The sequence below is a fragment of the Nocardioides sp. Root140 genome, assembly GCF_001426745.1.
Lineage (GTDB): Bacteria > Actinomycetota > Actinomycetes > Propionibacteriales > Nocardioidaceae > Nocardioides.
Genome location: NZ_LMFI01000013.1, coordinates 110,016 through 166,120, shown reverse-complemented (window position 1 = coordinate 166,120; position 56,105 = coordinate 110,016). Strand labels below are relative to the sequence as shown.

The window sequence follows — 56,105 nt, the reverse complement described above, 5'->3', positions numbered from 1 at the left end:
CGGTCCTGGTCCACCGCTGGCCTGCTGAGTCAGTGAAACTTACGGTGACGAATTTGTGTCGGCCCACATCACGGAGGGCCACGGGTGCCACGACCCGAAACACGCGCGTCTCACCGGGCTTGATCGCTCGCGCAATCTCCCAGTTTGGGCGCCCGGTCCACTGCCGCGGCTCAGCGGGTTCGGTCGCTTCGTCACTGGCCGGGCGAAGGGGTTTCATGCCGTGAAGTTCGATACGCACGTGCCCAATCGGCTCGGCGCTGTTGTTGATGACCTCCACTCGATGGATGGTCAACTCTCGCGTGGTCACAGACACTCGCTGACCGTCGATCTCTTGCCCTTCAAAGTCTGCAGCAGAGTCGCCGACAATCTTCGCCTTGGTGCCCAGCCACTTGGCTCCCATGTCACCGGCGATCGCGCCCTTCTGCTTGCCCACATGCTTCCCAACTTCGGCCCACACGAGTCGAGCCTGGGCGATCTTTCGGTCATCGGTGGATTCGAAGTAGGCGCGGCGGACCGTGTGCACGTTGAGAACGGTGTAGCCACCCGCGACCAGTGCAATGCACGCGGTGACCCATGCGGGGTCCAGCCAGCGGAGGAAGTCACCCAACCAATGCATGACTCAGAGGCTAGGTCGCCAGGGGCGGCGATGTGTGCACGACGCGGCGCATCCTCATGTCCGGCCGCTGATGAGGGTTGCTCATCGTGTTCAAGCGCCGTGGGCTGGGCGCCGAGGCATTCCCCACTTACTCCCCACCAACGTGGGGAATGACGGTGATCGCGGATGATCGGGTCAGGCGTTGCGCGGGCTGAAAACGTGCCTTGACCTGCGCAGACATGACCAAGGCAGACTGAGGGTGATGTGGACACGTCGTTCCCCAGAGATCGCAGGTTCAAATCCTGCCCCCGCTACAAAATGTTCAGGCCCGGAATCCTCGGATTCCGGGCCTGAACGCATTTCACATCCACTTGACGCCGTCGTGCTCGTACTCCCGGACCCGGTGCCGGATCATGCGGACGAGAAGCTCGTGAGGAACGCCGCCGCTGTAGGGGAGCTTGACCGAGCCCTTGCCGGTCTAGAACCCGGTCAGCTCGGCGCTGAAGTGCTCGCGCGTGCTTGGTGTGAAGACGACGTTCGCATGCGACGTGTGCGCCGACAGGACGAACATGATCACGCCGTCAGGATGCAGGTACGCCGGGGACCCCACTTCAGTGCCTCCGAGAGCTCTGGAGCAGTTGAGCGCGCCAGGGTGCGCAGGCCGATCATGCGCTCGCGTGCCCGGGGTGGGAGCCCGTCGACGTACTCGTCCAGGGTCGTTGGCTTCTCGGACATCGCTCCCGTCCTTCGCGCTATTCGGTCGCGTCTCGCGATTCGAGTGTGGCAGTGAGATGGGTGAGCTCGTCCAGCGAGTAGGCCGGCCCGTCGAGCCGCGTACGAGGCCCGTCGCTCCGCGCGTCGGCGCGCAGGCCCCGAATGAAGAGCTCGAGGTGTCGTCGGGCCAGGTCGTGCTTCGTCTCGGCCGGGATCGGTCCGGGCAGCGGGCGGGCCACGCGGACCAGCATCATGCCGATGTCGGCGAACGTGAGGTCGCCAGCGAGGTCGCCGTTGTCCTGGGCGGCCCGCACCAAGCGGTCGGTGGCGGCGGCGGAGGACTCGCGGGCGGCGGCCAGCTCCCGTTCGTTGAGGTCGAGGGCATCGAGGACCTGGGGGATCACGGCCGACACCTTCAGCTCCAGTGCGGTGCGCAGGTAGGCAGCGAGGGCCTCGAAGGGCTCGTCGGCGTACTCCTCGGCGGCGGACTCGGCCGCGATTCGCGTCTTCTCGAGAGCGTCGAGCACCACGGCCTTCAGCAGGGCAGGTCGATCGGGAAAGCGTCGGTAGAGGGTGGCGATACCGACTCCGGCTCGCTGGGCGACCTCCTCCAGTGGGGCGCCCGCCCCCTTCTCGGCGACCGTCTCGCGGGCCGCCGACAACAGGAGCTGGAGGTTGCGGCTGGCGTCGGCTCTCATCGGCATGGCCGCAGGTTAGCACTGAAACGGAGAAAAATCCTCCGGAACCGTTGACAGGGCTCCAGTGGCGTGCCAAGAATGTAACGGAGGAAATTCCTCCACTTGATTCTGAGGACGGTACGACCATGACTGCCACCGGAAGGACGTCGCAGACCAGCGCTCCGGGCGCTGGAACATCGCCGGCCACGAGCCGCCGCTGGCAGGCGCTGGTGGTCGTGGCATCGGCCCAGCTGATGGTCGCGCTCGACGCGACCATCGTGAACGTCGCGCTGCCGACCGCGCAGGGCGACCTCGGTTTCGACGACGCGCACCGCGCCTACGTCGTCACCGCCTACACCCTCTCGTTCGCGGGCCTTCTGCTCCTCGGCGGCAAGGCGGCCGACCGGTTCGGTCGCCGCCGAACCCTGATGTCGGGGCTGGTCGGATTCGCGATCAGCTCCGGGCTCGCCGGTGCGGCGCCGACCTTCGGTGTGCTCGTGGCCGGACGCGCCCTGCAGGGAGCCAGTGCCGCCTTCATGGCACCCGCCATCCTGGCCCTGATCGCCTCGACGTTCACCGATCCGCAGGAGCGCGGCAAGGCGTTCGGCGTCTTCGGTGCCGTGGCCAGCAGCGGCGCCGTCGTCGGCCTGATGCTGGGTGGTGCCCTCACCGAGTACGCCGGCTGGCGCTGGTGCCTCTACGTCAACGTCGTGGTCGCGGCGGTGGTGATCGTAGTGGGGCGCCGTGTGCTTCCTGCCGATCGCGGCAACCCGACCCCGCTCGATGTCGTCTCCGGCCTGCTGGCCACCGCCGGTCTTGCGGCGCTGGTGCTCGGGTGCGGCGAGGCCGCCACCCACGGCTGGTCATCGGCGCGGGTGCTGGTCCCCGGCCTGGTCGGTGTCGGCCTGTTGACCTACTTCATCCTGCGCCAGCGTGTGCTGACCGTCCCCCTGCTTCCGCTCTCGATCCTGGCCGACCGTGGCCGCGCCACGGCGTACGTCGCCACGGGGATCAGCGTGGTCGGCACGTTCGGGATGTTCCTGATGCTGACCTACCACTTCCAGGTGGTGCTCCACTGGAGCCCGGTGCGCACGGGCCTGGCCTTCCTGCCGATGAGCCTGGCCGTGGCGACCAGCTCCTACGGCATCGCCACCCGCCTGATGCACCGGGTGTCGCCGCGCACTCTGGTCGCACCGGGCCTGCTGGTCGCGGCGTCCGGACTGGGCCTGCTGACCACGCTCGAGCCCGGCAGCGCCTACCTGACCACCATCCTGCCGGCAGAGATCCTCGTCGGCGCCGGGATCGGCTGCGTCTTCACCCCTGCCATCGCGTTCGCCACCAGCGGGGTCGACCCACGGCTGGCGGGCGTCGCCGGGGCCACCGCCAACACCGCCATGCAGATCGGCAGCAGCCTCGGCACCGCCGTGCTCAACACCATCGCGGTCACCGCCGCCGGCAACTACATCGGTACGCCGACCGAGGCATTGGTCCACGGCTTCGCGGCCGCCACGGCGGCCGCGACCGGAGTGCTTGTCGTCGGTGCGCTGCTGGTGGTGGTCGGCCTGCGACCGCGCCGTACGCCCTGACCGCAGAATCGCCGGGCTTGTAGGCTTCGCCATCGACCGGCGACCGGATCAGACGCGGGGGACCGCCAGCAGTCCGACGATGCCGCCGTCGACCGGCACCGTGATGCCGTTGACGTACGCCGAGTAGTCGCTGGCCAGGAAGCAGGCGACCCTGGCGATGTCCTCGGCCGCACCGAGTCGTCCCGACGGGATCTGCTCGAAGTAGTCCTGGTCCGAGCCCGGTAGCGAGTCGAGCCAGCCGCGGAACCCCGCGGTGTCCATGGAGCCGGGGGAGATGACGTTGGCGCGGATGCCCTGGCCGCCGTACTCGGCCGCGATGCTCTTGGTCAGCGCGATCATCCCCGCCTTGGCAGCGCCGTAGACCGAGAGGCCGCGCACGGCGCCCAGGCCGGCGCCGGACGTGGTGGAGACGATGGTGCCGCCGCCCTGCTCGACCATGATCGGCAGCGCGGCCCGCACACCGAAGAACATCGATCCGAGGTTGAGGTCGACGATGTGGTGGAAGCCCTCGACGGTCACCTCGTGCAGCGGGGCCTGGGGAGACCCGCCGGCATGGTTGAAGAGGACGTCGAGCCGGCCGAAGGTGTCCTTGGCGGTGTGGACCAGCGCCTCGACCTGCTCGTGGGAGGTCACGTCGCACTGCATGGCGATCGCCCGGCCGCCGGCGGCCTCGACCTCGGCGGCCACGGCAGTGACCTTGTCACCGTTCAGGTCGCCGAGGACGACGGTGGCCCCGGCAGCGGCGAACTCGAGGGCGCTGGCGCGCCCGATTCCGTGGCCCGCCGCGGTGATCACGGCGATCTTGTCTGCAAGGGTGATCGTCATGACTGGACTCTAGGGTCGGGCCCCCGGGGCCCGGTGCGTGTCCTGATCACCGGGACCCGGGGCGCGGGTCAGAGGTTGACCACCTTGCAGGTCGGGATCGGGTTGTTGCCGCCCGACTTGACCCAGCGCAGCAGGGCCGTGCCCTCGGAGTGCCCGGCGGTGTTGACCCAGTTGCCGTAGCCGGGGTCCTTCGCCGCCACCACGATGGTCAGGGTGCCGTCGTCGTTGAGCTTCGCGGTGTGGTTGTTCAGGTGGGTGTTGGTGCGGTCGTAGTCGAGGGACTCCATCCACCAGTTCTGCAGCACGAAGTTCCAGTACTCACAGTCGGGGACCTCGGTCTCGATCACCCAGGCCTCGTCCTCGGCGAGGTTCCAGTAGCCGTGGAGGTAGAAGATCGTCGGATCGCCGCCGGCGTTGAGGAACCGGTCCTGGCCCCAGTCGGGGAGCTCGTGGGGACGGGTCATGAACAACCGGGTCCACTCGGCGAAGATCTTCGAGATGCCGGACACCTGGAGGGTGGCGGCGCGGAGCTGGTCGGCGAACTCGTCGACGTCGAGGGGTGCGTAGGGGACCTCCTCGTCGAGGAGCTCGATGGTGATCCGGGCGGGGTCGTTGTTGGGGTGGTCGACGAAGCTCTGCCGCCCGGTGAGCTTGTCGGTGCCGTCCGGCAACGGGAGCCAGGGGCCCGAGGCGGGCTTCTCCTTGCTGGCCACGAAGCTGAACCGGCCCTGGTCGTCGAGGGGGAGGGAGTGCACGTCGATCTCGCCGTGGGAGACCTGGGTCTCCTCGCTCCAGTCGCGCTTGCTCTTCGACCCGATGCTGAACACAGTGGAGTTTCCGGGGGTGCCGCTGATGCGATAGCGGTGCTCGGGGGAGACGCGCGCACTCATGTAGATGTTGTCGGGGTTGTCCGCGCCGATCTTGCAGCGCAGGTTCGGGTCGAGGATGTTGGTGAAGACCGGGTAACGCGGGTCGTTGTGCTCGATGCTGGTGAGCGTCCCGTTGCGGAGCAGCCGGATCAGGTAGCGGACCCCCTCGGCCTGGTCCAACGGGGTCAAAGGTGCGGACTCGGACTGCAGGGTGTTCCCGGCCGCGCGAAGGTTGTCGCAGAACTCGTCCCACATGGGGTTGGTCATGTCATCTCCCTGGTCGTTTCCTGCTGTCTAACCGCCGGGACTGCGCCGGTCGGAGGTCGTCCCGTTGATCGGGAGCGGTGGGCCGGCTCCCGCTGATCGGGATTCTTCGGGGGGCGACGAGCCCGCTCCCTAATGTCGGAGTCGACCACCACACACGCCCTGGGCGTCGTCCGAAAGAGGTTGGCATGCCCGACTCCTCCCGCTCCTCCACCGTCGCCGGCAACGCCGCCGGAACGCTCGACATCCTCGTGATCGGTGCCGGTTTCGCCGGCCTGTACGCCGTCCACGCAGCCCGTCAGGCCGGTCATGACGTGCTGTGCCTCGAGGCCGGATCGGGTGTGGGCGGGACCTGGTTCTTCAACCGCTATCCGGGCGCCCGCTGCGACGTGGAGAGCATCGACTACTCCTACTCCTTCGACGAGGACCTCCAGAACGACTGGAAGTGGAGCGAGCGCTACGCCACGCAGCCGGAGATCCTGTCCTACATCAACCACGTCGCCGAGCGGTTCGACCTGCTGCGCAGCATCCGCCTGGAGACACGGGTGGTCGCCGCCGACTGGGACGAGTCGGCCGCCGTGTGGCGGGTGGCCACCGACGCAGGCGAGGTGCACGTCGCCCGCCACGTGCTGTGCGCCGCGGGGTCTCTCTCGGTGCCCAACAAGCCGCCGATCCCCGGGGTCGACGACTTCGCCGGCGAGGTGCTGTTCACCTCGCAGTGGCCCGAGCCCGCACCCGACCTCGCCGGCAAGCGGGTCGGCATCGTCGGCACCGGCTCGTCGGGCATCCAGTCGATCCCGGTCATCGCGCAGGAGGCCGAGGAGCTCACCGTCTTCCAGCGCACTCCGAACTTCAGCGTGCCGGCACTGAACCGGCCGCTGACCGAGGAGGACCAGCGTCGGATCCGCGAGGAGTACCCGGAGCGACGCCGCAAGTCCCGGGTCAGCGGCGGCGGGTCGCCGTACGTCGCCCACCCGAAGAGCGCGGAGGAGTGCGACCCGGACGAGCGGACCGCAGCCCTGGAGAAGGGCTGGACCACGGGCGGCGTGCTGTTCGGCAAGACCTTCCCCGACCAGTACACCAACATCGTCTCCAACGACTACGCCCGTGACTTCGCGGTCGCCAAGATCCGCGCGATCGTCGAGGACCCCGAGGTCGCCGACGACCTGATCCCGAGCGACCACCCGATCGGCACCAAGCGGATCTGCACGGACTCGGGGTACTACGCCACGTTCAACCGCGACAACGTCGCGCTGGTCAACCTCCGCAAGGACCCGATCGAGCACATCGCCGACTGGGGCGTGAAGACCTCGGAGTCGTCCTACGAGCTCGACGTGCTGGTCTTCGCCACCGGGTTCGACGCGATGACCGGAGCCCTGACCCGCATGGACATCCGCGGTGAGGGCGGCGTGCTGCTGCGCGACGCGTGGGCCGACGGGCCGGTGACCTACCTGGGCTACCAGGTGCCGGCGTTCCCGAACTTCTTCATCCTGAACGGCCCCGGTTCGCCGGCGGTGCTGGCCAACATGGTCCTGGGCTCGGAGATGCAGGTCGACTGGCTGCTCGCCCTGATCCGCGCCGCCGACGAGCAGGGCGCCGATCGGGTCGCCGTGTCGCCCGACGTGGCGCAGGAGTGGACCACGCAGCTGCAGGAGGCGGCGGAGCAGACCCTCTTCCCGCGGGCGAACTCGTGGTACATGGGCGCCAACATCGAGGGCAAGCCACGCAAGTTCATGCTCTACCTCGGCGGCCTCGGCACGTACGCCGCCTTCTGTGACGAGATCGCCGCCGACGACTACCGAGGCTTCGAGCTGACGGCTGCGTCCGCCGCCGCCGAGCGGACTGAGCAGGTCGTCCGATGACCACGACGTCACCGGTGCTGGTCACGGGCGCGGCCTCGGGGATCGGTGAGGCGTGCGCCCGCGCGCTGGCCGAGGCCGGCCGTCCCGTCGTCCTCTGGGACCTCGACCGGACGGCGGTCACCGCGGCAGCCGACGCGCTGGCCGAGAAGTACGGCGTCGCGACGTGCGGCCAGGCGGTCGACGTACGCCGGCTCGACGACTTCGCCCACGCGTTGCACACCGCCCGCGCGGCAGTCGGCCCCCTCGGTGGGCTGGTGCACAGTGCGGGCGTGGTCGACTCGACGCCGATGACGCAGCTCACCCCCGAGGCGTGGCGACGTGTCATCGACGTCAACCTGACGTCGTACGGCTTCCTGGTCGCGGCGCTCGCGGACGACCTGCGGTCCCAGCCGGGCTCCGCCGTCGTCGGCATCGCCTCGATCAACGCCGTGGTCGGCCAGGGCACGATCCCGTCGTACACCGCCTCCAAGGGCGGCGTGCTCAGCCTGACCCGGTCGCTCGCCGCCGAGCTCGGACGTGACGGGGTGCGGGTCAACTCGGTCTGCCCGGGCTACATCGCCACGCCGATGCTCGAGCGGGTGCTGGCCGACGAACGCACCGCGGCGGCCATGTCCGGGCTCTCCATGCTCGGGCGCGTCGGCGAGTCCGCCGAGGTGGCCGCCGTCGTGCGGTTCCTGCTGAGTGAGGAGGCCGGCTTCGTCACCGGGGCGACGATCAACGTCGATGGCGGCGTGCTGGCCAACGACCACACGGCGGCCATGAGGTGACCCGACCCAACGTCGTGACGATCGTGCTCGACGACACGGGCTTCGCGCAGCTGGGGTGCTTCGGCTCCGACATCAGCACCCCCAACATCGACGCCCTGGCCGCGGACGGCCTGCGCTACAACAGGTTCCACGTCACGGCGCTCTGCTCGCCGACGCGCGCCTCACTACTCACCGGGCGCAACCATCACCGGGTCGGCATGGGCTACCTGACCGACATCCCGACCCCGGACCCCGGCTACACCTGCGCCATCCCGCCGTCCGCCGGCACCCTGCCCGCCGTGCTCAAGCAGGCCGGCTACAGCACGTTCGCCGCGGGCAAGTGGCACCTCGCACCGCGGTGGGAGGTCAATCCGGCCGGGCCGTACGACCGCTGGCCCCTCGGTCTCGGCTTCGAGCGCTACTACGGCTTCCTGAGCGCCGAGACCAGCCAGCGCACCCCGACCCTGGTCCGCGACAACTCCTACGTGCCGCAGCCGCGGACGCCCGACGAGGGCTACCACCTGATGGAGGACCTCACCGACGAGGCCATCGGGTTCATCCGCGACCAGCAGCAGAACACTCCCGAGCGTCCGTTCTTCCTCTACTACGCCGCGAGCGCCATGCACGCGCCGATCCAGGCACCCGAGGAGTGGGTACGCCGCTACGAGGGCGCCTTCGACCAGGGCTGGGACCAGTGGCGCGACGCGATCGTCGCGCGACAGAAGGAGATCGGGGTCGTGCCCGAGGACGCGGACGCGACGCCGCGCCCGCCCTGGGTGCGTCCGTGGGACGAGCTCAGTGACGAGGAGCGACGCGTCACCGCGCGCAGCATGGAGATCTTCGCTGCCTACCTGAGCTACACCGACGCCCAGATCGGCCGGCTGCTCGACCACCTCCGTGACACTGACACCCTCGACAACACGATCGTCATGCTGATCTCCGACAACGGCACGAGCGCCGAGGGTGGGCCGAACGGCTCGTTCAACTACCACGGCCTGCACCGCGACCGGGAGGCGAACCGCGAGCTCACGTTCGCCAAGGTCGACGAGATGTCCGGCGACCACGCCTACATGCAGTACGCCTGGCCGTGGGCGTGGGCGGGCAACACCCCGTTCTGGCTCTGGAAGAGGTTCACCGCGCTCGGTGGCGTCCGCACCCCGCTGATCGTGCACTGGCCCGACGGCATGGGCACACCGGGAGAGGTGCGTGACCAGTTCTGCCACGTCTCCGACCTGATGCCGACGGTGCTGGAGGCGGCCGGCGTGCCGGTGCCCGAACGGCTCAACGGTGTCGAGCAGATGTCGCTCGACGGCTCCAGCATCCTCGACTCCTTCCTCGCACCGGAGGTGGCCGCGCCCCGGGAGACGCAGTACTTCGAGTGCGCCGGCTCGCGGTCGCTCTACCACCGCGGCTGGAAGATCCGCACCGACCACGTCGGGCCGACGCCTCTGCTCGAGCGTGAGCTGATCCCCGGCAGCCATGAGTACGACGAGGACCACTGGGCGCTGTTCCACCTCGACGAGGACTTCGCCGAGACCACCGACCTCTCTGCCGAGCACCCCGAGCTGGTCCGCGAGCTGGTCCAGATGTGGTGGACCGAGGCGGGCCGCAACAACGTGCTGCCGCTCAACGACGGCTACACCGGGCGCCCGCAGATGGAACGTCCGCCCGGGCACCGCCAGCCGTCGCGGATGACCTACCGCCCGGGGCCGGGTGCGGTCTCCGAGTTCATGCACCCGGTGCTCACCGAGGGCTTCACGATGACCGCGCACCTCGACGTCGGTGAGCAGGCACCGAGCGGCATCCTGGCCGCGATCGGTGACTGGACCCAGGGGCTTGCGTGGTACCTCCGTGACGGTCACCTGGTGGTCTCGGCCAACTATGCAGGGGTCGGCCACCGGGTCGAGTCCTCGACGCCGCTCGCTGCCGGCGAGGAGGAGGTCCGGCTCACCTACCGCCTGCGTGAAGGGGGTGGCACGTTCGCCCTCCACCAGGCGGGCACGGTCACCGCCGAGCTGTCCGTCGACGGGCCGCTGCCGGTGCGCTGGCAGATCGGCGGCCCGGGGCTGCGGATCGGCTTCGACGCCGGCTTCCCGGTGGACGAGAGCTACGCGCCGCCGTACGCCCTGGCGCCCGGGGTGCTGGAGCGACTCGAGGTGGCGAGTGCCAGTGCCGAGGCGCTCGAACCCGACGACGCCGACCTGGCCCGAGTGCACGAATGACGCGGTCATCGACCGCATCCGAACGAGAGCAGGAATCATGAAGCTGGGTGCGGCAATCGCCGAGATCCTGAAGGCCGAAGGCGTCGAGATGGTCTGCGGCTACCCGCTGAACTACGTCTTCGAGTACGCCGCCGACGCCGACATCCGACCCGTGATCGCCCGGGCCGAACGCACCGGCGGGCACATGGCCGACGCCATCTCCCGGGTCACCAGCGGCAAGCAGATCGGGGTCTACGCGACCCAGCACGGGCCGGGCATCGAGAACGGCATGGGCGCCGTCGCGCAGGCCTTCGGTGAGTCGGTGCCGATCCTGGTGCTGCCGATGGGCTACCGCCGCGACGAGGCGCACATCGCCCCGAACTTCAACTCCACGATCAGCCTGCGCTCGATCGCCAAGTCGGTCGAGCCGCTCAACGATGCCAACCAGGTGGTCGCCGTCTTCCGGCGTGCCTTCAGCCGGCTGCGCAACGGCCGCGGGGGACCGGTGGTCGTCGAGATCCCGCGCGACATGTGGTTCGAGGACGTCACGGTTCCGCTCGACTACCGCCCGGTGATCACCACCCGCTCAGGCCCCGACCCGGTCGCCGTACGACGGGCCGCGGAGCTGCTCGTGGCCGCCGAACGACCAGTGATCTACGCCGGCCAGGGCGTGCACTACGCCGAGGCATGGCCCCAGCTGAAGCAGCTCGCGGAGAAGCTGGCGATCCCGGTGACCACCAGCCTGCAGGGCAAGAGCGCCTTCCCGGAGGACCACCCGCTCTCCCTCGGGTCGTGCGGCCGGGCGGTGCCCAGGACGGTCGACCACTTCCTCAAGGAGTCGGACCTGATCCTCGGGATGGGCTGCAGCTTCACGCCGTCCGACTTCGCCACGACCATGCCGACGGGCAAGACGATCATCCACGCGACCCTCGACCCGGCGCACCTCGACACGGTGGTGCAGGCCGACGTCGGCCTGATCGGCGACGCCGCGCTCACCCTGGACGCCTTGCTGGCCGCGGTCGACGAGCTCGTCGACGGAGATCGCGACCGGGGCCCGATCGAGGCCGAGATCACGCAGGTGTACGACGCGTGGCTGGCCGAGTGGCTGCCGATCCTGACGTCGGACGAGAACCCGATGACGGCCTACCGCGTGATCTGGGAGCTGATCGCGGCAACCGACGCGGACAACACGATCATCACGCACGACGCCGGCTCGCCACGCGACCAGCTCTCGCCGTTCTGGAAGAGCACCGCGCCGTTGAGCTATCTCGGCTGGGGCAAGACCACCCAGCTCGGCTACGGCCTCGGCCTGGTGATGGGCGCGAAGCTGGTGCACCCCGAGAAGCTGTGCGTGAACCTGTGGGGTGACGCCGCGATCGGGTTCACCGGTCTCGAGCTCGAGACCTGTGTGCGGGAGCGGCTTCCCGTGCTCTCGATCCTGTTCAACAACTCCTACATGGCGATGGAGACCAACGCCATGGGCCTCTCCCAGTCGAAGTACCAGACGATGGAGATCTCGGGTGACTACACGGCGATGGCCCAGTCGCTCGGGTTGTACGCCGAGAAGGTCACTGACCCGGCCGACATCGCCGACGCGATCCGCCGAGGCATCAAGGAGACCGAGGCCGGTCGCCCCGTGCTCCTGGAGTTCATCACCTCGCGTGAGCTCCGCGTCTCCACCCACGGCGGCGACACCTACATGTCGCCGGTGCCCGACAACTTCCGCTGAATGTCGAGGAACCACATGACTGCCACACTCACCCGACTCGAACGGGACCGACCCACGACGGTCCAGGACCTCCGGGTCCGTGCCGACTGGCTCCGCCTCGAGGTGATCCGCATGATCGACAAGGCCGGGCTCGGGCACTACTCGAGCACCTTCTCGTGCGCGGAGATCCTGTCGGTCCTCTACTACCGGGTCATGCGCCTCGACCCGGCCACTCCTGACTGGGCCGACCGCGACCGCTTCCTGCTCGGCAAGGGCCACGCCGCCGTCGGGCTGTGGCCGATCCTCAGCGACCTGGGCTACTTCCCTCGCGAGGACCTCGACACCTTCGGCTACATCGGCAGCCCGCTGGGCGACCACCCCGACATGCGCAAGGCGGCGGGCGTCGACTTCAGCTCCGGGTCGTTGGGTCACAACCTCTCGGTGGGCCTCGGCATCGCGATGGCCGCACGGCTGCGCGGCTCCGACCACCGCACCTTCGTGCTGATCGGTGACGGTGAGATCCAGGAGGGTCAGGTCTGGGAGGCCGCGATGGCGGCCAGCCACTACGAGCTGGGCAACCTGGTCGCGATCGTCGACGCCAACGGCTTCATCGGCAGCGGCCCGACGTCGGAGCTGATGAGCATCGAGCCGCTGGCCGATCGGTTTGCCGCGTTCGGCTGGCACGTCATCGAGCTCGACGGCCACGACGTGGATGCCCTGGTGACCACCTTCGCCGACCTGCCGGCCCCCGGGTCGGACCGCCCGGTGTGCCTCATCGCCCGCACCCAGAAGGGCCGGGGAGTCTCGTTGATGGAGGAGGCACCCCGGGCCTGGCACGTCGGGTGCCTCACCCCCGAACAACGCGACGACGCGATCGCAGAGATCAGCGCCAGGATGCAGGAGGTCTCCGCATGACGACGACCACGAACCGAGCCGCCGCGATGGAGGACGTGTTCTCCGACGAGGGGCAGGCGTCCTCGCTGAACCTGCTGGGTCACGCGATGGCCGAGCTCGCGGACCGTCACGACGACGTCGTGGTGATCTCCGCCGACATGGGCTCCGCGCTCTCCGAGCTGCGTGAGCGCCACCCCGACCGGTACGTCGAGCTGGGCATCGCCGAGACGAACACGATCTCGGTGGCCGCAGGCCTGGCCGCATCGGGGTTCCGCCCCTATGTGATGGCCTTCGCGCCCTTCGGCATGATCAAGTGCGCCGAGCAGATCCGCACCGACTGGGCCGCCACGATGCTGCCGGTCACCCTGGTCACCCGCCTGTCGGGGCTGGCGATGGGCTACTTCGGGGCCAGCCACCACGCCGTGGAGGACCTCGCGATCGCCCGGTCGATCACCAACCTGACCGTGATGACCCCGGCCGACAACTACGCCACCCTCGGCCTGCTCGAGGCCAGCCACCAGTCGGCCGGACCCGTGCTGCTGCGGGTGAGCGAGGCGACCGCACCGGTCTACTCGTCGGTGCCCGAGCTGGAGCCGGGCCGGTTCGTGCGGGTGCGCGAGGGCAATGACCTCACGATCATCGGGACCGGCGCCGGTGTCGGCTGCGCCCTCGGTGCCGCACGGGCACTGGAGGAACAGGGCATCAGCGTCGCGGTGCTCGACGCGGCGTACCTCAAGCCGTTCGACGTGGCGGCCGTCCTGGACGCCGCCGCGACGACCCGGGCGATCCTCACCGTGGAAGAGCACAGCGAGGTCGGTGGCCTCGGTGCGGCCGTGGCCGAGGTGCTCGGACGCAACGGTGTCGCCACGCGCTTCGGCAGCGTCGCGCTGCCGGACGCCGATCTCGAGGTGGGCGTTCCCGCCGAGCTGCTGGAGCGCTACGGCATCACGGTGGAGGGCGTCACTCGCAAGGCGCAGGACCTGCTCGCCTGAGGTACGCCCCTACGCACCTGGTGCCCGGTCAGCTCGGGTCGGCCTCGTCCGTGGTGAGGAAGACGCCCCGGCGCACGAGTGCGTAGACGGCCAGGGTGAGGTCTTCGTCGGACTGGTCCTCGAGACCGGTGATGCCCCTGACGAACGAGCCGAAGAGTCCCCAGCCGAGGGCCGCACTGGTGAGTGCGGCCACCTGGATGCGGGACTCGACGTCGTCACCCGCGTCGCCCTCGCTCTGCACGATCCGGCGGCTCAGCTCGTCCATGGCGGGGGAGCGGCCCAGGATGGCCGCCGGGTCGCGTCCTTCGAGGATGCTGCGCGCCAGCATCCGGACGTACTCCGAGCTCTTGGGCCGCATCAGGATCGCGATCGCGTCCTCGGTGCTCGCAGCCGCGCTGAACTGTTGGGCATAGGCGTCGGACGACCTCTGGAAGACCAGCTTCAGCAGGTCGTCCTTGGTGCCGACGTACTGATGGATCAGGCCGTAGTTGACGCCGGCGGCCCGGGCCACCTCGCGCAGTGACACCGCGGCGGGGCCGCGACTCGCGAAGAGCGGCCGAGCCGCATCGACCAGGAGCTGGACCACCCGTGCGCGAGCCTGCGACTCCTCGCCGGGCCGGGATGCGCGCGAGGGGCCTGTGCTGGTGGGGGTTTCAGCCATCCACGAAGCCTAGATGAGCACGACGCATGTCTCTCACACGACAGCCGCCTGCTTCGCGGTGACCTCGGCCATGTACGTCTCCGGCAGCTCCATGAACGGCGTGCGGAACCGGGCCCACAACGGCAGGTCGTCCATCGAGTAGACGTCCTGCTGGTTGGCCGGACGTCGCGGCCACGACGGGATGTTCACCCAGAGCCGCATCAGGTGCCGGCGCTGGTTGACGTCGTCGTGATCGACGTACGGCGTACGGCCGTGGACGATCAGACGGTTGTTGAGGAACTGGATGTCGCCCGGCGCGATGCTCATGTCGAGGTAGAACTCGGGGGAGGCCGAGAGCTCGCAGAAGAGGTCGAGTGCGGCCTCCTGCTCCGGAGTGATGTCGAAGTGCCCGGCCCGGGCAGCGTCGCGGGTCTGGGCGACGTGGACACACGAGCTGAACTCGCCGTCGGCGCGGGCGAACAGCGCCACGTTGTCGGACGTGACGATCTTGCCGTCGCCGCGCTCGGCGTCCATCTGGCCACGCATCACCGGCATGCCGTCGTAGAGCACCCGGGCCAGCTCGGGATTCGTCTCGACCATGCGGTCGTGCACGGCCGCGGCGCTGGCGATGCGGCTGGCGCCGCCCTCCTTCGCCGCACGCAGGCACAGCAGCGAGACGACGTCGTGGCCGTCGCAGTGCATGTTCATCGACTGCGCCGACCGGTAGCCGCGCACCTTCTCGTCGACCAGGTCGGCCACGTTCAGCACGTGGCCAAGGACCTCGCCGTTTCCTGACTGCGGGATGACGTCGCCGAGGTGGGCGCCCAGGCCGCAGTAGATGCGGGCCAGGTCGTCGTCGCCGTACTTCTCGCGGGAGAGCCCACGGATCAGCACGAAGCCGCGGCCGGTCCGGAGCTCGTCACGCAACCGGGCGAGGAAGTCTCCGACGGCGTGGAGGGGAAACGTGGCTGCGGTGATCTCGGTCAGGTCCAGGTCACCGTGGCCCTTGAGGGTGGTGAGTGCCGTGTCGATCTCGGCGAGCTCGTCGTCGGACAGTTGCCACAGGCCGTCCTGGCGGTAGTCCAGGGTGCTGCCGAGCCAGGCGGAACGGCCGCCGACGGGGGTGAGGGTGTCAGTCATGGTTCTCTCCATTGGGGGGCTTGCGGGAAGGGTGAACAGCGGTCAGGCGGGAGCGGAAGTCAGTGCGGGTTGCGGGCCCCGGACCAGGCGACCCGGCAGGGCGCCGGTGGGCTGGCCGTCGCGGGTGACGACGGTGCCGCCCACGACCGTTGCGGTGTAGCCGCGCGCGTCCTGCATCAGGCGCCGGCCACCGGCGGGCAGGTCGCGGACGACGTGGGGCAGGTCGAGGCCGAGGTGGTCGAGGTCGATGACGTTCAGGTCGGCACGATGGCCCGGGGCGACCAGGCCGCGATCGTGCAGGCCGACCATCTCGGCGGACCGCCTGGTCATCAGGTGGATCAGATAGGGCAGCGGGAGACGCTCGCCCTGGTGACGGTCCCGACCCCAGTGGGTGAGCAGGTGGGTGTAGATGCTGCCGTCGCAGATGACTCCCAGGTGCGCGCCCCCGTCACCCAGGCCGGGAACGACGTGCTCGTTGAGCAGCATCTCGCGGCACGGCTCGAGCGAGAAGTCGGCGAAGTTCGAGAACGCCAGGTAGAGGATGTTGCGACCGTCGCGCTCCAGAAGCCTGTCGTAGACCACACTCTCGGGGGAGACGCCCATTCGGCGGGCCTGCGCGCCGATGCTGGACTCCTTGGCGGGCTCGTAGTCGAAGTCCTCACCCATCTCGAAGAGCTGGTCGAAGTCGCGCACCCGCATTCCCATCGCCATGTCGGGGTCCGGGTCGTTGGTCTCGCCGAGGATGCGCTCCTTCACCTCGGGCCGGCGCAGCTCGCGGACCCGGTCGGCCAGTGGCAGGTCGGCCATCGTGAGGTAGGTCGGCGTCGAGTAGAACGGACTGAGGGTCAGCTCGAGGCCCAGCAGCACGCCCAGGGGCCGCGGCAGGATCTGCAGGGTGCCGGTGCCACCGGAGGCGTTGAACGCGTCGAACTTGTCGAGGATCGTGCGCCAGATCCGGGGATTGCCGTGGCTCTGCACCAACGCCATGCTGAACGGCCGGTTCGACTCCTTCGCGCGACGCAGGCCCATGTCGAGGACCTGCTCCCAGTCGTCGTTGTACTCGATGACGAACTGGATCAGCCCGGCCCCGGCACGATCGAGGGCCGCGGCCAGTCCGGCGTACTCCTCCTCGGTCGCGGCCAGCGTCGGGGTGAGCTGGCCGTCGCTGGAGCGGTGGAACATGGTCTGTGAGGTGCCGAACCCGAAGGCTCCGGCGCGCACCGACTCCTCGAGGATCTCGCCCATCTGACGGATCTCGTCAGAAGTGGCCGGCTCCCGGGAGTAGGCCCGCTCGCCCATGACGTAGGTGCGCAGGGCGGCGTGCGGGACGTAGCTGCAGATGTCGGCGTCGAACTCGCGACTGCCCAGGAAGTCGAGGAACTCGGGGTAGCTGGTCCACTGCCAGTCGACACCCTCCTTGAGCACCACGTTGGGGATGTCCTCGACGCCCTCCATGAGCCTGATCAGGAGGTCGCGGTCCTCGGGCTTGCAGGGCGCGAAGCCCACACCGCAGTTGCCCATGACGACCGTGGTCACTCCGTGGTTGGTCGAGGGCACGAGGCGGTTCTCCCAGGTGGCCTGGCCGTCGTAGTGGGTGTGCACGTCGACGAACCCGGGGGTGACGAGCTGGCCGCGAGCATCGATCTCCTCGCGGCCGGTGCCGGGCACGTCGCCGACCTCGACGATGACGCCGTCACGGATCGCGACATCGGCCTGCCGCGGGGGTTCGCCGGAGCCGTCGATGACGGTGCCGTTGCGGATGACGAGATCGAGTTCGGACATCTCTGCCTCTCTGTTGCGCACGGTCGCGCAGAAGTCTCACTGGGTGGGTCGAGAACTGAGATTAGCCGCATGGCTAGAACTTTGGCAAGCGTTTGCAACCGATGTCTTTCCCGCCTGTTGACAGGGGATTCGGCGCCAAGGATATTGACAACCAAGCAATCGCTACGTTCGCCGTACGGCCGGAATGGCCGAGCGATCCCTCATGAAGGAGTCGAAAGAATGCCGGACCAGAAGACCCTCTCGCTGCGGCGCCGACCGGGGCTCGTCGTGAGCGTGGCCCTCGGGCTGCTCGCCCTGCTGCTCACCTCCTGCGGCTCGAGCGCGAACACGTCGGGAGACGGGGAGATCGACCGCTCGGCGACCCTGCGGCTGACCTACACCGGCGTGCAGACCCTCGACCCGGCGACGACGCCGGGTTCGACCGCCGTGCTCTCCAACACCTGGCCCGTCTATGACCGGCTCCTCCAGATCTCCGAGGGCGGCGAGTACCTCCCGATGCTGGCCACCAAGTGGACGTTCTCGAAGGACGGGCTGACGCTTCGGCTGGACCTGCGCGACGGGGTGACCTTCTCCGACGGAACTCCGTTCACCGCCGACACGGTCAAGGCCAACATCGCTCGCTACCGGGGCGAAGACGTCAGCAAGGGCGCCACCGCGATCATCAAGGACGTCGAGGTCGTGGACGAGCATGCCGTCGACCTGCACCTCGCCTCGCCGAGCCGGGCCGTGCTGGGCTCCCTGGCCGCAGCCGCGCCGGGCATCATGATCAGCGAGAAGGCGCTCGACAACCCGGACCTCGGCACCAATCCGGTCGGCAGTGGTGCGTGGGTGATCGACAGCTTCCGCCCGGCGGAGCGGGTCACCTACAAGCTGCGCAGCGACAAGGACGGCATCTGGGACAAGGAGACCGGCAAGGTCGCCAAGGTCGAGATCGCAGTGCGCACGACGTCGACGGCCTTCGCCGCCATCCGCAGCGGTCAGGTCGACGTCGTCCTGTCGGGCGGTGACGTGAGTGAGCTGAAGTCCGGGATTGACCAGGGCACGTTGAAGATCCGCCCGCTCAAGAACGCCTCCACCACAGCCGCGCTCCACCTGAACCAGACGGTCAAGCCGTTCGACGACGTCCGGGTCCGGCAGGCGGTCAACTACGCCATCAACCGCAAGCCCCTGGTCGATGCCCTGGTGCCGACCACCACCGCGCGCGTCCAGCCGATGGCCTCGGTGGTCAATGGTTTCGACGAGTCGCTCGAGGCGACCTACCCCTACGACCCGGACCGGGCGCGGGAGCTGCTGAAGGAGGCCGGCTACGAGGACGGTGTCGACGCCGGCACCTTCTACGTCGCCAACTACGAGCCGTTCCCCGACGCCGCACAGGTCGTGCAGGCAGACCTGGCCAGCGTGGGCATCAAGGTCGAGCTCGAGCTCTACGACATCCGTCAGCTCTCGAGCGGGACGTACGGCGACAGCGATCGATCGGGCGCGTTCATGTTCATGTCCTACCCGAGCCTCGAGCCGGGCGTGGCGCTGACCCAGTTCCTGGAGAACCCGCTGGTGTTCCCCGGCGGCGTGCCGGCCGAGGTGGGCAAGCAGATCGGCGCCGTCGACGACTCGACCGCCACGCAGGAGGAGCGCGCAGAACGCGCCGGTGCCGTGGTCAAGTGGGCGACCGACCAGGCGCTCTACGCCCCGATGTGGCAGGGCGTTCCCGGGTGGGTGATGACCAACAAGGTGCACGGTGTCGAGGACGGCAAGGCGTTCCTCGCGCCCCTCGGGGGCCAGGACTTCCGCTACGCCTGGATCAGCAAGTAGGCGTCTCTCGAGACGCCGACAGCACGTCGACGACGGCGCGGAGCAGCACCTCGACCGTGAGGTGCGCTTCCGTCGCGTCGGCGTTGCCGTCCTCGAGTCGTTGCTCGAGGTCGGCGAGCGAGCGGGTCACCATCACCTGGACGAGGCGGAGCCGCTCCTCGCGTACGTCGTCCGGCACCCCGGCGAGGTGCGCCGCCATGAGGCGTCGCACCTCCTGGGAGCTGTGGCTGTGACGGTCGTCGAACGGCTCGAAGTCGCGTCCGCGACCGAGGTAGCGGTCGATGAACCGCGCGTAGGCGCTGCCGCCACGTGAGCCGATCACGAGGTCGGCCAGTGGCGTGACATAGGCGTCGGCGAGGTCGGGCAACGACGGGCGCTCGTGGGCGGCGAGCAGGCGGCCGCGCTCCTCCTGGAGCGGCACCAGGCGCAGGTCGTAGAGCGCCCTGATCAGCCCCTCCTTCGTGCCGAAGTGGTATTGCACGGCGGAGTTGTTGCGCTGCCCGGCGCGCTCGCCGATCTGGCGCAGCGACACGAACTCGACACCGCGTTCGGCGAAGAGTCGTTCGGCCGCGAGCAGGATCGTCGTACGTGCGTCGGTGGTCACCGGCGGGTGCTCCTTCTCAGTGGGACGGCCGAGCACGGCCGCATCGGTCACGCCTAGGTTGCAATTAAGACACTACGTCTTACACGCCACCCAGGAGGAAATCGTGAGCCACCCGTCCCTGACCGTAAACCGCCTGACGCACTCGATCGGCGCCGAGATCTCCGGCGTCGACCTCGCTGCCGGGGTCGAGCCCGCCGTCGCCAAGGAGCTCGTCGACCTGTTCCACGAGCACCAGGTGCTGTTCTTCCGCGACCAGCAGCTCGACGACGTCTCGCACCGCGACTTCGCCCGGAACTTCGGACCGCTGCAGCACTTCGCGTTCCTGCCGCCGGTCTCCGAGGACGTGCCCGAGGTGCACGCGATCGACATCGACGGCGCCAAGCCGAAGACCGCCAACGCCGACATCTGGCACTCGGACGCGACCTTCCTGGAGAAGCCGCCGCTCGGGTCGATGCTGCGGGCGGTGATCCTGCCGGACGTCGGCGGCGACACGCTCTGGGCCTCGATGTACGCGGCGTACGACGCACTCTCGTCCCACGTGCAGCGCCTGATCGAGGGGATGACCGCAGTGCACGACTCGTCCAACTCGGTCAGCCACGCCCGCAAGACCGTCAATGCCGACTACCGCCCGGTGCACCACCCGGTCGTGCGCACGCACCCGGTGACCGGTCGCAAGGCGCTCTTCGTGAACAAGACGTTCACGACCCGGCTCGACGGGGTCACCGACCGGGAGAACGAGTCCCTGTTGACGATGCTGACCGACCACGTGCGCTCGCCCGACTTCCAGGTGCGCTTCCACTGGACTCCCGGTTCGGTCGTGCTCTGGGACAACCGCTGCACCCAGCACTACGCCGTGGCCGACTACGCGGGCCGGCGCCGCATGCACCGTGTGGTCATCGACGGTGATGCTCCTGCGTGAGAGCGCCTGCCCGCTGCTGGATCTCCTTGGCCACGTTGGCGCGCGGCGGCGTGCGGTCGGTGAGCATGGCCGCACGCCGAGCGGTGATCTCCGCGAACCGCTCGGGGTGGGTCGGCACCCAGAACTGCCGGTCGGCCACGCCCTGCAGGATTCTGCCTGCGGCGACCTCCGCGGTGATGCCGTCGTCGCGCAGGTGGCCACGCATCGTCTCGAGCATCTCGTCGGTCGCGGCGGTGTCCACGGCGTCGGTCAACGCGTCCTCGAAGATGCGGGTGCGCACCGCGGCCGGGCAGGCCACAGAGACACTCATCCGGGGAAACTGCTCGGCGGCCTCCAGGTACAAGCACTCGGTCATCGCCAGCACGGCGTGCTTGGAGGCGTGGTAGGCCGCGTTCATCGGGCTGCTGCTCACGGCGGCGACCGACGCCACGTTCGCGACGTACGTCGACCGCAGGTTGGCGCCCATCCACGGCACGAAGGAACGGATGCCGTGGAAGACGCCGTCGGCGTTGACGCGCTGCATGCGCTGCCAGGTCTCGGGGGAGGTCTCCCAGATGCGGCCGACGGACTCGATGCCGGCGTTGTTGACCAGCAGCTCCACCGAGCCGTAGGCGTCGAACGCGGCCTCGGCCAGGGCATCCACCGCCGCGGCATCGCGCACGTCGGTGGGCACGGCCAGCACGTCGGCTCCGGCTGTTGCCAGGTCGCGTCGCACCTCGTCGAGGCGCACGGCGTCCAGGTCGGCGATGACCACCTTCATGCCGAGGTCGGCGGTGAGGTGGGCGAGTGCGGCGCCGATGCCGCCACCGGCTCCAGTGATCACGGCGGTCTGCCCGCCGAACGTCTCGCGGAGGTCAGTCATCGCTGCCGCGCAGGACGGCGAAGTCACCGAGGGTGATCTGCATGTCGAACGTCCGCAACGCGAGCCGCCAGCCGTCAGACGTGTGCACCCAACGGTCGTCGTACTCGCCCATGCACTCGAAGAAGGAGCCGGCCATCGGGCCGGCGCCGACGTGGTGCACCCGGGCATACGCGAGGGTGCGTGCTCCGCCCTCGGTGAATTCGACGCGCAGGTTGCCGATCAGGTGCTGGGTCGGGCCGACGCCGTCGAGGTGGGCGCGCATCTTGGCGATCGTGTCCTCCAGACCGGTCGCGCCGTAGCCTGACCCGTCGTCGGCGAACGTGGCCCGCACGGTGTCCCAGTCGCGGGTGTCGATGGCCTTCTGCAGACCGAACAGGGCCTCCGCAAGCTCGTCCTTCGCAGAGTGCAGCTCGGCTCCAGATCGCTGGACTGCCGTCATGGGTGTGCTCCTCAGGTGGGTCCGGTCGGATGCTCCGGTTCTATGCGAACGGGGCGCCACGGACCCGATCTGTCCCGTTGAGTGGTTCCGGTGGTCGGGACCCTGCGCCGGTCAGGTTCGCCTCGTCGCTAGGTTCGCGACATGACCGAGCTGACTCACGAATCGACCCTGCGCGAACTGTCCACGGACCAGGGCGTGCTGCGCTACCACGAGGCCGGAGAGGGGCCGCCGCTGCTGATGCTGCACGGTTCCGGGCCCGGTGTGACCGGCTGGCGCAACTACCGCGGCAACCTCGCCCGGTTCGCCGAGCACTTCCGCTGCCTGGTGCTGGAGTTCCCCGGCTTCGGGGTCAGCGACGGTGCCGACGTCCACCCGATGGCGGCCGCCGTACCTGCCGTGGGGGCGTTCCTCGACGGGCTCGGCCTCGACCAGGTCGACGTCATCGGCAACTCGATGGGCGGAATCGTCGGCACGCAGTTCGCCCTGGCCCAACCCGACCGGGTCCGCCGACTGGTCACCATCGGCGGCATGGGGCGCAACATCTTCAGCCCCGGCCCCGGAGAGGGCATCAAGCTGCTGATGGAGTTCACCGACGAGCCCACCCGCGAACGCCTCGTGAAGTGGTTGCACTCGATGGTCTACGACCCGGCCATGGTCACCGAGGAGCTCATCGAGGAGCGGTGGGAGCAGGCCACCGACCCGGCCACCCTGGCGAGTGCCCGCAAGATGTATTCCACGGCCGCGATGACGGCCAACTTCAAGGCCGCCGCCGCGTCCGACGAGGCGCCGTACTGGGCGAAGCTGCACAAGATCAAGGCGGAGACCCTGATCACCTGGGGGCGTGACGACCGGGTGAGCCCCATGGACATGGCGCTCCTGCCGATGCGCACCATCCCGCACGTGGAGCTGCACGTGTTCCCCAACTGTGGGCACTGGGTGATGATCGAGCAGAAGGTGGCGTGGGAGAGCGCCGTCCTCGCGTTCCTCACGCGCGACGCCGCCGGTCGATGACCTCGGTCGCTCCCGGTCACCGGGACGCGGCGTTGTGGCCCCTGGTGGCGGCCTAGGTTCCTCCTACCCACATTCAGTGGCCGGGGAATGCGAGAGAGGACAGTGATGAGAGTCACTTTGGCTACACACAGGATCAAGGCGGCGGTGGTGGCGGTCGCGGCGGGGGCGATGCTGCTCGCCGGCTGCGGCGGGGGCACGAACGCTGCTGGCAGTGGGGAGAACGACCCCGACGCGACACTCCGCATCATGTACGGCATGGCGGCGTCCCTCGACCCGGTCGATGCTCCCGAACCGGCGCAGCTGACCTTCTCGACCTGGCCGGTCTACGACACGTTGATCACGATCGGTGACGACTCCACCTACCAGCCGATGCTGGCCACGGAATGGAAGTTCTCCGCCGACGGCAAGGCGCTGTCCCTCACGTTGCGCGACGGGGTCACCTTCAGTGACGGCACGCCCTTCGACGCCGCGGCGGTGAAGGCGAACCTCGACCGCTACCTGGCCGCCGACAAGTCGGCGGTGCAGATCGCCCTCGGCTCCGTGGCGAGCGTCGAGACCACCGGCAAGCTCACGGTGGACGTGAAGCTCAAGCAGCCGACCACGGCGATCCTGTCCGCCCTGGCCAGCAACCTGGGCGGCATCATGATCTCGCCGAAGGCGCTGACGTCGGGCGACCTGAAGAGCAAGCCGGTCGGCACCGGCGCCTACACGATCGAGTCGTTCAAGCCCGGCGAGGAGGCGGTCTACGTCCGCCGTACCGACGCCGGCGCGAAGTGGGACCCCAAGACCGGCAACGTCGCCAAGGTCGTGATCAAGAAGATCGCCAGCGACGACGCGAAGTACAACGCGCTCAAGAGCGGCCAGATCGACGTGACCACCTGGACCGGTGACCCGACCGTCTTCACCAAGGGTCAGGTGCAGACCGTCGCCCTCGACACCGCGCTCAACCTGGTCGGGATGTACTTCAACCCGAAGGTCAAGCCGCTCGACGACGTGAAGGTGCGCCAGGCGATCAACATGGCGATCGACCGCAAGGGCATCACCGAGGCCTTCGGCCCGGAGAACGAGGTGCGCGTGCAGCCGTGGCCCAAGGGCCTGGGCGGCTTCGAGAACTCTCGTGAGGAGCAGTACACCTTCGACCCGAAGGCCGCGAAGGACCTGCTGGCCGAGGCCGGCTACCCCGACGGGTTCACCATTCCCGGTGAGTTCCTGACCAACAACGCCTCCAGCATCGACAAGATCAGCGAGGTGGTGCAGGCGAACCTGTCCGACATCGGGATCAAGTTCGAGCTGCGCCCGATGGACATCCTGTCCCAGATCACCGGCTACGCCGAGGGCAACTACTCGGGTCAGTTCATGTACATGTCGCTGCCGTCGATCGACAGCTCCGCCTGGCTGCAGCGCCTCTTCGCCAACCCCGTCTGGTCTCCGGCCGGCCCGTCTCCCGAGATGACCGCCCTGATGGCCGGCGCCGAGGACCCGACCCTCAGTGACGACGAGCGTGCGGCCAAGGTCAGCAAGGCCGTGCAGTACGCAACCGACAACGCGCTCTACGCCCCGATCTTCCAGGGCGTCGGCGGGCTGGCGGCATCGAACAAGGTCACCGGTCTCGACGTGCTTCCGTCGCAGAGCGGCGTGGCCAACCTGCGCTACCTGGGCATGACCAAGTAGCTCACGCACCACACCACGGGCCGGTCGATCCTCGGATCGACCGGCCCTTGGTGTGTGCATGTGTTCCCGGTCACCGGGATGTGTCGTGGGGCACTTCCCGGGCGCCCTACTTTCCAACTACCACATCCGGTGGCGGGAAACGGCAGAGAGGTCAGTGATGAGAGTCACTCTGGGTACGCGGAAGATCAAGGCGGCGGTGGTGGCAGTCGCGGCGGGGGCGATGTTGCTCGCCGGCTGTGGCGGCGGCACGAACGCGGCCGGCGGCGGTGAGAACGATCCGGACGCCACGCTACGGATCATGTACGGCATGACGGCGTCGCTCGACCCGGTGGATGCTCCGGAGGCCGCGCAGCTGACCTTCGCCATCTGGCCGGTCTACGACACGTTGATCACGATCGGTGCGGACTCCACCTACCAGCCGATGCTGGCCACCGAGTGGAAGTTCTCCGCCGACGGCAAGACGCTGTCGCTCACCCTGCGTGACGGGGTCACCTTCAGTGACGGCACGCCGTTCGACGCTGCGGCGGTGAAGGCGAACCTCGACCGCTACCTGGCCGCCGACAAGTCGGCCGTGCAGGCCGCACTCAGCTCCGTGGTGAGCGTCGAGCCCACCGGTGACCTCACCGTGGACGTGAAGCTGAACCATCCGACCACGTTGATCCTCTCGGCGCTGGCCAGCAACCTGGGCGGGATCATGATCTCGCCGAAGGCGCTGACGTCGGGCGACCTGAAGAGCAAGCCGGTCGGCACCGGGGCCTACACGATCGAGTCGTTCAAGCCGGGCGAGGAGGCCGTCTATGTGCGTCGTACCGACGAGGGTGCGACGTGGGATCCGAAGACCGGCAACGTCGCCAAGGTCGTGATCAAGAAGATCGCCAGTGACGACGCGAAGCACAACGCGCTGAAGAGCGGCCAGATCGACCTCACCACGTGGACCGGTGATCCGGCCCTGTTCCCCGAGGGACAGTTCCAGACCGTCGACCTGAACACCTCGCTGGGCATGGTGGGCATGTACTTCAACCCGAAGGTCAAGCCGCTCGATGACGTGAAGGTGCGCCAGGCGATCAACCTGGCGATCGACCGCAAGGGCATCGTGGAGGCGTTCGCCCCGGTGAACGAGGTGCGCGTGCAGCCGTGGCCCAAGGGCCTGGGTGGTTTCGAGGACTCGCTCGAGGAGCAGTACGCCTACGACCCGAAGGCCGCGAAGGACCTGCTGGCCGAGGCCGGCTACCCGGACGGGTTCACCATTCCGGGGGAGTTCCTGACCAACAACACCTCCAACATCGACAAGATCAGCGAAGTGGTCCAGGCGAACCTGGCCGAGGTCGGGATCAAGTTCGAGCTGCGCCCGATGGACGTCCTTTCCCAGATCACCGGCTACGCCGAGGGCGGCTATTCGGGGCAATTCATGTACATGTCGCTCGCGTCGGTCGACAACTCGGCCTGGCTGGACCGACTGTTCGTGAACCCGGTGTGGAGCCCGGCTGGTGCCTCGCCGGAGCTGGTCGCCCTGATGGAGGGCGTCGACGACCCCACGCTGACTGATGAAGAGCGTGGCGCCAAGATCAGCAAGGCGGTTCAGTATGCGACCGACAATGCGTTGTACGCCCCGCTGTTCCAGGGTGTCGGCGGACTGGCCGCCTCGAACAAGGTCAAGGGGCTGGACAATCTCGCCGCCCAGATCGGGGTCGTGAACCTGCGCTACGTGAGCATGACCAAGTAGTCCTTCACAAGCCTGTGGCCGGTCGATCCGAGGATCGACCGGCCACAGTTGTCTTCGCCCGTGTGCGGGCTGGGGCGTTCAGACGGTCTTGGCGATGTAGACGTCGCAGGGCGCGTGCTGCGCGACCGTGGTCGCGATGCTGCCGAGCACGCGGGCAATGCCCTGGACCCGCTTGTTGCCGACCACGATCAACGTCGCCTTGTGGCGCTCGGCCTCGCCGACCAGTGCCTCTCCGGGCTTGCCGGGAGAGGCACTGCTGCTCACCTCGACACCGTCGGCGTCCAGGGACCGGACGACCTCCCGTGCGGTGGCGGCGGCCTCGTCCGCAGTGGAGAGCATCCAGCGGTCGGTGCCGGTGCCGACGACCTCGGCCACCCGGTCCCGGTCGTAGGCGCAGATCACGTGCAGACGTGCGCCGATGCCGGCGGCCAGATTCGCCGCGGTCTGCGCCGCCTGCCGTGCGGTGGGACTGTCGTCCACCCCGACGATGATGAGTCCTGACATTTGATGCTCCTCGGATGATCGCGCGTGGACTGTGGACGCTAGTCGCGCGGAGTCACCCGGTCGGGCCCGAGTCTCGCCACCCGGGACTGCCATCAGACAGGGCGAGCTCGCGGGGTGGACGGATGGTCGGCGACCAGCAGGATGCGATTGGCCGCGGGGTTCATGAAGGCGGCCTCGTCGGTGGCGATCGCCTCGCGCAGCGACGGGTCGCGGTCGGCCATCGCGAACATCTCGTGCATGGCGGCGTCGTCGTGGAAGACGATCTCGGTCACCACGTCGATCCCGTCGTGGTTCGCGGGAGCACCGCCCTCGGCGTACGGCGGGTCGACGTAGTTGCGGGTGTAGCTCGCGAACAGGTGCGCGAAGTGAGACATCGCGAACGGTGCGTGGTGGTTCTCGTAGTAGTCCCGGAACTCGCCGGCGGACAGGCCTTCCTTGCGATGGAACAGTCCGATCAACTTGGGCATGCTCAGACCTTCCTCTGTCCGACCCTGGTGGCGTTCTCGAGTTGGTCGATGCGGTGCTCGAGCCAGCCCGAGAGCCAGAAGTTCGCTTCGTGGGCTGGGTCCTCGAGCAGCGTGCGGTGCGAGTCGAGCAGCTGCCGGCTCGCCTGCGGATGGTCCGGGGTGTGCGCGAGCACGGCCTCCGCGAGGGCGGTGGCCTCGGCATGCTGGCCCTCCCCGGCGCGGGTCGCGGCCAACCGGAGCACGCTGTCGACGCCACCGGCCTCGACGAGGTCTGCGAGCACCTGGTTCGGCCCGATCGCGAGGAGCTCAGACGTTCGCTCGTGACGGAACCACCCCAGGTAGGTCTCCCAGATCGTGCGGACACCCCAGGCGACCCGGCCATAGCCCTGGCCGACCCGCAGCTCGGGCGGGAGGGCGACCTCGCGGACGAGAGTGTGCAGGTCGACGCCGTCATTGATGCCGCGAAGGGTCTCGTCACGGACGTAGGACACGGCGTCGTGCATGCGTTGCAGGCAGGCGTCGATGAGGTCGGCGCCCACGATCGGGTCGCCCCGCCCGGTGACCAGCATCTCTGGACGCAGGTCCCGGAGTCGGCGGATCGTGGCGAGGTAGGGCTCCACCTGGCGGTACTCGTGGCCGCGGATCGTGTTCAGGTTCGGGAAGTGGCAGAACAGCGGCCCCAGCAGGTTGCTGATCAGGGCGATCCGGTGCTGGGGGAGCCAGACCATCGCGCCGTCCGTGGTCTCGCCGGTGCCGTGCCACAGCTCGACGTCCAGGCCGCCGAGTGTGAAGGCCATCCGGTCCTCGAAGGTCAGGTCGGGAACGGGCGAGTCCTGCTGGAGCGAGAGATCGGGCCGCTCGGCGGCGAACCTCTTGATCTCAGCGGTCGGCGAGAGGTCGAACCAGGCCGCGTTCCACAGACGCATCCGTCCGCGGATCCGGGCGTCCTGGCCCTGGGCGAACTGGTTGCGCGCCTGGGCGACGTAGACCGTGCCGTCGTCGCGGAAGTTCGCCACCCCGCCGACGTGGTCGGTGTGGCCCTGCGTGGTGATGACGTACGGCGTGGGACCCGGGCACACCTGGTCGAAGAGGTGACGGTGGTGCACCGACTCGTAGCCGAGGCCGGTGTTCACGATGATCCGGCCGGCATCCGTGACCAGCATGTAGGCGTAGGACGCCCCGCTGGATCGGTACAGGAAATCGGTCAACGGCACGGCTTCGTCGTCGTACACGAAGTCGAGCAGCACCTTGCCGGGTCGCTCGTCGATGAGTCGGTCGACTTCGGCGGCCAGGTTGCTGGGAGAGGTCATGGTGGTCATCCCTTGATCAGGTAGCCGCCGTCGACGGCGATGGTCTGTCCGGTGAGGAACTTGGCAGCGTTGCTGGCCAGGAAGAGGACGACCGGAGAGATGTCATCAGGCTGCCCGACCCGGCCCATCGGCGTGCGCGCGATGGTGGGCGCGACGGCAGCGTCGTTGCCGACCAGGCCGGAGGTCATGTTGGTCTCGACGAGGCCGGGGGCCACCGCGTTGACCCGGATCGAGTCCTTCGCCCAGGCAAGGGCGAGGGACTTGGTCATCTGCACGATGCCTGCCTTGGCGGCGCCGTACCCCGGGACCACCTCCACGGCCTGGAAGCTGGTCATGGAGGCCAGGTTGACGATCGCCGCGCCATCCGCGGAGGACAACAGGTCGTGGCAGGCGTTCGAGAGCCTGAAGGCCGAGGAGAGATTGATCCGCAGCGCGTCCTCGAAGACGTCGGGGTCCCATTCGTCGCGACGCACGAGGTTCTGGCCCGCGTTGTTGACCAGCACGTCGAGCTGGCCCAACCCGGCGGCCAGTGCCTCTATCTGGGTGGGTTCGGACATCTCGCACTGGACGTAGCTGATGCCGTCGAGGTCCGCGTCGTACTCGTCGGCGGAGTCGCGGCGGCCAGTGACGGTGACCTTGGCGCCGGCCGATCGGAAGTCGTGGGCCATGGCCAGGCCGAGGCCGCTGGAGCCGCCGGTGACGAGGACGTGCCGGTCGCTGAAGTCGAAGGAAACGTTCATCGGGGGTCTCGTTTTCTGGTCGGGTCCGGCGACCGTAGCCAATTCTTGAACATTGTTCAAGAGATTCTTGAACAATGTTCAAGTCCTCGCTAGTCTCCACGTCGTGACCAGTCAGAAGGAACCATCGGCCGCCGACGACAAGCGTCGGCTCATCCTCGACGCGGCCGTTGAGCTCGTCTCCGAGGGCGGGTACTCAGCGCTGTCGATCCGCGCGCTCGCGTCTCGGGCGGGGATGAGCCTCGGGCTCCTCTACTACTACTTCGCCGACAAGCACGCAGTCTTCGCGGCCCTCATGCGCGACCAGCAGGCCACCATGGTGGAGCTGCTCGACAGCCAGCCGCGCGACCCGGGGCTGAGGTCCCTGCTCCTCGCCATGGTGGAGCCGACCCGGCGACAGTGGCTCCAGGTGGGGCGCCTGGTCGGGGTGTGGCGGGCCGAGCGTCCCGACGTGACTGTGGAGGCGAGGGAGCAACAGCTCGGCAGTGCTCGCATGCAGTTCGAAGCGCTGGAGCGAGCACTGCGGGAGTGCGCCGATGCCGAGGGGCGCACCCTGCGCGCCGAGCCCGAGATCGTGCCGTTCGTCTGGGCCTCGCTGATGGGCATCGCCGACCTGCACGCCCAAGGCTGGGTGACCCCCATTGACGAGGACCGACTCACCGACATCACCGTCAGCGCCATCGAGGAACACGTCCTCGTGCCGATCAAGGAGTGACATGCCCACCCGTGAAGAGATCTGCCGCCTGTGCGATGGCTACATCGCCGCGCTCAACCGCCGCGACCCTGAAGCAGTGATCGCGTTCTTCGCCGAGGACGCCGTGCAGGAGGAGCCGGTCGGTTCGGCCCCCAACGTCGGCCGGGAGAAGATCCTGGCCTTCTTCGAGGGCCACCGCGAAGCGCCGATCACGGTGACCCGATTCGGACCGGTCAACGTGGTCGGCAACCGGGCGGCGTTTCAAGCGTACGTCGCCATCGACACACCTGACGGCTCGGTCGCGATCACCACCACCGACGTGATCACGGTCGATGACGACTGCCTGATCAGTGAGCTCCTTGCCTTCCCCGACCGCGAGGGAGACCCCGACGACGCACCGGGAGCCCGCCTGCTCGCCGACTCGTGGGCGAAGACGAGCAGCGTGACATGAGGCTTCGCATCGACGACCTGACCGAGCCCGTGCTGACCGACGTACAACGGATGGCACTCGCTGATGCCGAGCAGCACCCGGTCGACCTGACCGTCGAGGCGGTTCTGGCCCGGTCCCGTCAGGCGACCGGGCTCGACGACTTCGGCGCCGACGACTTTCGCGAGCGGATGCGGGTCTGGCTCGACGAGGTCCGGACCGACCCCAACCGCACCGCCTTGGCTCGCCGGGTGATGTTCGGCCTCTGCGTCAAGCACGCCTCGAACCGACTGCGCATCGAGGCCCTGCTCGCGCGGCACCCGGAGATCCACGACCAGCAGATCGTCGCGCCGGTGTTCGTCACCGGGCTGCCGCGGTCCGGCACCACTCACCTCGTCAACCTGCTCGCGGCCGACACCAGGTTCAGGTCCCTGCCGTTGTGGGAGGCCGACCAGCCGGTGCCAGACAGGGGTGAGTCACCGGGACGCGACGGACTCGACCCGCGGTTCGCCCGGTGTGACGAGGCGTGGGACCGAATGCGGTCGGGCAATCCCTATCTCGCGGCGTGGCACACGATGGCCCCCGACTCGATCCACGAGGACATCGAGCTCTGGGCGAATGACTTCGCCGGCTACAACCCCGAGTGGATCTTCCAGATGATGCCGAAGTGGCAGGCGCACTACCTGGACCACGACCAGACACCGCACTACGAATATCTTCGCACCGTGCTGAAGATCCTCCAGTGGTACCGCCCCGGCGAGCGCTGGCTGTTGAAGTGCCCCCAGCACCTGGAGAACCTCGGCCCCCTCACGAAGGTGTTCCCCGATGCGACGCTGGTGATGACGCAGAGAGACCCCGTGGGTGTGGTGCAGTCGGCCGCGACCCTGCGTGCCTACGGCGCCCGCACGATGTACCACCGCTTCGACGTGAACGAGATCCTCGACTACTGGGCGGCCCTGGTGGAGCGACTGCTCCGGTCAGCAGCGCGCGACCGCCACCTGCTTCCCGAGGGCGCGATCCTCGACGTGCCCTTCCACGAGTACATGGCCGACACCATGGGCACGGTCGAGCAGGTCTACGCGCACGCCGGGCTGGAGCTCACCGAGCAGGCCCGCTCCGAGATCACGGCGTACGTCGACGCGCACCCACGCGACAAGCACGGGTCGATGACCTATGACCTGAGAGCAGACTTCGGTGTCACGCCCGAGACGCTTCGTCAGCGTTACCTCTTCCACCTCGAGCGGCATCCGGTGCCCGTCGAGGTGCACTGAACACGTCACCCCCGCGCGCGTGCCGAAACCACAGGAGGAGAAGGTCATGGACAGTGCCCGCGAGATTGAAAACCTGCTGTACCTCTACGCCGAACGCATCGACAACGGCGACCTGGACGGCGTCGCCGCACTCTTCGCACACGGCCGCGTCGTACGTGGTGACGGGCCACCGGCCGAGGGGAGCGACGCCGTCCGCCGGACGTACCGGACCAGGCTGTACGCGGACGGCACACCGCGGACCAAGCACGTGACGACCAACGCGATCATCGAGGTGGACGAGGAACGTGGCACGGCGTCCTGTCGCAGCTACTACACCGTGTTCCAACAGACAGCGGCGTTGCCGCTCCAGGCGATCATCACGGGGCGCTACCACGACACCTTCCACGTCCGCGACGGTCGCTGGTGGTTCGACACCCGGACCTTCCAGGTCGACCAGGTCGGGGACGTGAGCCAGCATCTCGACGAAGCACAATCCCTGGGCCTCACTCGACGCATGGTCGAGAAGGGCTGACCGGTCCTGGCAGCTTCGTCACATCGCGCTGCGTGCACCGCCGTCGACCCGCATCTCGGCACCGTTGAGGTAGGCGCCGTCGGCCGACGCGGCGAACGCGATCGCGGCGGCGAGATCCTCGGGCTCACCCGGTTGATGCCAGAGCGTGGCGAGACGTGAGTACCAGGTCGGGTCCAGGGCGCCGACGGTTCCGTTCATCATCGGGGTCCGTACGCCGCCGGGGGAGATCGGCACCACCCGGATCCGGCGCTCGCCCAGCTCGGCGGCAAGGCTCAGTGAGTAGGAGAGGAGCGCTGCCTTCGAGGCGGCGTACCCGGACATGCCGGGATGGGCTTGCGTCGCCGCGGTGGAGCAGACGTTCACGATCACCCCGGTTCCGTCCGGCAGGTGGGGGATCACCTCTCGGCACAGCAGCATCGGCCCGAAGGTGTTGACCATGAAGACATGGGCCAGCTGTTCGGCGGTGACGGCGTCGGCCGGAGTCAGATCGGTCATGCCGGCGACGTTGGCCAGCACGTCGATCGAGCCCATCGTGGCGCGTGCCGCCTCGACCGCGGAGACCAGCGAGTCCTCGTCGGTGAGATCCGCGACGAACGGCGTGAAGCGCTCGGGCTCAGCGACCTGGCGAAGAGTCTCACGCAGGCCGGCCTCGTCCCGGCCGACGCCGAACACACGGGCGCCTTCGGCGACCAGCCGCACCGCGGTCGCCCGGCCGATGCCGGAGGAGGCCCCGGTCACCAGGACCGACCTGTCGTCGAAGCGCCTCATGAGGTGGCGGCCGAACGCTCGGCACGGTCGGTGCCGGGGAGATGCTGCGCCTGCAGCCGGGGGATGACTTCGTCGGTGAGCAGGTGCACGCTCTTCCAGGCCTCGTCGATCGGCATCCCGCCGACCAGGGGGTGCAGCGTCACCGATGCCTCCGGACCCTGCTCGGCCAACTCCGCGAGTAACTCCTCCGGAGTGAGCACGCGGTAGCGACCGGAGGCGCGAACGTCCTCGATGGACCTGACTCCGCGCACGTGCATCACCGACTTCATGTCGGAGGCTGCCCAGGCGCCGTACTCGACCGCTTCCCACATCAGGTGCCTGCCCAGCTGCGACCAGGCGCGCTCGGGATCCTCGTGCAGGATCACCATTCCGGGGCGGTGCGCGGCGACCATGTTGGCCACGGGCTCGATGCCCTCAGCACGGCACAGCTCCTCGTAGTGGGCCAACAGGTCCGGGAGGTGGTCGGGGATCTGCAGTGGCAGCCGGAAGCGGACGGCGCGACGGGCGGTCGCCTTCGCCGAGCCGCCGACCATGATGAACGGATGCGGCTGGGTGAGGGGTCGCGGTGTGATCGCGACGGTGGTGCCGTTGTGGTCGAACGGCTCGCCGGTCCAGGCCTTCAGCAACGTCTCCAACAACTGGTCCATCAGCTTGCCGCGTTGGCTGTAGTCCTTGCCCATCGCGGCGTACTCGACCGGGCGGTAGCCGAGTCCGAGGGTGACACTCATCCGGCCGCCGCTCACCTGGTCCACGACCGCGAGGTCCTCAGCGAGCCGGATCGGATCCCACAGCGGCCCGAGTGCCGCGGCCACGCCCACGCGGATGCGCTCGGTGCTGGCCAGGATCATGCCGCCGGTGAGGATGGGGTTGCTGCTCCAGCCGAAACCGCTCGAGTGGTGCTCATCGAGACTGATCAGGTCGACGCCCTTCGTGTCCGCGAACTGCGCCATCTCCAGTGCTGCGCGGAAGACGTGTGACTGCTGCACGGGATCCGGGTCGGGCAGGGCGAACGTGAAGCGCAGGGCGGTGCGGGGCATGGGACCTCCAAGGACCGTGAGCCCCAAGACTGGCCAGCGTCCGTGCAGTCGCTGTCGGTGATCCTGTTGGGTGGGACCTCGGTCGCCCGGCTACCGGGTCAGGAAGTCGACGAGCAGGTCGTTGACCTGAGCCGGTGCTTCCATCTGGACGAAGTGGCCGGCGCCGGGGATCACGTGCACACCCAGCAGCCCGGGGACCGAAGCACGCATGGCGTCCATCGATCCGGCGCCCGTGATCTGCCGGACCGGGTCACGGTCGCCGGTGACGAAGAGGACGGGCAGCGTGATCGGCTCGTCAGGCCGCTCCTGCTTCTCGGCCCAGACGTGATCCGCGGCGCGGTACCAGTTCAGTCCACCCGTGAAGCCTGTGCGGGTGAACTCCTGCACGTAGTGGCCGAACTCCTCCTCGGAGAGCCAGGGCCAGGGCAGACGAGGTGCCGTGGGGAGCACGTCGAGATAGCCGTTGCCCTCGCTGGTGTGCTCGAAGATGTCGGCGTAGCGGTAGCCGCCACTGAGCGCCCAGAACACCCGGCTCAGGAACCCGGCGGGGTCGGCGTCCAGCTCCGCGTCGGCCTTTCCGGGCTGCTGGAAGTAGTGCATGTGGAAGAAGTGCTGCGTCGCGACCCGGGCGTACGCCGCGCTCGGTCGCATCGGTGACGTGTCGGCCCGGGGCACACTCAGCTGGAAGAGGCCACGCACTCGGCCCGACGCCCACTGGGGGAGGTCCCAGACCAGCCCCGCGCCGAAGTCGTGACCGATGAACACCGCGTCGTCGATCGCGAGGGCGTCAAGCAGGCCGACCAGGTCGGCGACAGTGTGGGTGCGGGAGTAGGCAGCGGGATTCGTGGGCCGGTCCGTGCCGCCGTACCCGCGCATGTCGACGGCAATCGCACGGTGACCCGTGGCCGCGATCACCGGGAGCTGGTGGCGCCAGCTGTGGGCGAGGCCCGGGAACCCGTGGCACATCACCACCGCCGGCCCGGTGCCCTGCTCGAGGACCCGCATCCTGATCTCGCCGACGTCGACCAGGCGCTCGCGCAGTTGCATCGGATCGGATGCTGTCATCGGGTCCATGTCCTCTCCTCGGCCGGGTCCCGGCGACAGCCTGCCGACACCGTCCGGAGGGAGCGGTCGGTGATCCCAGTGGGTAGGACCAAGGCTGCCGATCGAAACCGGTTTCCCTACGTTCATGCGGGAGGGCAGCCCGCCTGGCTGTCTCGCACCCCGCCGAGGAGTCCTCCCATGAGCACAAGCAGAGACACCGTTGTCGCGGTGTGCGACGCCTACATCGCCGCGATGACCGTCGGTGACCCGGAGAAGACGGCGAGCCTGTTCTCACCGACCGCCACGCACGAGGAGCCGATCGACACCCCGGTGCGCCACGGCCGCGACGAGATCTTCGCCTTCCTCGACCAGTACAAGGACCTGGGCTTCAAGCTCACCCGGCTCGGGCCCGTGACGGTGGTCGGCAACCGGGGCGCCTTCCAGGTCCGTGTCGACATCCCTACCCCCGACGGCACCAAGTCGATGACCGCGACTGATCTCGTCACCGTCGACGACGAGGGGTTGATCTCCGGAATCGTCGTCCTCCCCGACGCCGAGGCGACGCCGTGATGACGTTGCTGCGTCCCTCGGGGCGGGCACACCAGCTGGCCGGCATGGCGGAGGACGCACTGCACGCGATCGCGACCATGGTGGAGAGCGCGAAGCGTGAGGCGAGCCGGTCACTGCCCTCGGGCACCTACGCCCTGGTCCGCCTCCGCATGGCTCACCTCCTCGGCGTCGACGACGGCTGGCATCCGGTGATCGGCGACGTACGACTCGAGAAGCTGGCCGACTGGCCGACCTCTCCGGCGTTCTCGGCGACGGATCGGGCGATCCTCTCCGTCGCGGAGCAGTTCCAGCTGGACGTGGCGGGGAGCACCGACCAGCAGCGGGCCGACCTGCACGACGCGCTCGGTGAGGACGCCGAGGCGCTGCTCGAGGTGCTGTACGCCGTCGACGCCGAGCTCCGCCTGTGCGCGGCGACCCGGCAGCTGTTCGGTGAGGACCCGGTGGCCGACGTGGCGCCCGACCTCGGGGTCGGACTGACCGATGCACTGAACCTGGTGACCACCGAGATCAGCAGGCTCGACACCCTCGACCCGCTCACCACCGAGCTGGTCCGGTTGCGCGGCGCGCGGCTGCACCACTGTCGGCTCTGCGAGTCGCTGCGGCATGCCGATGCGCTCGCGGCCGGCGGCACTGAGGACTTCTTCGCGCAGGTCGACGACTACGAGACGGCGGGCTTCTCCGACCGCCACACGGTCGCGCTGCGCCTGGCCGACGCGATCCTGGCGCGACCCGGCGACTTCCCGGACGGCCTTGCCGACCAGGTGCATGCCGAGTTCGCACCGACCGAAGCGCTCGAGATCGTGCTGGACGTCGTACGCAACGCCCGCAACAAGATCGCGGTAGCGCGCGGCACGGACGGCGATGGCGTGGGGGAGCAGGTGCGCGTCTTCGCCACACCGGGCGGTCGGTTCGAGCTGCGATGACCACGGACCCCAGAGGCATTCCCGACGACCTGCCCGAAGCGGGGCGTGCGTACGCCGGCTTCGACGGCAGGGTCGGTCGCACCATCGCCGGATCCGAGCCGTGGTGGCCACCGAGGCCACGGGCCACCGAGAAGGCACCCAACGTCATCGTCGTGCTGTGCGACGACATGGGCTACTCCGACATCGGCTGCTTCGGCTCCGAGATCGCGACTCCCAACCTCGACCGCCTCGCCGACGAAGGCGTGCGCTACACGAACTTCCACGTCACTCCGATGTGCTCGCCGACCCGGGCCGCGATGCTGACCGGGCGCAACTCCCACGCGGCCGGCATCGGCTACGTCGCCCACGCCGACCCGGGGTTCCCGGGCCAGGCGATGGAGCTGGCCGACGACGTCAGCACCATCGCCGAGGTGCTGCGCGACAACGGCTACTCGACCCTGATGGTCGGCAAGTGGCACCTGTGCAAGGACGCCGACGTCACCGACACCGGCTCCCGCAAGTCGTGGCCACTGCAGCGCGGCTTCGACCGGTTCTACGGGATCATGGACGGGATGACGGACATGTTCCACCCGCATGCCCTCTACCGCGACAACAGTCGGATCACGCCCGCCGAGCACCCCGACGACTACTACTTCACCGACGACCTCACCGACGAGGCGATCGCGATGATGCGCGCGGTCAAGGCCTCCGACCCGACGAAGCCGGCGTTCCTCTACTTCGCCCACGGGGCCGTGCATGCGCCGCTCAACGCGCCGGCCGCCGACATCGAGAGGCACCGCGGTGCCTACGAGGCCGGCTGGGACCGGATTCGCGCCGAGCGGTTCGCCCGTCAGCAGGAGCTCGGCGTCGTCGCGCCGGGCACGACCCTGGCTCCGCGCAACAGCGAGGAGGGCGACGACGTGCCCCCGTGGGACGAGCTTCCCGCCGAGCGCAAGCAGGTGTTCGCCCGCTACATGGAGGTGTACGCCGCGATGGTGCAGTCCGTCGACACCTCACTGGGCCGGCTCCGCGCGGCGCTCGAGGAGCTCGGCGAGTGGGACAACACCTTCCTGCTCTTCACCTCCGACAACGGGGCCTCGCGTGACGGTGAGACGCAGGGGAGCAGCCAATACTTCGACGTGCTGCGGCACTACCACGGCGGCGGCGCCGGGATGGACGCCGAGTTCGACCGCGACCTCGCCCGCATCGACGAGATCGGCGGGCCACGGTCGCTGCCGCACTACCCGCGCGGCTGGGCGATGGCCTCGAACACGCCGTTCCGGCTCTACAAGACCAACACCCACGCCGGCGGCCACTCGGTGCCGACGATCGTCAGCTGGCCGGCCGGGCTCACGACGGACGGCGGCGGTCTGCGGCGGCAGTACGTCCATGTGACCGACCTGTTCCCGACCCTCCTCGAGGTCACCGGGGCGACGGCGAGCGACCAGCGGTACGGCGTACCCCTCAAGCCCCTCGCCGGATCCAGCTTCCTGCCCACGCTCTCCGACGCGGAGGCGCCCGAGACCCATCGTGAGCAGTACTACGAGATGCAGGGCCACCGCGGCTACTACCGCGACGGCTGGGAGATCGTGACCAGGCACCGCCCGCTCACTCCGTTCGGCGACCACGAGTGGCAGCTGTACGACGTACGCACCGACCCGACCGAGACCCGCGACCTGGCCAAGGACCACCCCGACCTGGTCGCCGAGCTGGCCGCGTGCTGGGACCGAGCCGCCTGGGAGAACCAGGTGTTCCCGCTCAACGAGGGCTCCGGCCTGATGCGCAACCTGCGACCCGAGCGGGAGGACGTCTACGCCCTGCCGGTGCGCCTGGTGCCCGGCACGCCGACGCTGGAACGCTATCGGTCGCTGATGCTGGTCTACCGGCGCTCGTTCACCGTCACGGTCGACCTCGACTTCAGTCCCGGTGACCGTGGCGTGCTCTTCGCGCACGGCTGCCAGAGCGGCGGCTACTCGCTGTCCGTCGACGGCGACCGGCTCAGCTACTTCCACAATCACTCGGGCACCGTCGACGTGCTCGACCTCGGGCTCCTCGCGCCCGGCCCGCAGCAGATCGTGCTCGACGTCGAGGCGGGCACCGGCGGCCTGTTGGTCGACGTACGGGCACGAGTCGCGGGCGAGCCCCGCGGCAGCGCCGAGGGCCTGGTCATGCCGATGGGACAGGCAATGTTCCAGGGCATCGACATCGGCGTCGACCGCGGCTCACCCGTGAGCTGGGAACGCTTCGACGCCGAGGGCACCTTCGCCTGGCGTGGAGACCTGCATGCAGTCACCTGGACACCGGGAGCCCATGCCCCCGGCACCGGACCGGAAACCCTGGCACGACAACGAGAGATCGGGATGGCCTTCGAATGAGCGACACGACAACGACGACGGAGTGGGACGACGAGTGCGACGTGCTCGTGGTGGGCTCGGGTGGCGGTGGCCTGACCGGCGCCTACACCGCGGCACGAGAAGGGCTCTCGGTGATCCTCGCCGAGGCGAGTGACCGCTTCGGCGGCACCACCGCCTACTCGGGCGGCGGCATGTGGTTCCCCTGCAACGCCGTGCTGGAGCGGGCCGGGAGCACCGACACCTTCCGTGACGCGACGACCTACTACCGCTCGATCGTCGGTGACCGGACCCCCCGTGAGCTTCAGGACGCCTACCTGGAGACCGGCGCCCGGCTCGTCGACTACTTCGAGCAGGACGACGACTTCGAGTTCCTGGTCTTCCCGTGGCCGGACTACTACGGCTCGGCACCGAAGGCCAGCGCCACCGGCCGGCACATCATGATGAAGTCGCTGCGACCCGACGAGCTGGGCTCCCTGCGCGACTCGTTGCGCTCCACGCTCCCGGTCGAGCGCGCCGGCGCACCGCTGCCCGAGAGCATCGACGGCGGACAGGCGCTCATCGGCCGACTGCTGCTCGCGCTGTCCCGCCGCGAGGCGGTCGACCTGCGCCTGGACACCACGTGCGACGAACTGGTCCGTGAGGGCGACGCCGTGGTCGGAGCGGTCGTCACCCAGGCAGGAGTCCGTCGCCGGATCCGCGCCAGGCGTGGCGTCCTGGTCGCGGCCGGTGGCTTCGAGCACAACGAGCAGATGCGGACGGCGTACGGCGTGCCCGGCGCGTCCCGTGACGCCATGGGGCCGGCCACCAACCTGGGCCTGGGCATCAAGGCCGGCATCGACGTCGGCGCCGACACCGACCTGATGGAGGAGGCCTGGTGGTCACCGGGCCTGACCCACCCCGACGGGTCCTCGACGTTCTCCCTCTGGTTCACCGGCGGCATCTTCGTCGACGACAACGGTGAGCGTTTCGTCAACGAGTCCTGGGCCTACGACCGGATCGGCCGCGAGGTCATCGACAAGATCGCTGCCGGCGACGTGACGCTGCCGTTCTGGATGGTCTACGACGACCGCGACGGCGAGCGGCCCCCGGTGCGGGCGACCAGCGTGCCGGCGGGGGAGACCCGCGACTACCAGGAGGCCGGGCTGTGGTTCAGCGCCGACACCCTGGACGAGCTGGCGGCGAAGATCGGGGTGCCGGCGGACCGGCTGGCCGAGACCGTCGCGCGGTTCAACGGTTTCGTCGAGGCCGGTCATGACGACGACTTCAACCGTGGCGACGAGCCCTACGACCGGTCCTTCTCCGGTGGGGAGTCGCCGCTCGTGGCGATCGAGAAGGGCCCGTTCCACGCGGCCGCCTTCGGCCTCTCCGACCTTGGCACCAAGGGCGGGCTGCGAACCGACGCCTCCGCACGTGTGCTGGACCCCGAGGGTGCCGTGATCCGTGGGCTCTACGCCGCCGGCAACTCGATGGCGGCCCCTAGCGGCACGGTCTACCCCGGCGGCGGCAATCCGGTCGGCACCAGCATGGTCTTCAGCCACCTCGCGGCACTCGACATGGCGGGTGACAAGTGAACCGCAAGATCCTGCCCGTTCCCCAGCCACGGCAGACGATTGCGCCCTCCGTCGACCGCGTGCACCAGGACCCGGCGTTCCCCGTGCGGGAGCGGGTCTCCCCACCTGAGGGCGCCCCCAACGTGCTGGTGATCCTCGTCGACGACATGGGCTTCGGGGCCTCGTCGGCGTACGGCGGCCCGTGCCGGATGCCGACTGCCGACCGACTGGCCGCGGGCGGGCTGAGCTACACCCGGTTCCACACCACCGCGATCTGTGCGCCGACCCGGGTCTCGCTGCTCAGCGGTCGCAACCACCACAGCGCGGGCATGGGCACCGTGCCCGAGATGGCCACCTCGTCACCCGGCTACGACTGCATCCGGCCCGACACGATGGCCACGCTGCCGGAGATCCTGTCGGGCAACGGCTACCTGACCGGGGCCTTCGGCAAGATGCACCAGACGCCCATGTGGGAGGTCGGCGAGACCGGTCCGTTCGACCGCTGGCCGCTCAACGAGGGTTTCGACAGGTTCTACGGCTTCATCGGTGCCGAGACCAACCAGTTCACCCCGGCGCTGATCGACGGCTTCACCCCGATCGACCCGCCGCGCACCCCGGAGGAGGGCTACCACCTCTCCGAGGACCTGGTCGACCAGGCCACCACCTGGATCGAGAACGTGAGCTCGCTCGAGCCCGACCGCCCGTGGTTCACCTACCTGAGCTTCGGTGCCTGTCACGACCCGCTGCACGTGCCCGAGTCCGAGTCCTGGCGCGGTCGCTACCGCGGCGAGTTCTCGCGGGGCTGGACCGCCCAGCGGGAAGAGACCCTGGCCAGGCAGAAGGAGCTCGGCCTGGTGCCGCAGGACGCCACGCTGCCGGAGTTCGACCCGGACGTGCCCGACTGGGAATCCATGGGCGACGACGAGCGCATCGTGTGCGAGCGACTCATGGAGCTGTACGCCGAGTTCGCCGAGCACATGGACACCCAGATCGGCAGGCTGATCGACACGCTCGAGGGCCTCGGCCAGCTCGACAACACCTTGGTCGTCTACATGCTCGGCGACAACGGTGCGGCCGCCGAGGGCGGCATCAACGGCTCGGCGAACCTCGTGTGCAACCTCAACCGGGTGCCCTACAAGGTCGAGGACATCATGGCGCAGCTCGACGAGCTGGGCGGCCCGATGACCTACCCGCACTATCCGGTGGGTTGGGCGCTGGCGATGAACACGCCGTACCAGCAGTCGAAGAAGTACGCGTCGCACTACGGCGGCACCCGCAACGGGATGATCGTGCACTGGCCGGAGAGGATCACCGAGGCCGGCGTGCGCCACCAGTGGCAGCACTGCGTCGACCTCACGCCGACCGTGCTCGAGGCCGCCGGCATCCCGGTGCCCGACGTCGTCGACGGCGTGCCGCAGGCGCCGATGGAGGGCACGTCGTTCGCGGACACCTTCACCGACGCCGACGCCGAGGAACGCCACACCACGCAGTACTTCGAGATCCATGGCAGCCGGGGCATCTACGACCACGGCTGGACGGCGGTCACCCGCCACATGTCGATGCCGTGGAGCCGGCCCTATCGCCCGGCGCCTCCCTTCGCGGAGGACGTCTGGGAGCTCTACGACACGACCTCCGACTGGACCCAGGCCGAGAACGTCGCCGAGAAGTTCCCCGAGAAGCTCGAGGAGCTCAAGGCGAAGTTCCTCGTCGAGGCGGCCCGCTACCAGGTGCTGCCGCTGGACGACCGCATGCAGGAGCGCTTCGACCCGGCTGCCGCACCGCGGCCGGACCTGCTCGGCGAGCGACGCTCGGTCACCCTGCGGCCGTCGATGCACGGGATCCGTGAGGGCATCGCACCCGACGTGAAGAACACCTCGTTCACGATCGCCGTCGACCTCACGGTTCCTGTCAGCGGCGCCGACGGGGTGCTGATCGCCCAGGGCGGGCGGTTCTCCGGCTGGACGCTCTACGTCAAGGACGGCCGCCCGGTCTATTGCTACAACCGTGCCGGGGAGCGCACCTGGGTCCGTGGCGAGTCCGTCGTACCCGCCGGTGAGCACGTGGTCGGCCTGCAGGTCACCTACGACGGGGGAGGCGTGGGCAAGGGCGCCGACGTCGTCCTGACCGTCGACGGGGAGGCGTGCGGGGCGGGCCGCCTCGAGCGCACGATCGGCTTCCAGTTCTCGATGGACGAGACCATGGACGTCGGGCGTGACCGGGGCACCCCCGTCACCGAGGAGTACGCCGCACATCCGCGGGACAACGCCTATCGCGGCGGGCTCAAGCAGGTCCGCGTCGACCTCGCCGAGCGAGTCGACGGCCCCAGCGTGGAGGAGCGGCGACGCGTCGTGATGACCACGCACTGACGTGGCGCTGCCGGGCGGCCGGGCGGTGAAAGGTGATCCCGATCACTGGGACCACTGAGCCGCCCGGCCTCCTCCGCCGCGAAGGTTGCCCCAGAGGACGTTTTCGACTGAGGAGCACGCCATGGCCGCCACGGAACTGAGATTCGACGACCTGCTGGACCCGGTCCTGACACCGGCCCAGCAGCAGATGGTCGACTACGCGAACGCAAACCCGGTCGACTACAGCGTCGACGCGGTTGTCGCCGGTGCCCGTGCGATGACCGGGATCGAGGACGTCGGGCCCGATGACGGGTGGGACGAACGGCTCCAGGTCTGGATCGACGTCGCCCACGAGCCGAACCGCACGAACATGGCGCGGATGGCGATGCTCGGCCTGTCCACGAAGTTCCTCTCCAACCGGATGCGCGTCCATGACTTCGCGGCCCGCCACCCCGAAGTACGTGACATCGAGATCGCCGCGCCCGTGATGGTGAGCGGACTCTTCCGCAGTGGCACCTCGCACCTGGTGAACCTCCTCGCGGCCGACACGAGATTCCGGGGCGCTCCCTTGTGGGAGCTCAACCAGATGGTGCCCGGACGCGGTGACGGAGCGGGCCCGGACGGGGTCGACCCCCGGTTCACCCGCGCGGCCGAGAACTATGAGATGGCGCAGGCTGCCAACCCCTACATCAAGTCGTGGCACCCGATGGATCCGTGGCGGATCGAGGAGGACATCGAGATCCTGGCGTCGAACTTCTCCGGCACCTATCCCGAGCACCTCTTCCAGCACGCCGAGCCGTGGCGCGACTACCACCTCGCGCACGACCAGACCCAGCACTACGAGTTCCAGAAGCTGTGCATGCAGGTCATGGACTGGCACCGGCCCGGCGAGCGCTGGCTGACGAAGTATCCGGCTCACATCGAGAGCCTGCCAGCGCTGCTGAGTGTCTTCCCCGACGTGATCGTGGTGGAGACCCATCGTGACCCTGTCGGCGCGGTCGTCTCCGCCGCCACCATGCACTCCTACATGGCCCGCACCTGGCAGCACGAGATCGACTACGCGCATCACCTGGACTACTGGCGCGACCTCAGCCAACGCCTGCTGGAGGCGGGGGTGCGTGATCGTCATCTGGTCGAGGACCAGGTCGTGGACGTCTACTACGACGAGATGGTGGCCGACAACTGGTCGGCGGTGAATGCGGTGTACGACAAGGCCGGCATCGAGATGACGGACAAGTCGCGGGCGGAGATCCAGGCGTTCATCGACAACAACGCCCAGGGTCGCGACGGACGCATCGTCTACGACCTGCGTGGCCACTTCGGGGTCGAGCCCGAGGACGTCCGCAAGCCGTTCGAGGCCTACCTCGAGCGCCACCCGGTCCGGATCGAGGTCAAGTGACCGAGAGCGTCGAAGACTCGCGCGCCCTGGCAGCCCCGCTGCTCACCGACAAGGTCGTCCTGGTCACCGGCATCGGCCCCGGCCTGGGCCGGGCACTGGCCGTGCGCTCGGCCCAGGCCGGCGCCCACGTGGTGCTGGCAGCGCGCACGCCGGAACGACTGGCGGAGGTCGCCGACGAGGTGACCGCCCTCGGTCGGCGTGCCCTCGCCGTACCGACGGACATCACGGATCCCGAGTCGCGTGAGCAGCTCGTCCAGCGGGCGCTCGACGAGTTCGGCCGGGTCGACGCGTTGGTCAACAGTGCGTTCGTCCAGCCGCCGCAGGAACGACTCCTCGACACCGACGTCGAGGCCATCCGCGGCTGGACCGACCTCAACGTGCTGGCCTCGGTCGGACTGGTGCAACAGCTCCAGAAGACGCTGGTCGCCAACAGCGGTGCGGTCGTGCTGATCAACTCGATGGTGCTGCGCAACCGGCTGCCCGGCTTCGGCGCCTACCGCATGGACAAGGCCGCTCTCCTCGCCGCGGCGCGGAGCCTGTCCGTGGAGCTGGGGCCCCACGGCGTGCGGGTGAACTCGGTGGCACCGGGCTACATCTGGGCCGACAAGGTGCGCCGCTCCTTCGAGCGACGGGCCGAGGCCTCGGGCGTCACCTTCGACGAGGTGTACGACGAGGTGGCTGCCGGCACGGACCTTCGCCGGCTGCCGACCCCGGACGAGATCGCCGATGCGGCGGTCTTCCTCGCCTCCGACATGGCCAGCGGGATCACCGGCCAGTGCCTCGACGTGACCTGCGGTCACACCCACCACTGACGACACTGCGGCGACGAACCGCCGCGAGGAGGACCAGGATCACCGTGACCACTCTGGGCACCATCGAGGAACTCCATGAGGCCGCGTCGGCCCGCGCCGGGCTCGACGACTTCGGCGACCCCGGCTACCGGGAGCCGATGCAGGTGCTGATGGAGAGCTACGTCCGTGACGCCGGGCTCACCGAGGCAGGCCTGGTGCGCACCAAGGCCATGCTCGGTACGGTGCTGGAGACCAGGCTCCGCCTGCAGCAGGCGTACGCACGCTGGCCGCAGGCTGCCCAGGTGGAGATCCGGCGGCCCATCTTCGTGACCGGCCTGCCGCGCACCGGCACCACTGCGCTGCACCGACTGCTCTGCCTCGACCCGCAGAGCCAAGGCATGGAGCACTGGCTGACAGAGGCGCCGCAGCCGCGGCCGCCGCGCTCTGCGTGGGCCGAGAATCCCGACCACCAGCAGATGCAGCAGTTCCTCGATGCGCACCACGCGGCCAACCCGGAGATGAAGGGCATCCACTTCATGTCACCGGACACGGTCGAGGAGTGCTGGCGCGCCGAGCGCTTGTCGATGCGCTCGATCGCGTTCCAGAACACCGCGCACCTTCCAGGCTACTCGGAATGGCTGGCAGGGCAGGACCTGACGCCGGCGTACGACGCCCATCGCGAGATGTTGCGGATGATCGGTCTCAACGACGCCGGTAGGCGCTGGGTGCTGAAGAGCCCCAGCCACCTCTTTGGCCTGGACGCACTGATGGCGACCTACCCGGACGCCCTGATCATCCAGACCCATCGTCATCCGCGCACGATCGTGGCGTCGGTCAGCAGCCTGAACCAGCATGCCAGCGCCGGCACCTCGACGACCTACACCGCCGAGATGGTCGGGCAGAACTGCCTCGAGCTGTGGGCGCACGGCGTGGAGCGCTTTGCCGAGGCCCGCCGGAAGTATCCCGAGGAGCAGTTCGTCGACGTCCACTACGAGGACTTCGTCGCCGACGCGCCGGGGGTGGTGGCCAGGATCCACGACACCTTCGGGTTGCCACTCGGGGACGACGTGAAGGAGGCGGTCGCCGCGAGCCACGAGGAGAGCAAGGCCAGCGAACGACGGCCGGATCACCGCTACTCGCTGTCCGACTTCGGGTTGACCGAGGCCGAGGTGGACGCGAGGTTCGCGGGCTACGTGGACGAGCACTTCTCGGCCGGGACCCGGGTCTCGTGAGCACGGCACGACTCAACAAGGCGGCCGGCCGGGCCGGCGGCGACGGCTCCACGACGGAGGAACCATGATGGACCTGACGGAGTTCGAGCAGCTCCGCGACGATGTCAGGATCCTGAAGGACATCGAGGCGATCAAGCGGGTGAAGTACGCGTACTTCCGGTGCCTCGACACTGCGAACTGGGGGGAGCTCCGGGAGCTGCTGCACCCGAAGATGCGCGCGAACATCGTGGGTGGGCGCTACCGCCTCGAGTTCGACAACCGGGATGACTACCTCGAGACGCTCGCCAACTCCTTCCACGCGGAGTTCGTCGGACAGCACAACGGCCACCACCCCGAGATCGACGTCCACAGCCCGACAGAAGCGACCGGCAAGTGGTACCTCTCCGACGTCGCGATCAACCTGGCCCGGGCGTGCACCACGGTCGGAACCGCGATCTACACCGACCAGTACCTCAAGACCGACGGTGCCTGGCAGATCATCGAGACCGGCTACTTCCGCATCTACGAGACCGTCACCCAGGACCCCGAGCCGCCCGCGTTGAGCGCGCACTACCTGGCCGACCACGGACGCAGACTCCCCACGAAGTAGGAGACCTGCGTCCGGCAGGGCAGCCGGATGCGCCTGCCCTGCCGGACGCAGTCCCTTCAGCGCAACAGTCGCTCAGGCGAACGGCGAGCTCATCACGAACCGGCTGGACGGCACGACGCCGACGTCAGGGCCGAGGAACTTCGCACAGCTCTCGAACATCAGGCCCATGCGGCGATCGAGCTCGCGCTGGTCGCCGCCGCTGCCGTACCAGACGTGCGGGTCGGACTGTGCCTCGATGGGGAACAGCTCCTCCACGATCGCGTCGACCGGGAAGGCGTCGGCCGTGAGGCTGCGCACCACGGTGTTCTGGACGTACCCGATGCTGGCCTGGGTCTCGATCGCGACGTCCGTGTGGTGGTTGTGCCAGTAGTCGAGCCAGTCCGGGTGCGACATCGCCTCTGACCGTCGGATGAAGGCGATGTTCGACAGGCCGGGTGTCCGTTCGCCGGGTGAGGGGTCCGACGGCTCGATCGGGACGCTCTCGGTGACCACCCAACCGGCGATCGCGTCAGCCATCGAGAGCAGGGAACGCTCCAACGGCCCACGGACGGCGTCGCGCCAAGTGTCGACCCACAGGCTGACCACGGCGTCCACCCGGTGTCCGGACGGAGGGCGGCGCAGGGTCGCCGAAGCGACGTCTGAGTCGGAGACGTTGACCTGGAGACCACGCGCGCCGGAGGCTCGGAGCTCGTCGGCCACGGGTCCTCGCAGACGAGTGGACAGTTCTTCGGTGTCAGCGTCGGCCGGCCAGGTCACGGCATAGATCAGTTTCTCCACAGGGGTACTCCTCGTTGGAAGGGACGGGCGGTTCAGAACGACGCGCGGGCGCCGCCGTCGAGCCGCAGCTCCGAGGCGTTCCAGTAGCGGGCCTCGTCCGATGCGGCGAACGCGATCACGGCGGCCATGTCGGCGGCCGTGGCGGACTCCTCCTGGCCCCACGGGTGGATCAGTCGGCTGAGCCACTCGCCCTGGTAGTCCTTCATCTGCTCCCAGATCTCCCACATCATCTTCGTCTGCACGCCGGAGGGGGAGATCGGCACGACCCTGATCCGCTGCGGGGCGAGCTCGATCGCCAAGGTGAGCGAGGCCGAGACGATCGCGGCCTTCGACCCGGCGTACGACGCCATCGTCGGCACGGCCTGCGTGGCCGACGTCGAGGCGATGTTGATGATGCTGCTCGTGCCGCCCGCAGGGATGAACGGCAGTGCCTGGTTGATCAGGAAGAGGGGGCCGATGAAGTTGATCTGGGCGATCGTGCGCGCGAGGTCGCTGTCGAAGGTGTCGATCGGGGTGCGCAGCGAAACGCCGGCGACGTTGCACACGACGTCGATGCGGCCGTCGAGCTGTTCACCTGCGGCCCGCACGGCATCGACGATGCTGTCGTCGTCGGTCATGTCGACGAAGTGGGAGCGGAAGCGCGCCGGGTCCTCGACCATGCCCTCGGTCTCCTTCAGGCCCTCGGCACTCCTGCCGAGGCCGAACACGGTGGCACCTTCGGCGATGAAGCGGACAGCGGATGCCTGGCCGATGCCCGAGGAGGCCCCGGTGATGAGGATGTTCTTGCCTTCGAACCGGTGCATGGTTCTCCTTCGTGGTGGCCGGACCACGGTCCGGTGGAGGTGAGTTGTTCCTGACGCTAAGTGGCCCGGATCACGTCCCCGGCGGCGATCCCGGTGTCCGGGATCGTGTGTCAGTGGTCCGCTGAATCGCGCCTAGCGTCCAGTTGCCGAAGCACCCGGCACCCCACTCGAGAGGACACGCACACATGGGCAAGCTGGACGGAAGGGTCGCGATCGTCACCGGAGGTGCCCGCGGCATGGGCGCCTCGCACGTGCGCGGTCTGCTGCGCGAGGGCGCACGGGTCGTCTTCGGTGATGTGCTGGAGGACGAGGGGCGGCTGCTCGAGAAGGAGCTGGGCGAGGATTGTCGCTTCCTGCCGCACGATGCCACGTCGGAGGAAGGGTGGGCGGCGATCGTCGACCTCGCCATGACGGCCTTCGGGAGGGTCGACATCCTCGTCAACAACGCCGGGATCCTCGGCTTCGGGTCGCTGGACACAACATCCCTTGAGGACTTCCGTCGGGTCATCGACGTCAACCTGGTCTCGCAGTGGCTCGGGCTGAAGTACGCAAGCGCGGTGATGGGCGAAGGCGGGTCGATCGTGAACATCTCGTCACTCAACGGGCTCGTCGGCGGCATGAACCTGACCGCCTACGCAGCCAGCAAGTTCGGGGTGAGGGGCCTGACCAAGTCGGCGGCGATCGAGCTCGGCCCCAAGGGCATCCGGGTCAACTCGGTCCATCCAGCAGGTGTGGCGACACCGATGCTGGGCAGGGCCGAGGACGACGTGGACAGCTCGAACGGACCGATGGCCAACATCCCGATTCCTCGGATGGCCTACGCCCACGAGGTCACCGAGATGGTGCTCTTCCTGGCGAGTGACAGCTCGAGCTACTCCACCGGCTCGGAGTTCGTCATCGACGGCGGCATGTCGGCCGGCGCCGGCTTCTGACCCCCGGGCCGCGACACGTTCCACCGACCGGGACTGCCACCGGGCCGCCGCAAGGCTGGTCCCGGCGGCAGTCCCGATCATCAGGATCGCCCCCGGAGTGCCCCTTCGCCGTCGTTACGTTTCCCGAACCAGTGGAAGCAGGTCGACACCAGTCGGCCTGCAGGCGGAAGGGAACGTGCTGAGCATGTCAGTAGCCGAGATCAACGAGAACGAGGTCCGCACCATCGAGGCGGCCGAGGTCGAGACGCGGTTCGCGCGGGGCTGGCACTGCCTGGGCCTGGCCCGGGACTTCCGCGACGGGCAGCCGCACTCGATCACCGCGTTCGGCACCAAGCTCGTGGTGTTCGTCGGCGAGGACGGCACGGTCAACGTGCTCGACGCCTACTGCCGACACATGGGCGGCGACCTGTCCCAGGGCACCGTCAAGGGCAACGAGATCGCCTGCCCCTTCCACGACTGGCGCTGGGGCGGCGACGGCCGCTGCAAGAACATCCCCTACGCCCGACGCGTCCCGCTGCGGGCCCGCACCGCGGCCTGGCCGACCCTCGAGCAGGACGGCATGCTCTTCGTCTGGAACGACCCCGAGGGCAANAGAACATCCCCTACGCCCGACGCGTCCCGCTGCGGGCCCGCACCGCGGCCTGGCCGACCCTCGAGCAGGACGGCATGCTCTTCGTCTGGAACGACCCCGAGGGCAATCCGCCGCCTGCGGAGGTCACCATTCCGGTCATCGAGAAGTTCAACGACGGTGAGTGGACCGACTGGGTCTGGAACCAGATGGTCGTCGACACCAACTGTCGCGAGGTGATCGACAACGTGGTCGACATGGCGCACTTCTTCTACGTGCACAAGTCGTTCCCGACGTACTTCAAGAACGTATTCGAGGGACACGTCGCCACGCAGTACTTCGACGGTGTCCAACGCGAGGACGTCGTGCACCAGCAGGATGCGGTCGCTGCTGCGGATGCACCCAAGTTCATCGGCTCCGAGTCGGAGGCCGCCTACTGGGGACCGTCGTTCATGATCGACCACCTCGACCACAAGTTCGAGGACGGGTCGAACCCGTCGGTGCTGATCAACGCCCACTATCCCATCGACAACAACAGCTTCATGCTGATCTTCGGGCTCAGGGTCAAGCGACGCGAGGGCATGACGGCCGAGGCCGCGGAGGCCGGTGCCCAGCGAACCGGGCAGGGGATCCTCACCGGCTTCATGCAGGACGTCGAGATCTGGAAGAACAAGACCCGCATCGACAACCCGCTGCTCTGCGAGGAGGACGGCCCGGTCTACCAGCTGCGCCGTTGGTACCAGCAGTTCTACGTCGACGTCGCCGACGTGACCCCCGAGATGACCGATCGCTTCGAGTTCGAGATCGACACCACCGCCGCGGTGAAGGCCTGGACCGCCGAGGTCGAGCAGAACATCGCGCTCAAGGAGACGGCCGGGGCGCCCGCCTGACGCGGGCCCGCACGTCGGGACTCACATGATGGCGTCGTCGTCGAGCCGGGCGAGGATGTTCTCCATCATGCCGTCCGACCAGACGGTGGACGGCCGGTCCTCGGGGGAGCTGTCGGGGAACAGCCGCTGGGAGATCCGTCGGGTGGCGTCGAGCACGAGCGGCACATAGCGCTCCAGGGGCTTGTCCGAGGCGCCGCACAGTGCGACGGCGGCAACCGGTCCCTCGGGACCGCGGATCGCCGAGGCCACTCCGGAGACGCCCTGCACGTACTCGTCCTTCTCGAACGTCAGGCCGTGCCGGCCGCGAATCCGGCGAAGCTCCTGGTGCATCACGAACAGATCGGTGATGGTGGCGGGGGTGCGGGGTCGCAGACCGCCCTCGAACAGCGCATCGACCTCCTCGGGCGTCACCCAGGCGAGCTGCGCCTTTCCCAGCGCCACGGCGTACGCCGGTGCCCGGCCGCCCACGCGGCTCGGCAGCCCGGGCAGGGAGCCGGCACCGAACTGGTCGAGGTAGACCACGTCGGAGAAGTCGAGGATCCCCAGCTGCACCACGCGACCGGTCTTGTCGTGCAGCTCCTGGAGCAGCGGCACGGCGACCGACCTCAGCTGGTCGTGGTGCCCGACGTCGCCGCCCAGTTGGATGGCCCGTTGGCCGAGGCCGTAGCCGCCCTCGCTGTGCCGCAGCCAGCGCAGGCGCACCAGCTGCTCGAGGATCCTGTGGCTGGTCGACCGCGGCAGACCCGTGCCGCTGGAGACCTCGTCGAGACGCAGCCGCACGGCGCGGTCGTCGAACATCTCCAGGATCAGGGTCATGCGCTCGACCATGGAGGGAGGGGCCGAGGACGCACCGTCGGCGTCGGTCGAAGTCATCGGATGGAACCCTTCTTCATGGTGCTCGTGCAGGAGTGCTCAGGACAGGATCAGGGCGTCGTCGACCCCGTATCCCGACGCCCAACGCCCGTAGGGGACCAGGCTCTGCTCGACGTTGTTCACCAGGTGTGCCGCGCCCGTGTGCACGTCACGCCAGCATCGCTGGATCACGGTGCTGTTGCGCACGCCGTGCCCGCCCGAGACCTTGAGCAGCAGGTCGATGGCCTCGACTGCCCGTTCCGTGCTGCGCACCTGGTCGCGTCGAGCGCGCAACCGGGTCTCCACGGGGATCGCCGCGTTGCGGGTTGCCAGGTCGTACAGCTCGTCGAGGTTGCGATCGACCTGGAGCACCGTCGCATCAAGCTCCGTCAACCCGCGGGCGAGGGCGGCATGGAGGAAGTTGTCGTCATTGCCCTTGCTGCCGCCGTGACTGAACTGGGCGCGGTCGCGCATCCGGTCGAGGTGGTAGTCGTAGGCTCCCTCGGCGGTGCCGACCAGCGGGACGCTGATGGAGGTGCTGTAGACCGCGATCAGCGGGATGCGGTAGAGCGCGGGAGTCCCGGGCTCGCTCCGACGCTCCTCCACCCGCGTGCGGCCAATCGACGCGTAGACCCGATGGGCGGGGACGACCACACCGCTGACCACCACGCCCTTGCTGCCGCTGCCGCGCAGTCCCACCACGTTCCAGTCATCGGTCAGCGTCAGGTCCGAGCGCGGCACCAGCGCCACGGAGTAGTCGACGACGTCGTGGGCCGGTCCGACCAGGAGCGCGCCGAGCAGGAACCAGTCCGCGTGCTCGGCTCCGGCCGCGGCGTTCCACTCGCCACTGAGTCGATAGCCGTCGGACTCCGGCGTCATCCGCCCGACCGGGCCGTACGACGCGGTGACCCGGGCGTCCGGGTTCTTGCCCCAGACGTCTTCGGCTGCCTGGGGCTCCATGAGTGCCACGTGACAATGGGTGGCGCCGATGATCGAGGCCACCCAGCCCGTCGAACCGCAGGCGGCGGCCACCGCCCGGATCGCGGTGAAGAACGTCTTCGGGTCGCTCTCGAGGCCACCGTGGGTGCGCGGCTGGAGCATCCGGAACAGCCCGCTCGCGGTCAGCGCCGACATGGTCTGCGTCGAGACCTTGCGGTCCAGCTCGGTGCGCTCGGCTCGTTTCCGGATGTCGGGCAGCAGTGTCCTCACGGATTCGAGAACGTCGGCGTTCACGCAGGGTCCTCCGGCGAGCTGTTGGCTGGGGTCGTGTGTCGTCCCCCAGCCCCAAGGCTACCGCCGCCGGCGTCCCGGCGAGGTCGATCGGGTCCCGGTGATCGGGATCCGGGACGGCGCCCCGGAGCGCTTTGACTAGCGTCCTCGACCATGGAAGAGACATGGAGCCACGAGGTTGATTTCGTCGTTGTCGGCAGCGGTGGCGGCGGCATGGCGGCAGCCCTGACTGCGGCCGACTCGGGCCTCGACACGTTGATCGTGGAGAAGGCCGCGGTGTTCGGCGGAACCACCGGCATCTCCGGTGGCGGAATCTGGATCCCGAACAACCCGGCCCTGCGCCGAGCCGGTCACGACGACAGCCGTGAGTCGATCCGCACCTACCTCAACACCCTCACCGAGGGCAAGGTCTCCCAGGCCCGGATCGATGCCTTCATCGACAACGGCCCGGCCGCGATGGAGCTGCTCGAGAAGAGCAAGTGGGTCGACTTCTTCTGGGTCAAGGGGTACGCCGACTACCACCCCGAGCTCGAGGGTGGGCGGGCGCTGGGCCGCTCCATCGAGGCCAAGCCGTTCGACACCCGCAAGCTGGGGGAGGACGAGCAGCGACTTCACCCCAACGGCATGGCGGGACCGCTCGGGCTCTGGGTCACCGCGAAGGACTACCACGACCTCGCCATGGTCAAGCGCACGTGGCGCGGCCGGTGGATGTCGGTGGTCGCCGCCTGGCGGGTCTCCTCCAACGTGATCCGCCGCCGCCACATGGCCACCACGGGTCGGGCCCTGGTCTCCCGGCTGCGGCTGGCGCTCAAGGACGCCGGCGTTCCGGTCTGGCTCGAGACGCCGATGTCCGACCTGGTCGTCGAGGACGGCGTCGTGACCGGCGTCGTCGTCGAACGCGACGGCGTGCCGACCCGGATCCGCGCCCGCAAGGGAGTCCTGCTGGCCACCGGCGGGTTCGACCACAACGACGAGATGCGCAAGCAGCACCTGCCCGAGGGCGGCAAGGACGACATCAGCGGTGGCGCCCGGAGCAACACCGGCGACGGCATCCTGGCCGGCGAGCGCCTCGGCGCTGACACCGACTTCATGGACGACGCGTGGTGGATGCCATCGGTCAAGCACCCCGCCGGCGCGATCGTGCCCCTGGTCTCCGAGCGGTCCATCCCGCCCTCGGTGATCGTCTCGGCGCGCACCGGTGAGCGTTTCACCAACGAGGCTGCGCCGTACGTCAACTTCGTGCACGACCAGCTGGACGGCGGCCACATCCCCGTCTGGTTCGTCATGGACGCCAAGGCCCGGTCCCGCTACCCGTTCGCCCGGGTGCTGCCCGGAGTCGACTTCCCGGCACCGTGGTACGACGCGGGCACCGTGGTGAAGGACGACACGATCGCCGGACTGGCCGGCAAGATCGGCGTGCCCGCCGACAAGCTGACCGCGACCGTCGAGCGGTTCAACGGCTTCGCCCGGTCCGGCAAGGACGCCGACTTCGGTCGCGGGGACAGCGCCTACGACCGCTACTACGGCGACCCCACCCTGCCGAACCCGGCGATCGACACCCTCGACCGGGGCCCCTACTACGCGGTCAAGGTCGAGGCCGGTGACCTCGGCACCAAGGGAGGCCTGGTCTCCGACGAGCACGCCCGCGTCCTTCGGGCCGACGGCTCGGTGATCGAGGGCCTCTACGCGACCGGCAACACGTCCGCCTCGGTGATGGCCAACGAGTACCCCGGAGCCGGCGGCACCATCGGGCCCTCCATCGTCTTCGGCTACGTGGCCGCCCGGCACGCCGTACGCACTCCTGCCCACGTGGCAGACGCACAGCGGTAGGGACAGGGGCCATGTCGCAGCAGCGCGCCTTCAAGGTCCGGGTGGTCGAGGTGATCGCCGAGACCCCGGACGCCCGTTCGATCGTGGTCGAGCCGGAGACCGCCGACGCCTCCCACTTCGGCTACCGGCCGGGCCAGTTCCTCACCCTCAACATCCCCACCGACCGCGAGGGCGGCGCCGCGCGCTGCTACTCACTGTCCAGCTCACCGTCCCTGGACGAGCGGCTGAAGATCACGGTCAAGCGGACAGAGGGTGGCTACGGCTCGAACTGGGTGTGCGACCACCTCGGGGTCGACGACGTGATCGAGGTGCTGGCACCGTCCGGCACGTTCACCCCGCGCTCCCTCGACGTCGACTTCCTGCTCTTCGCCGCGGGCAGCGGGATCACCCCGGTCATGTCGATCCTCAAGACGGCGCTGCACGAGGGCTCGGGCAACGTCGCGCTGGTCTACGCCAACCGTGACGAGCAGTCGGTGATCTTCCGTGACGAGCTGGTCGCTCTCGAGAAGGCGTACGACGACCGCCTGCGGGTGATCCACCTGCTCGAGTCGGTGCAGGGACTGCCCCGGGCGCGGACCCTGGAGCAGCTCGCCGGGATGTGGGCGGACCGGCACGTGTTCATGTGCGGCCCGGAGCCGTTCATGGACGCGGTGACGGCCGCGGTCTCCGAGGCCGGGGTCACCCCGGATCGTGTGCACCACGAGAAGTTCCTCTCGCTGGGAAGCGACCCGTTCGCCGACTCGGTCGTCGAGCTCGACGACGCCGGCCCGACCAGCACGGTCGAGGTCACCCTCGACGGAGCGACGACGACCTTGGCGTGGCCGCGCAGCAACAAGCTGCTCGACGTGCTGCTGGCCGCCGGCCTCGAGGCGCCGTACTCGTGTCGTGAGGGCAACTGCAGCGCGTGCGCCTGCATCGTCCTCGAGGGCGACCTGGAGATGGAGCGCAACGAGGTCCTCGAGGCCGAGGACATCGCCGAGGGCATCGTGCTCGGGTGCCAGGCAGTCCCGCTCAGCGACCGGCTCCGGATCACCTACGACCAGTGACGACGAGCACCAGAACCGGCGATTCTCACTGAGCGAGAGACCTCGCCCATCGGGTGGGTTCGCGCGCAACTGTGGTCCCAGACCACAAGGCCCGAGAAGCGAGGAAGACGCATGACGAACCAGGTGCTCGACAACGTGATGG

At 68.8% G+C, this 56,105-nt stretch carries 52 protein-coding genes and 1 pseudogene (2 of these 53 cut by a window edge); 31 read left to right on the top strand and 22 right to left on the bottom strand.

Translation table 11 applies throughout. From position 1 onward, the window contains the following. The 3 genes from ASD30_RS22120 to ASD30_RS22110 form a co-directional block, all read right to left on the bottom strand. Nucleotides 1-616: the 5' portion of a hypothetical protein gene (locus ASD30_RS22120; RefSeq protein WP_056687293.1), read on the bottom strand. 122 nt of this gene lie to the left of the window's left edge; only the first 616 of its 738 coding nucleotides appear in the window; the start codon lies at nucleotides 614-616; the stop codon falls past the left edge of the window. A gap of 552 nt (nucleotides 617-1,168) precedes the next feature. After that, nucleotides 1,169-1,330, bottom strand: coding sequence for a hypothetical protein (locus tag ASD30_RS27295; RefSeq protein ID WP_200951218.1), 162 nt, complete (start codon nucleotides 1,328-1,330; stop codon nucleotides 1,169-1,171). A 17-nt stretch (nucleotides 1,331-1,347) separates the two neighbouring features. Then, the gene (locus ASD30_RS22110; RefSeq protein ID WP_056687290.1) at nucleotides 1,348-2,013 is read right to left on the bottom strand and encodes a TetR/AcrR family transcriptional regulator; all 666 of its coding nucleotides are present in this window, start codon (nucleotides 2,011-2,013) and stop codon (nucleotides 1,348-1,350) included. 119 nt (nucleotides 2,014-2,132) lie between these two features. Here ASD30_RS22110 and ASD30_RS22105 point away from each other — a divergent pair, with 119 nt between their 5' ends. Then, a complete protein-coding gene (locus tag ASD30_RS22105) occupies nucleotides 2,133-3,572 on the top strand; it encodes an MFS transporter (protein WP_082564087.1) in 1,440 nt (479 codons plus the stop codon). A gap of 48 nt (nucleotides 3,573-3,620) precedes the next feature. On the opposite strand, the gene ASD30_RS22100 is transcribed toward ASD30_RS22105, so the two are convergent. Beyond that, nucleotides 3,621-4,397, bottom strand: coding sequence for an SDR family NAD(P)-dependent oxidoreductase (locus ASD30_RS22100; RefSeq protein ID WP_056687284.1), 777 nt, complete (start codon nucleotides 4,395-4,397; stop codon nucleotides 3,621-3,623). A 68-nt stretch (nucleotides 4,398-4,465) separates the two neighbouring features. Beyond that, complete coding sequence (locus ASD30_RS22095) at nucleotides 4,466-5,533, bottom strand: DUF1214 domain-containing protein (RefSeq protein ID WP_056687281.1); 1,068 nt, start codon at nucleotides 5,531-5,533, stop codon at nucleotides 4,466-4,468. A 185-nt stretch (nucleotides 5,534-5,718) separates the two neighbouring features. Here ASD30_RS22095 and ASD30_RS22090 point away from each other — a divergent pair, with 185 nt between their 5' ends. Genes ASD30_RS22090 through ASD30_RS22065 form a run of 6 tightly spaced genes read left to right on the top strand, consistent with a single transcriptional unit; the run spans nucleotide 5,719 to nucleotide 13,933 of the window. After that, entirely contained in the window at nucleotides 5,719-7,392 is a 1,674-nt protein-coding gene (locus ASD30_RS22090) for a flavin-containing monooxygenase (RefSeq protein WP_056687279.1), read from the top strand. Beyond that, nucleotides 7,389-8,159 carry an SDR family NAD(P)-dependent oxidoreductase gene (locus ASD30_RS22085; protein WP_056687276.1) on the top strand — a complete coding sequence of 257 codons (771 nt, stop codon included), beginning with the start codon at nucleotides 7,389-7,391 and terminating at the stop codon, nucleotides 8,157-8,159. Before ASD30_RS22090 ends, ASD30_RS22085 begins: the two co-directional genes overlap by 4 nt. Then, a complete protein-coding gene (locus tag ASD30_RS22080) occupies nucleotides 8,156-10,360 on the top strand; it encodes an arylsulfatase (RefSeq protein ID WP_056687271.1) in 2,205 nt (734 codons plus the stop codon). Before ASD30_RS22085 ends, ASD30_RS22080 begins: the two co-directional genes overlap by 4 nt. Next, entirely contained in the window at nucleotides 10,302-12,068 is a 1,767-nt protein-coding gene (locus ASD30_RS22075) for a thiamine pyrophosphate-requiring protein (protein ID WP_268788303.1), read from the top strand. Before ASD30_RS22080 ends, ASD30_RS22075 begins: the two co-directional genes overlap by 59 nt. A 15-nt stretch (nucleotides 12,069-12,083) precedes the next feature. Continuing rightward, nucleotides 12,084-12,962 (top strand): transketolase, encoded by an 879-nt coding sequence (locus ASD30_RS22070; RefSeq protein ID WP_056687265.1) that lies wholly within the window; start codon nucleotides 12,084-12,086, stop codon nucleotides 12,960-12,962. Beyond that, the gene (locus ASD30_RS22065; protein WP_056687262.1) at nucleotides 12,959-13,933 is read left to right on the top strand and encodes a transketolase family protein; all 975 of its coding nucleotides are present in this window, start codon (nucleotides 12,959-12,961) and stop codon (nucleotides 13,931-13,933) included. The genes ASD30_RS22070 and ASD30_RS22065 overlap by 4 nt, the downstream gene beginning before the upstream one ends. A gap of 28 nt (nucleotides 13,934-13,961) precedes the next feature. Here the strand turns inward: ASD30_RS22065 and ASD30_RS22060 are convergent, their stop codons facing one another. From ASD30_RS22060 to ASD30_RS22050, 3 genes are read right to left on the bottom strand one after another with little or no spacing between them, the layout of a single operon-like run. Then, a complete protein-coding gene (locus ASD30_RS22060) occupies nucleotides 13,962-14,594 on the bottom strand; it encodes a TetR/AcrR family transcriptional regulator (protein WP_082564086.1) in 633 nt (210 codons plus the stop codon). A gap of 33 nt (nucleotides 14,595-14,627) precedes the next feature. Further along, complete coding sequence (locus ASD30_RS22055; RefSeq protein WP_056687256.1) at nucleotides 14,628-15,713, bottom strand: TauD/TfdA family dioxygenase; 1,086 nt, start codon at nucleotides 15,711-15,713, stop codon at nucleotides 14,628-14,630. Nucleotides 15,714-15,755: 42 nt separating this feature from the next. Next, nucleotides 15,756-17,495 carry an N-acyl-D-amino-acid deacylase family protein gene (locus ASD30_RS22050; protein ID WP_056687253.1) on the bottom strand — a complete coding sequence of 580 codons (1,740 nt, stop codon included), beginning with the start codon at nucleotides 17,493-17,495 and terminating at the stop codon, nucleotides 15,756-15,758. Between the two features lie 219 nt (nucleotides 17,496-17,714). Between ASD30_RS22050 and ASD30_RS22045 the strand changes: the two genes are divergently transcribed. Next, entirely contained in the window at nucleotides 17,715-19,304 is a 1,590-nt protein-coding gene (locus ASD30_RS22045) for an ABC transporter substrate-binding protein (protein ID WP_056687251.1), read from the top strand. Here ASD30_RS22045 and ASD30_RS22040 read toward each other — a convergent pair. Beyond that, nucleotides 19,294-19,908, bottom strand: a complete 615-nt coding sequence (locus ASD30_RS22040; protein WP_156393753.1) for a TetR/AcrR family transcriptional regulator — start codon at nucleotides 19,906-19,908, stop codon at nucleotides 19,294-19,296. The genes ASD30_RS22045 and ASD30_RS22040 overlap by 11 nt on opposite strands. A gap of 103 nt (nucleotides 19,909-20,011) precedes the next feature. On the opposite strand from ASD30_RS22040, the gene ASD30_RS22035 reads away from it, so the two are divergent. After that, on the top strand, nucleotides 20,012-20,827 hold the full coding sequence (locus tag ASD30_RS22035; RefSeq protein WP_200951217.1) for a TauD/TfdA dioxygenase family protein: 816 nt from the start codon (nucleotides 20,012-20,014) through the stop codon (nucleotides 20,825-20,827). On the opposite strand, the gene ASD30_RS22030 is transcribed toward ASD30_RS22035, so the two are convergent. Further along, nucleotides 20,802-21,689 carry an SDR family NAD(P)-dependent oxidoreductase gene (locus ASD30_RS22030; protein WP_082564084.1) on the bottom strand — a complete coding sequence of 296 codons (888 nt, stop codon included), beginning with the start codon at nucleotides 21,687-21,689 and terminating at the stop codon, nucleotides 20,802-20,804. The two genes, ASD30_RS22035 and ASD30_RS22030, sit on opposite strands and share 26 nt — an antisense overlap. Beyond that, nucleotides 21,682-22,128 carry a nuclear transport factor 2 family protein gene (locus tag ASD30_RS22025; RefSeq protein ID WP_056687246.1) on the bottom strand — a complete coding sequence of 149 codons (447 nt, stop codon included), beginning with the start codon at nucleotides 22,126-22,128 and terminating at the stop codon, nucleotides 21,682-21,684. The genes ASD30_RS22030 and ASD30_RS22025 overlap by 8 nt, the downstream gene beginning before the upstream one ends. A 141-nt stretch (nucleotides 22,129-22,269) precedes the next feature. On the opposite strand from ASD30_RS22025, the gene ASD30_RS22020 reads away from it, so the two are divergent. The 3 genes from ASD30_RS22020 (at nucleotide 22,270) to ASD30_RS22010 (ending at nucleotide 26,533) form a co-directional block, all read left to right on the top strand. After that, nucleotides 22,270-23,139: an alpha/beta fold hydrolase gene (locus tag ASD30_RS22020; protein WP_056687243.1), complete on the top strand. Its 870-nt coding sequence runs from the start codon at nucleotides 22,270-22,272 to the stop codon at nucleotides 23,137-23,139. A 117-nt stretch (nucleotides 23,140-23,256) separates the two neighbouring features. Next, on the top strand, nucleotides 23,257-24,810 hold the full coding sequence (locus tag ASD30_RS22015; protein ID WP_162251036.1) for an ABC transporter substrate-binding protein: 1,554 nt from the start codon (nucleotides 23,257-23,259) through the stop codon (nucleotides 24,808-24,810). Nucleotides 24,811-24,967: 157 nt separating this feature from the next. Next, nucleotides 24,968-26,533, top strand: a complete 1,566-nt coding sequence (locus ASD30_RS22010; RefSeq protein ID WP_056687235.1) for an ABC transporter substrate-binding protein — start codon at nucleotides 24,968-24,970, stop codon at nucleotides 26,531-26,533. A gap of 78 nt (nucleotides 26,534-26,611) precedes the next feature. Here the strand turns inward: ASD30_RS22010 and ASD30_RS22005 are convergent, their stop codons facing one another. From ASD30_RS22005 to ASD30_RS21990, 4 genes are all read right to left on the bottom strand, one after another. Continuing rightward, on the bottom strand, nucleotides 26,612-27,037 hold the full coding sequence (locus tag ASD30_RS22005) for a universal stress protein (protein ID WP_056687232.1): 426 nt from the start codon (nucleotides 27,035-27,037) through the stop codon (nucleotides 26,612-26,614). 92 nt (nucleotides 27,038-27,129) lie between these two features. Continuing rightward, complete coding sequence (locus tag ASD30_RS22000) at nucleotides 27,130-27,504, bottom strand: EthD domain-containing protein (RefSeq protein WP_056687230.1); 375 nt, start codon at nucleotides 27,502-27,504, stop codon at nucleotides 27,130-27,132. Nucleotides 27,505-27,506: 2 nt separating this feature from the next. Next, a complete protein-coding gene (locus tag ASD30_RS21995; RefSeq protein WP_162251034.1) occupies nucleotides 27,507-28,814 on the bottom strand; it encodes an alkyl sulfatase dimerization domain-containing protein in 1,308 nt (435 codons plus the stop codon). 5 nt (nucleotides 28,815-28,819) lie between these two features. After that, the gene (locus tag ASD30_RS21990) at nucleotides 28,820-29,554 is read right to left on the bottom strand and encodes an SDR family NAD(P)-dependent oxidoreductase (protein ID WP_056687225.1); all 735 of its coding nucleotides are present in this window, start codon (nucleotides 29,552-29,554) and stop codon (nucleotides 28,820-28,822) included. 103 nt (nucleotides 29,555-29,657) lie between these two features. On the opposite strand from ASD30_RS21990, the gene ASD30_RS21985 reads away from it, so the two are divergent. From ASD30_RS21985 to ASD30_RS21970, 4 genes are read left to right on the top strand one after another with little or no spacing between them, the layout of a single operon-like run. Then, on the top strand, nucleotides 29,658-30,266 hold the full coding sequence (locus tag ASD30_RS21985; protein ID WP_056687221.1) for a TetR/AcrR family transcriptional regulator: 609 nt from the start codon (nucleotides 29,658-29,660) through the stop codon (nucleotides 30,264-30,266). A 1-nt stretch (nucleotide 30,267) separates the two neighbouring features. Then, on the top strand, nucleotides 30,268-30,696 hold the full coding sequence (locus tag ASD30_RS21980) for an SgcJ/EcaC family oxidoreductase (RefSeq protein WP_056687218.1): 429 nt from the start codon (nucleotides 30,268-30,270) through the stop codon (nucleotides 30,694-30,696). Further along, complete coding sequence (locus ASD30_RS21975) at nucleotides 30,693-31,943, top strand: sulfotransferase family protein (RefSeq protein WP_082564099.1); 1,251 nt, start codon at nucleotides 30,693-30,695, stop codon at nucleotides 31,941-31,943. Before ASD30_RS21980 ends, ASD30_RS21975 begins: the two co-directional genes overlap by 4 nt. A gap of 46 nt (nucleotides 31,944-31,989) precedes the next feature. Beyond that, nucleotides 31,990-32,454 carry a nuclear transport factor 2 family protein gene (locus tag ASD30_RS21970; protein ID WP_056687212.1) on the top strand — a complete coding sequence of 155 codons (465 nt, stop codon included), beginning with the start codon at nucleotides 31,990-31,992 and terminating at the stop codon, nucleotides 32,452-32,454. 18 nt (nucleotides 32,455-32,472) lie between these two features. Here ASD30_RS21970 and ASD30_RS21965 read toward each other — a convergent pair whose 3' ends face one another. The 3 genes from ASD30_RS21965 to ASD30_RS21955 form a co-directional block, all read right to left on the bottom strand. Further along, complete coding sequence (locus ASD30_RS21965; RefSeq protein ID WP_056687209.1) at nucleotides 32,473-33,222, bottom strand: SDR family NAD(P)-dependent oxidoreductase; 750 nt, start codon at nucleotides 33,220-33,222, stop codon at nucleotides 32,473-32,475. Then, nucleotides 33,219-34,259: an LLM class flavin-dependent oxidoreductase gene (locus ASD30_RS21960; RefSeq protein ID WP_056687206.1), complete on the bottom strand. Its 1,041-nt coding sequence runs from the start codon at nucleotides 34,257-34,259 to the stop codon at nucleotides 33,219-33,221. The genes ASD30_RS21965 and ASD30_RS21960 overlap by 4 nt, the downstream gene beginning before the upstream one ends. Before the next feature lie 90 nt (nucleotides 34,260-34,349). Continuing rightward, nucleotides 34,350-35,333 carry an alpha/beta fold hydrolase gene (locus ASD30_RS21955; protein WP_200949817.1) on the bottom strand — a complete coding sequence of 328 codons (984 nt, stop codon included), beginning with the start codon at nucleotides 35,331-35,333 and terminating at the stop codon, nucleotides 34,350-34,352. A gap of 168 nt (nucleotides 35,334-35,501) precedes the next feature. Here ASD30_RS21955 and ASD30_RS21950 point away from each other — a divergent pair, with 168 nt between their 5' ends. The 9 genes from ASD30_RS21950 (at nucleotide 35,502) to ASD30_RS21910 (ending at nucleotide 47,035) form a co-directional block, all read left to right on the top strand. Continuing rightward, nucleotides 35,502-35,873, top strand: a complete 372-nt coding sequence (locus ASD30_RS21950) for a nuclear transport factor 2 family protein (RefSeq protein WP_082564080.1) — start codon at nucleotides 35,502-35,504, stop codon at nucleotides 35,871-35,873. Continuing rightward, on the top strand, nucleotides 35,873-36,796 hold the full coding sequence (locus ASD30_RS21945; RefSeq protein WP_056687200.1) for a carboxymuconolactone decarboxylase family protein: 924 nt from the start codon (nucleotides 35,873-35,875) through the stop codon (nucleotides 36,794-36,796). The genes ASD30_RS21950 and ASD30_RS21945 overlap by 1 nt, the downstream gene beginning before the upstream one ends. Then, the gene (locus ASD30_RS21940) at nucleotides 36,793-39,150 is read left to right on the top strand and encodes an arylsulfatase (protein ID WP_082564079.1); all 2,358 of its coding nucleotides are present in this window, start codon (nucleotides 36,793-36,795) and stop codon (nucleotides 39,148-39,150) included. Before ASD30_RS21945 ends, ASD30_RS21940 begins: the two co-directional genes overlap by 4 nt. Continuing rightward, entirely contained in the window at nucleotides 39,147-40,700 is a 1,554-nt protein-coding gene (locus ASD30_RS21935) for an FAD-binding protein (RefSeq protein WP_056687197.1), read from the top strand. The genes ASD30_RS21940 and ASD30_RS21935 overlap by 4 nt, the downstream gene beginning before the upstream one ends. Continuing rightward, on the top strand, nucleotides 40,697-43,045 hold the full coding sequence (locus ASD30_RS21930) for an arylsulfatase (protein ID WP_056687193.1): 2,349 nt from the start codon (nucleotides 40,697-40,699) through the stop codon (nucleotides 43,043-43,045). The genes ASD30_RS21935 and ASD30_RS21930 overlap by 4 nt, the downstream gene beginning before the upstream one ends. Nucleotides 43,046-43,166: 121 nt before the next feature. Then, on the top strand, nucleotides 43,167-44,423 hold the full coding sequence (locus ASD30_RS21925) for a sulfotransferase family protein (RefSeq protein ID WP_056687191.1): 1,257 nt from the start codon (nucleotides 43,167-43,169) through the stop codon (nucleotides 44,421-44,423). Beyond that, nucleotides 44,420-45,235, top strand: a complete 816-nt coding sequence (locus tag ASD30_RS21920; RefSeq protein WP_056687188.1) for an SDR family oxidoreductase — start codon at nucleotides 44,420-44,422, stop codon at nucleotides 45,233-45,235. Before ASD30_RS21925 ends, ASD30_RS21920 begins: the two co-directional genes overlap by 4 nt. A 44-nt stretch (nucleotides 45,236-45,279) precedes the next feature. After that, the gene (locus ASD30_RS21915; protein ID WP_235532655.1) at nucleotides 45,280-46,446 is read left to right on the top strand and encodes a sulfotransferase family protein; all 1,167 of its coding nucleotides are present in this window, start codon (nucleotides 45,280-45,282) and stop codon (nucleotides 46,444-46,446) included. 64 nt (nucleotides 46,447-46,510) lie between these two features. After that, complete coding sequence (locus ASD30_RS21910; protein ID WP_082564078.1) at nucleotides 46,511-47,035, top strand: nuclear transport factor 2 family protein; 525 nt, start codon at nucleotides 46,511-46,513, stop codon at nucleotides 47,033-47,035. A gap of 72 nt (nucleotides 47,036-47,107) precedes the next feature. Here the strand turns inward: ASD30_RS21910 and ASD30_RS21905 are convergent, their stop codons facing one another. Together ASD30_RS21905 and ASD30_RS21900 are read right to left on the bottom strand one after the other, a co-directional pair. Further along, nucleotides 47,108-47,812, bottom strand: coding sequence for an EthD domain-containing protein (locus ASD30_RS21905; protein WP_056687182.1), 705 nt, complete (start codon nucleotides 47,810-47,812; stop codon nucleotides 47,108-47,110). A gap of 32 nt (nucleotides 47,813-47,844) precedes the next feature. Then, a complete protein-coding gene (locus tag ASD30_RS21900) occupies nucleotides 47,845-48,615 on the bottom strand; it encodes an SDR family NAD(P)-dependent oxidoreductase (RefSeq protein WP_056687178.1) in 771 nt (256 codons plus the stop codon). A 185-nt stretch (nucleotides 48,616-48,800) separates the two neighbouring features. Between ASD30_RS21900 and ASD30_RS21895 the strand changes: the two genes are divergently transcribed. From ASD30_RS21895 to ASD30_RS21885, 3 genes and pseudogenes are all read left to right on the top strand, one after another. Beyond that, nucleotides 48,801-49,547: an SDR family oxidoreductase gene (locus ASD30_RS21895; protein ID WP_056687175.1), complete on the top strand. Its 747-nt coding sequence runs from the start codon at nucleotides 48,801-48,803 to the stop codon at nucleotides 49,545-49,547. Nucleotides 49,548-49,731: 184 nt separating this feature from the next. Further along, nucleotides 49,732-50,138 (top strand): annotated as a pseudogene (locus ASD30_RS26775) (Rieske 2Fe-2S domain-containing protein); the annotation flags it as partial. A 75-nt stretch (nucleotides 50,139-50,213) separates the two neighbouring features. Then, nucleotides 50,214-51,005 carry a hypothetical protein gene (locus ASD30_RS21885; RefSeq protein WP_056687166.1) on the top strand — a complete coding sequence of 264 codons (792 nt, stop codon included), beginning with the start codon at nucleotides 50,214-50,216 and terminating at the stop codon, nucleotides 51,003-51,005. A gap of 21 nt (nucleotides 51,006-51,026) precedes the next feature. Here ASD30_RS21885 and ASD30_RS21880 read toward each other — a convergent pair whose 3' ends face one another. Continuing rightward, on the bottom strand, nucleotides 51,027-51,878 hold the full coding sequence (locus ASD30_RS21880) for an IclR family transcriptional regulator (RefSeq protein WP_056687161.1): 852 nt from the start codon (nucleotides 51,876-51,878) through the stop codon (nucleotides 51,027-51,029). A gap of 39 nt (nucleotides 51,879-51,917) precedes the next feature. Further along, on the bottom strand, nucleotides 51,918-53,090 hold the full coding sequence (locus ASD30_RS21875) for a hypothetical protein (RefSeq protein ID WP_056687158.1): 1,173 nt from the start codon (nucleotides 53,088-53,090) through the stop codon (nucleotides 51,918-51,920). Nucleotides 53,091-53,240: 150 nt separating this feature from the next. Here ASD30_RS21875 and ASD30_RS21870 point away from each other — a divergent pair, with 150 nt between their 5' ends. The 3 genes from ASD30_RS21870 to ASD30_RS21860 all read left to right on the top strand — a co-directional run. After that, complete coding sequence (locus ASD30_RS21870; RefSeq protein ID WP_056687156.1) at nucleotides 53,241-54,917, top strand: FAD-binding protein; 1,677 nt, start codon at nucleotides 53,241-53,243, stop codon at nucleotides 54,915-54,917. Nucleotides 54,918-54,928: 11 nt separating this feature from the next. Then, complete coding sequence (locus ASD30_RS21865) at nucleotides 54,929-55,963, top strand: ferredoxin--NADP reductase (protein WP_056687153.1); 1,035 nt, start codon at nucleotides 54,929-54,931, stop codon at nucleotides 55,961-55,963. Nucleotides 55,964-56,074: 111 nt separating this feature from the next. Then, on the top strand, nucleotides 56,075-56,105 hold the 5' end (the start) of the coding sequence (locus ASD30_RS21860) for an acyl-CoA dehydrogenase family protein (RefSeq protein ID WP_056687150.1). Its footprint extends 1,151 nt past the window's final position; only the first 31 of its 1,182 coding nucleotides appear in the window; its start codon is at nucleotides 56,075-56,077; its stop codon lies off the right edge, out of view.

Coding starts and splice junctions, on each gene's coding strand:
- ASD30_RS27295 (WP_200951218.1), bottom strand. CDS start 1,330: ATGTCCGAGAAGCCAACGACCCTGGACGAGTACGTCGACGGGCTCCCA.
- ASD30_RS22110 (WP_056687290.1), bottom strand. CDS start 2,013: ATGCCGATGAGAGCCGACGCCAGCCGCAACCTCCAGCTCCTGTTGTCG.
- ASD30_RS22105 (WP_082564087.1), top strand. CDS start 2,133: ATGACTGCCACCGGAAGGACGTCGCAGACCAGCGCTCCGGGCGCTGGA.
- ASD30_RS22100 (WP_056687284.1), bottom strand. CDS start 4,397: ATGACGATCACCCTTGCAGACAAGATCGCCGTGATCACCGCGGCGGGC.
- ASD30_RS22095 (WP_056687281.1), bottom strand. CDS start 5,533: ATGACCAACCCCATGTGGGACGAGTTCTGCGACAACCTTCGCGCGGCC.
- ASD30_RS22090 (WP_056687279.1), top strand. CDS start 5,719: ATGCCCGACTCCTCCCGCTCCTCCACCGTCGCCGGCAACGCCGCCGGA.
- ASD30_RS22085 (WP_056687276.1), top strand. CDS start 7,389: ATGACCACGACGTCACCGGTGCTGGTCACGGGCGCGGCCTCGGGGATC.
- ASD30_RS22070 (WP_056687265.1), top strand. CDS start 12,084: ATGACTGCCACACTCACCCGACTCGAACGGGACCGACCCACGACGGTC.
- ASD30_RS22065 (WP_056687262.1), top strand. CDS start 12,959: ATGACGACGACCACGAACCGAGCCGCCGCGATGGAGGACGTGTTCTCC.
- ASD30_RS22060 (WP_082564086.1), bottom strand. CDS start 14,594: ATGGCTGAAACCCCCACCAGCACAGGCCCCTCGCGCGCATCCCGGCCC.
- ASD30_RS22055 (WP_056687256.1), bottom strand. CDS start 15,713: ATGACTGACACCCTCACCCCCGTCGGCGGCCGTTCCGCCTGGCTCGGC.
- ASD30_RS22050 (WP_056687253.1), bottom strand. CDS start 17,495: ATGTCCGAACTCGATCTCGTCATCCGCAACGGCACCGTCATCGACGGC.
- ASD30_RS22045 (WP_056687251.1), top strand. CDS start 17,715: ATGCCGGACCAGAAGACCCTCTCGCTGCGGCGCCGACCGGGGCTCGTC.
- ASD30_RS22030 (WP_082564084.1), bottom strand. CDS start 21,689: ATGACTGACCTCCGCGAGACGTTCGGCGGGCAGACCGCCGTGATCACT.
- ASD30_RS22025 (WP_056687246.1), bottom strand. CDS start 22,128: ATGACGGCAGTCCAGCGATCTGGAGCCGAGCTGCACTCTGCGAAGGAC.
- ASD30_RS22020 (WP_056687243.1), top strand. CDS start 22,270: ATGACCGAGCTGACTCACGAATCGACCCTGCGCGAACTGTCCACGGAC.
- ASD30_RS22010 (WP_056687235.1), top strand. CDS start 24,968: ATGAGAGTCACTCTGGGTACGCGGAAGATCAAGGCGGCGGTGGTGGCA.
- ASD30_RS22005 (WP_056687232.1), bottom strand. CDS start 27,037: ATGTCAGGACTCATCATCGTCGGGGTGGACGACAGTCCCACCGCACGG.
- ASD30_RS22000 (WP_056687230.1), bottom strand. CDS start 27,504: ATGCCCAAGTTGATCGGACTGTTCCATCGCAAGGAAGGCCTGTCCGCC.
- ASD30_RS21995 (WP_162251034.1), bottom strand. CDS start 28,814: ATGACCTCTCCCAGCAACCTGGCCGCCGAAGTCGACCGACTCATCGAC.
- ASD30_RS21990 (WP_056687225.1), bottom strand. CDS start 29,554: ATGAACGTTTCCTTCGACTTCAGCGACCGGCACGTCCTCGTCACCGGC.
- ASD30_RS21980 (WP_056687218.1), top strand. CDS start 30,268: ATGCCCACCCGTGAAGAGATCTGCCGCCTGTGCGATGGCTACATCGCC.
- ASD30_RS21975 (WP_082564099.1), top strand. CDS start 30,693: ATGAGGCTTCGCATCGACGACCTGACCGAGCCCGTGCTGACCGACGTA.
- ASD30_RS21970 (WP_056687212.1), top strand. CDS start 31,990: ATGGACAGTGCCCGCGAGATTGAAAACCTGCTGTACCTCTACGCCGAA.
- ASD30_RS21965 (WP_056687209.1), bottom strand. CDS start 33,222: ATGAGGCGCTTCGACGACAGGTCGGTCCTGGTGACCGGGGCCTCCTCC.
- ASD30_RS21960 (WP_056687206.1), bottom strand. CDS start 34,259: ATGCCCCGCACCGCCCTGCGCTTCACGTTCGCCCTGCCCGACCCGGAT.
- ASD30_RS21955 (WP_200949817.1), bottom strand. CDS start 35,333: ATGGACCCGATGACAGCATCCGATCCGATGCAACTGCGCGAGCGCCTG.
- ASD30_RS21950 (WP_082564080.1), top strand. CDS start 35,502: ATGAGCACAAGCAGAGACACCGTTGTCGCGGTGTGCGACGCCTACATC.
- ASD30_RS21945 (WP_056687200.1), top strand. CDS start 35,873: ATGACGTTGCTGCGTCCCTCGGGGCGGGCACACCAGCTGGCCGGCATG.
- ASD30_RS21940 (WP_082564079.1), top strand. CDS start 36,793: ATGACCACGGACCCCAGAGGCATTCCCGACGACCTGCCCGAAGCGGGG.
- ASD30_RS21935 (WP_056687197.1), top strand. CDS start 39,147: ATGAGCGACACGACAACGACGACGGAGTGGGACGACGAGTGCGACGTG.
- ASD30_RS21925 (WP_056687191.1), top strand. CDS start 43,167: ATGGCCGCCACGGAACTGAGATTCGACGACCTGCTGGACCCGGTCCTG.
- ASD30_RS21910 (WP_082564078.1), top strand. CDS start 46,511: ATGATGGACCTGACGGAGTTCGAGCAGCTCCGCGACGATGTCAGGATC.
- ASD30_RS21900 (WP_056687178.1), bottom strand. CDS start 48,615: ATGCACCGGTTCGAAGGCAAGAACATCCTCATCACCGGGGCCTCCTCG.
- ASD30_RS21895 (WP_056687175.1), top strand. CDS start 48,801: ATGGGCAAGCTGGACGGAAGGGTCGCGATCGTCACCGGAGGTGCCCGC.
- ASD30_RS21885 (WP_056687166.1), top strand. CDS start 50,214: ATGCTCTTCGTCTGGAACGACCCCGAGGGCAATCCGCCGCCTGCGGAG.
- ASD30_RS21880 (WP_056687161.1), bottom strand. CDS start 51,878: ATGACTTCGACCGACGCCGACGGTGCGTCCTCGGCCCCTCCCTCCATG.
- ASD30_RS21870 (WP_056687156.1), top strand. CDS start 53,241: ATGGAAGAGACATGGAGCCACGAGGTTGATTTCGTCGTTGTCGGCAGC.
- ASD30_RS21865 (WP_056687153.1), top strand. CDS start 54,929: ATGTCGCAGCAGCGCGCCTTCAAGGTCCGGGTGGTCGAGGTGATCGCC.